Origin of the sequence: Okeania sp. (assembly GCF_035285525.1) — a bacterium.
In the GTDB taxonomy this organism is placed as follows: domain Bacteria; phylum Cyanobacteriota; class Cyanobacteriia; order Cyanobacteriales; family Microcoleaceae; genus Trichodesmium.
On sequence record NZ_JAYKGW010000175.1, the window covers coordinates 1 to 51,304 of the forward strand.

Annotated in this window: 34 protein-coding genes and 4 pseudogenes; 17 read left to right on the plus strand and 21 right to left on the minus strand. The window is 36.7% G+C overall.

Going from position 1 to position 51,304, the window contains the following annotated elements; translation table 11 throughout:
• Nucleotides 1-341 precede the first annotated feature (341 nt).
• The 3 genes from VKJ25_RS16890 to VKJ25_RS16900 all read left to right on the plus strand — a co-directional run bounded on the left by VKJ25_RS16890 (nucleotide 342) and on the right by VKJ25_RS16900 (nucleotide 3,215).
• Nucleotides 342-839 (plus strand): GNAT family N-acetyltransferase, encoded by a 498-nt coding sequence (locus VKJ25_RS16890; RefSeq protein WP_324237806.1) that lies wholly within the window; start codon nucleotides 342-344, stop codon nucleotides 837-839.
• Between the two features lie 262 nt (nucleotides 840-1,101).
• Nucleotides 1,102-2,274, plus strand: coding sequence for an FtsW/RodA/SpoVE family cell cycle protein (locus VKJ25_RS16895; protein WP_324237807.1), 1,173 nt, complete (start codon nucleotides 1,102-1,104; stop codon nucleotides 2,272-2,274).
• 362 nt (nucleotides 2,275-2,636) lie between these two features.
• Nucleotides 2,637-3,215, plus strand: coding sequence for a phycobilisome protein (locus tag VKJ25_RS16900; protein WP_324237808.1), 579 nt, complete (start codon nucleotides 2,637-2,639; stop codon nucleotides 3,213-3,215).
• 4 nt (nucleotides 3,216-3,219) lie between these two features.
• Here the strand turns inward: VKJ25_RS16900 and VKJ25_RS16905 are convergent, their stop codons facing one another.
• On the minus strand, nucleotides 3,220-3,876 hold the full coding sequence (locus VKJ25_RS16905; RefSeq protein WP_324237809.1) for a Crp/Fnr family transcriptional regulator: 657 nt from the start codon (nucleotides 3,874-3,876) through the stop codon (nucleotides 3,220-3,222).
• Between the two features lie 396 nt (nucleotides 3,877-4,272).
• Between VKJ25_RS16905 and VKJ25_RS16910 the strand changes: the two genes are divergently transcribed.
• The 5 genes and pseudogenes from VKJ25_RS16910 to VKJ25_RS16930 all read left to right on the plus strand — a co-directional run bounded on the left by VKJ25_RS16910 (nucleotide 4,273) and on the right by VKJ25_RS16930 (nucleotide 13,412).
• On the plus strand, nucleotides 4,273-4,581 hold the full coding sequence (locus VKJ25_RS16910) for a DUF928 domain-containing protein (RefSeq protein WP_324237810.1): 309 nt from the start codon (nucleotides 4,273-4,275) through the stop codon (nucleotides 4,579-4,581).
• 10 nt (nucleotides 4,582-4,591) lie between these two features.
• A pseudogene (locus VKJ25_RS16915) lies at nucleotides 4,592-4,885 on the plus strand (DUF928 domain-containing protein); the annotation flags it as partial.
• A gap of 158 nt (nucleotides 4,886-5,043) precedes the next feature.
• Nucleotides 5,044-6,111: an AMP-binding protein gene (locus VKJ25_RS16920; RefSeq protein ID WP_324237811.1), complete on the plus strand. Its 1,068-nt coding sequence runs from the start codon at nucleotides 5,044-5,046 to the stop codon at nucleotides 6,109-6,111.
• A gap of 30 nt (nucleotides 6,112-6,141) precedes the next feature.
• A complete protein-coding gene (locus tag VKJ25_RS16925) occupies nucleotides 6,142-7,329 on the plus strand; it encodes a class I SAM-dependent methyltransferase (RefSeq protein WP_324237812.1) in 1,188 nt (395 codons plus the stop codon).
• A gap of 524 nt (nucleotides 7,330-7,853) precedes the next feature.
• Nucleotides 7,854-13,412: pseudogene (locus tag VKJ25_RS16930) on the plus strand (non-ribosomal peptide synthetase).
• 504 nt (nucleotides 13,413-13,916) lie between these two features.
• Here VKJ25_RS16930 and VKJ25_RS16940 read toward each other — a convergent pair.
• Nucleotides 13,917-15,260 (minus strand): spondin domain-containing protein, encoded by a 1,344-nt coding sequence (locus VKJ25_RS16940; RefSeq protein ID WP_324237813.1) that lies wholly within the window; start codon nucleotides 15,258-15,260, stop codon nucleotides 13,917-13,919.
• A gap of 601 nt (nucleotides 15,261-15,861) precedes the next feature.
• On the opposite strand from VKJ25_RS16940, the gene VKJ25_RS16945 reads away from it, so the two are divergent.
• Nucleotides 15,862-16,701, plus strand: a complete 840-nt coding sequence (locus VKJ25_RS16945; protein ID WP_324237814.1) for an SDR family oxidoreductase — start codon at nucleotides 15,862-15,864, stop codon at nucleotides 16,699-16,701.
• Nucleotides 16,702-17,061: 360 nt separating this feature from the next.
• Here VKJ25_RS16945 and VKJ25_RS16950 read toward each other — a convergent pair whose 3' ends face one another.
• The 3 genes from VKJ25_RS16950 to VKJ25_RS16960 all read right to left on the minus strand — a co-directional run bounded on the left by VKJ25_RS16950 (nucleotide 17,062) and on the right by VKJ25_RS16960 (nucleotide 20,013).
• Nucleotides 17,062-17,499, minus strand: a complete 438-nt coding sequence (locus VKJ25_RS16950; protein ID WP_324237815.1) for a DNA-binding protein — start codon at nucleotides 17,497-17,499, stop codon at nucleotides 17,062-17,064.
• Nucleotides 17,500-17,793: 294 nt separating this feature from the next.
• Entirely contained in the window at nucleotides 17,794-19,251 is a 1,458-nt protein-coding gene (locus VKJ25_RS16955; protein WP_324237816.1) for a hypothetical protein, read from the minus strand.
• Nucleotides 19,252-19,722: 471 nt separating this feature from the next.
• Nucleotides 19,723-20,013 carry a hypothetical protein gene (locus tag VKJ25_RS16960; RefSeq protein ID WP_324237817.1) on the minus strand — a complete coding sequence of 97 codons (291 nt, stop codon included), beginning with the start codon at nucleotides 20,011-20,013 and terminating at the stop codon, nucleotides 19,723-19,725.
• A gap of 956 nt (nucleotides 20,014-20,969) precedes the next feature.
• On the opposite strand from VKJ25_RS16960, the gene VKJ25_RS16965 reads away from it, so the two are divergent.
• Complete coding sequence (locus tag VKJ25_RS16965; protein ID WP_324237818.1) at nucleotides 20,970-21,206, plus strand: DUF4278 domain-containing protein; 237 nt, start codon at nucleotides 20,970-20,972, stop codon at nucleotides 21,204-21,206.
• Between the two features lie 81 nt (nucleotides 21,207-21,287).
• On the opposite strand, the gene VKJ25_RS16970 is transcribed toward VKJ25_RS16965, so the two are convergent.
• From VKJ25_RS16970 to VKJ25_RS17005, 8 genes and pseudogenes are all read right to left on the minus strand, one after another.
• Entirely contained in the window at nucleotides 21,288-22,757 is a 1,470-nt protein-coding gene (locus VKJ25_RS16970) for a sensor histidine kinase (protein ID WP_324237819.1), read from the minus strand.
• Nucleotides 22,750-23,427, minus strand: coding sequence for a response regulator transcription factor (locus VKJ25_RS16975; protein WP_324237820.1), 678 nt, complete (start codon nucleotides 23,425-23,427; stop codon nucleotides 22,750-22,752). Before VKJ25_RS16975 ends, VKJ25_RS16970 begins: the two co-directional genes overlap by 8 nt.
• A gap of 554 nt (nucleotides 23,428-23,981) precedes the next feature.
• A complete protein-coding gene (gene proC, locus VKJ25_RS16980; protein WP_324237821.1) occupies nucleotides 23,982-24,809 on the minus strand; it encodes a pyrroline-5-carboxylate reductase in 828 nt (275 codons plus the stop codon).
• A 722-nt stretch (nucleotides 24,810-25,531) separates the two neighbouring features.
• Nucleotides 25,532-26,102, minus strand: a pseudogene (locus tag VKJ25_RS16985) (IS607 family transposase); the annotation flags it as partial.
• A gap of 313 nt (nucleotides 26,103-26,415) precedes the next feature.
• On the minus strand, nucleotides 26,416-27,051 hold the full coding sequence (locus VKJ25_RS16990; protein WP_324237822.1) for a cell division protein SepF: 636 nt from the start codon (nucleotides 27,049-27,051) through the stop codon (nucleotides 26,416-26,418).
• Between the two features lie 289 nt (nucleotides 27,052-27,340).
• Nucleotides 27,341-28,015, minus strand: coding sequence for a YggS family pyridoxal phosphate-dependent enzyme (locus VKJ25_RS16995; protein WP_324237839.1), 675 nt, complete (start codon nucleotides 28,013-28,015; stop codon nucleotides 27,341-27,343).
• A 293-nt stretch (nucleotides 28,016-28,308) separates the two neighbouring features.
• The gene (gene pipX / locus VKJ25_RS17000) at nucleotides 28,309-28,578 is read right to left on the minus strand and encodes a transcriptional coactivator PipX (RefSeq protein ID WP_324237823.1); all 270 of its coding nucleotides are present in this window, start codon (nucleotides 28,576-28,578) and stop codon (nucleotides 28,309-28,311) included.
• Nucleotides 28,579-29,578: 1,000 nt separating this feature from the next.
• A complete protein-coding gene (locus VKJ25_RS17005) occupies nucleotides 29,579-30,583 on the minus strand; it encodes an energy-coupling factor transporter transmembrane component T family protein (protein WP_324237824.1) in 1,005 nt (334 codons plus the stop codon).
• 454 nt (nucleotides 30,584-31,037) lie between these two features.
• Here VKJ25_RS17005 and VKJ25_RS17010 point away from each other — a divergent pair.
• Nucleotides 31,038-31,331, plus strand: a pseudogene (locus VKJ25_RS17010) (class I SAM-dependent methyltransferase).
• A gap of 988 nt (nucleotides 31,332-32,319) precedes the next feature.
• Here VKJ25_RS17010 and carB read toward each other — a convergent pair.
• Nucleotides 32,320-35,550 carry a carbamoyl-phosphate synthase large subunit gene (gene carB / locus VKJ25_RS17015; protein WP_324237825.1) on the minus strand — a complete coding sequence of 1,077 codons (3,231 nt, stop codon included), beginning with the start codon at nucleotides 35,548-35,550 and terminating at the stop codon, nucleotides 32,320-32,322.
• A gap of 827 nt (nucleotides 35,551-36,377) precedes the next feature.
• Between carB and VKJ25_RS17020 the strand changes: the two genes are divergently transcribed.
• Both VKJ25_RS17020 and VKJ25_RS17025 read left to right on the plus strand, forming a co-directional pair.
• Nucleotides 36,378-36,629 carry a hypothetical protein gene (locus VKJ25_RS17020; protein WP_324237826.1) on the plus strand — a complete coding sequence of 84 codons (252 nt, stop codon included), beginning with the start codon at nucleotides 36,378-36,380 and terminating at the stop codon, nucleotides 36,627-36,629.
• The gene (locus VKJ25_RS17025) at nucleotides 36,630-37,535 is read left to right on the plus strand and encodes an ROK family protein (protein WP_324237827.1); all 906 of its coding nucleotides are present in this window, start codon (nucleotides 36,630-36,632) and stop codon (nucleotides 37,533-37,535) included.
• 372 nt (nucleotides 37,536-37,907) lie between these two features.
• On the opposite strand, the gene VKJ25_RS17030 is transcribed toward VKJ25_RS17025, so the two are convergent.
• The 6 genes from VKJ25_RS17030 to psbH form a co-directional block, all read right to left on the minus strand.
• Entirely contained in the window at nucleotides 37,908-38,384 is a 477-nt protein-coding gene (locus VKJ25_RS17030; protein ID WP_324237828.1) for a hypothetical protein, read from the minus strand.
• Nucleotides 38,385-38,810: 426 nt separating this feature from the next.
• Nucleotides 38,811-40,505: a CTP synthase gene (locus tag VKJ25_RS17035; protein ID WP_324237829.1), complete on the minus strand. Its 1,695-nt coding sequence runs from the start codon at nucleotides 40,503-40,505 to the stop codon at nucleotides 38,811-38,813.
• Nucleotides 40,506-40,923: 418 nt separating this feature from the next.
• A complete protein-coding gene (locus tag VKJ25_RS17040) occupies nucleotides 40,924-41,190 on the minus strand; it encodes a DUF3146 family protein (protein ID WP_324237830.1) in 267 nt (88 codons plus the stop codon).
• Nucleotides 41,191-41,723: 533 nt separating this feature from the next.
• Complete coding sequence (gene pth, locus VKJ25_RS17045) at nucleotides 41,724-42,368, minus strand: aminoacyl-tRNA hydrolase (protein WP_324237831.1); 645 nt, start codon at nucleotides 42,366-42,368, stop codon at nucleotides 41,724-41,726.
• A gap of 380 nt (nucleotides 42,369-42,748) precedes the next feature.
• Nucleotides 42,749-43,027: a TatA/E family twin arginine-targeting protein translocase gene (locus tag VKJ25_RS17050; protein ID WP_324237840.1), complete on the minus strand. Its 279-nt coding sequence runs from the start codon at nucleotides 43,025-43,027 to the stop codon at nucleotides 42,749-42,751.
• A gap of 107 nt (nucleotides 43,028-43,134) precedes the next feature.
• Complete coding sequence (psbH, locus tag VKJ25_RS17055) at nucleotides 43,135-43,338, minus strand: photosystem II reaction center phosphoprotein PsbH (RefSeq protein ID WP_324237832.1); 204 nt, start codon at nucleotides 43,336-43,338, stop codon at nucleotides 43,135-43,137.
• Between the two features lie 87 nt (nucleotides 43,339-43,425).
• Between psbH and psbN the strand changes: the two genes are divergently transcribed.
• The 3 genes from psbN (at nucleotide 43,426) to VKJ25_RS17070 (ending at nucleotide 46,728) form a co-directional block, all read left to right on the plus strand.
• Nucleotides 43,426-43,557 carry a photosystem II reaction center protein PsbN gene (gene psbN / locus VKJ25_RS17060; protein ID WP_324237833.1) on the plus strand — a complete coding sequence of 44 codons (132 nt, stop codon included), beginning with the start codon at nucleotides 43,426-43,428 and terminating at the stop codon, nucleotides 43,555-43,557.
• 717 nt (nucleotides 43,558-44,274) lie between these two features.
• On the plus strand, nucleotides 44,275-45,387 hold the full coding sequence (aroC, locus tag VKJ25_RS17065; protein WP_324237834.1) for a chorismate synthase: 1,113 nt from the start codon (nucleotides 44,275-44,277) through the stop codon (nucleotides 45,385-45,387).
• 432 nt (nucleotides 45,388-45,819) lie between these two features.
• Nucleotides 45,820-46,728 (plus strand): MBL fold metallo-hydrolase, encoded by a 909-nt coding sequence (locus VKJ25_RS17070; protein ID WP_324237835.1) that lies wholly within the window; start codon nucleotides 45,820-45,822, stop codon nucleotides 46,726-46,728.
• Nucleotides 46,729-47,385: 657 nt separating this feature from the next.
• Here VKJ25_RS17070 and VKJ25_RS17075 read toward each other — a convergent pair.
• Nucleotides 47,386-48,198: a tetratricopeptide repeat protein gene (locus VKJ25_RS17075; protein WP_324237836.1), complete on the minus strand. Its 813-nt coding sequence runs from the start codon at nucleotides 48,196-48,198 to the stop codon at nucleotides 47,386-47,388.
• A 989-nt stretch (nucleotides 48,199-49,187) separates the two neighbouring features.
• Between VKJ25_RS17075 and VKJ25_RS17080 the strand changes: the two genes are divergently transcribed.
• The gene (locus VKJ25_RS17080; RefSeq protein WP_324237837.1) at nucleotides 49,188-51,059 is read left to right on the plus strand and encodes a tetratricopeptide repeat protein; all 1,872 of its coding nucleotides are present in this window, start codon (nucleotides 49,188-49,190) and stop codon (nucleotides 51,057-51,059) included.
• Nucleotides 51,060-51,304 lie beyond the last annotated feature (245 nt).

Below are 51,304 nucleotides of genomic sequence, written 5' to 3' on the forward strand. Positions count from 1 at the left end.
AGAAGGAAGAAGGAAGAAGGAAGAAGGAAGAAGGAAGAAGGAAGAAGGAAGAAGGAAGAAGGAAGAAGGAATGAAGCAACCTTAAAATAGAACAGCTATCCTATAAATTTACAGTGCTTTCCATTGCCCGTGAGGTACACCTCCATACGGGCTTTCCAGCCTGCACTACAAAGCTTGATAATTAATATTTTTACTTGATAACTTGGGAATCTGCTGTATTTTATTGGTTTTAAATTACAGTATAAACCTTCCATAGAACTTTCCTGCTATAATAAAATTTATTTCTGCCTTGTTTGTTCCTTTGAAAAAAGTGTAAATATGTCTAAGCGCAGTGCTATAATATGAAAAAATATTATCGTGAATTTTTAATTAGAAATTGGCAACCTAATGACCGTAAAAAAGCAGCCAATATTATAGGTTCTATTCTAGCCGAATATAATCTAAATTGGGAACCAGAAGGAGCAGATAAAGACGCCTTAGAAATAGAAAAATTTTATCAAAATATAGGAGGAGAATTTTGGGTAATCGAAAAACAAGAAAAAATAGTAGGAACTGCTGCCTATTATCCCATTGAACGAGGTAATAAAGCAGTTGAAATTAGAAAAATGTACTTATTACCAGAAATCAGAGGTCAAGGTTTAGGAAAATTCTTATTAAAAGAATTAGAAAAAAGAATTGCTGAATGTCAATTTCAAGAAATTTGGATAGAAACAGCAACAGTCTTGCAAGAAGCTGTTAAATTATATGAAAGTAACGGTTATCAATTAACAACTGGTGTGGAAACTAAACGTTGCGACCGTGTTTATAAAAAAGTTTTAGATTCAGAGAGTCGGTTATAGGTTTTAAGTTGCATTAATTTATGTAAAAATAACTTGAACATTTCTTTGAGATACTGATAACTGATAACTGATAACTGATAACTGATAATATCAAATCTGTTAGTTTAGGAGTGTAACAAGAAACCGGGTTTATGAGAGATAGATATTAGTATACTGGGCGTTGAATATAAACCCGGTTTCTCTGCTTTTTTATACCGATACTACCGGATTTGATATAACTGATAACTGATAACTGATAACTGAAATAACCTACTCCCTAATTATGTACTTACGTTATTTAATTCCTTTTTTTGATCCTAAAGTCCAAACATGGGCAATAGAAGCCAGATTATTACGATGGTTAACATTTCTCTGGTTATCTATAGGTTTAGTAGTATTATTTTCAGCTTCTTATGCCAGTGGTTCAACAGAATATGGAGACGGTTTCTACTTCCTGAAACGCCAGTTAATATGGGTTTTCGTCGGAATGTTCGGATTCAATATAATTGTTTATACCCCCTTGTCGGGAATATTAAAAAATGCCAAAATAGGCATAATTTTGATACTCAGTCTGCTATTTCTCACCCTAATACCAGGAGTAGGAACCACCATTAACGGAGCAACTCGCTGGATATCTCTAGGTCCAATCATTATTCAACCCTCTGAACTAATGAAACCCTTCCTAGTATTACAAGCAGCTGATTTATTTAGTAAATGGAATCATATAACTTGGTTAACTAGAATAGTCTGGTTATCGATTTTTTCTTTGGTACTAGGAGCTATTCTCGTGCAACCAAACTTGAGTACCACAGCCTTATGTGGTATTGTCATCTGGTTTATTGCCTTTGCTGCTGGATTACCTTACTTTTATATTGGAGGTACTGCTCTAGCTGGATTTCTTTTAGCTACTATTAGTGTTAGTATTAATGATTATCAAAGAAGACGAATCCTTTCTTTTACCAATCCTTGGACAGATGCAACGGGTGATGGGTATCAGTTAATTCAAAGTTTACTAGCTGTTGCTTCTGGAGATGTTTGGGGACGTGGTTTTGGACTATCTCAACAAAAGTTGCATTTTCTTCCCATTCCCTACAGCGACTTTATATTTTCCGTATATGCTGAAGAGTTTGGTTTTGTAGGAGCTTTACTATTATTTCTCTTATTAACTGTCTACAGTATTATTGCTCTGAAAGTTGCTTTCAAAGCTAGATTAATGGAACATCAACTCGTAGCCATTGGAGTTATGATAGCCTTAGTAGGGCAGTCTTTACTAAATATAGGTGTTGCTACTGGGGCATTACCAACTACAGGTTTGCCATTACCAATGTTTAGTTATGGCGGTAGTTCAATGATTGGAAGTTTGCTTTTAGCTGGATTATTAGTTCGGGTTGCCAGAGAAGAAAATCAGGCAGAAGTTTTAACATTAAAAGAACGTCGTTTACAGAGGCGAAGTTAGCTTTTTCAGTTATCAGTTATCAGTTATCAGTTATCCGCACCTCTTACAAAAAGTCAATGTAAACTGATGTATATAGTTATTCTGAATCAGAATGAAACATTTTTTTAGCCGAAACTCTTTAACAGTAAGAAATTATTGTCTCAGTCTAAACCAGAATGACTATATAACTCCATTTTATTATGATAGGATATTAAGATTGATAGGACTTACCCATGAGCGCTATTGTTAGTGGATTGACACAGCTAAAATGGTGCGTTACGACGGATTGTTAAATATCTTTCACAGTCTAGATATGAACCGTCTAACGCACCCTACAATTTTGCTTTGCGTAAGTCCTGATAATAATTCATAAACTTTTAATTATGACTACACAATTAACAGAAAAAGCTAAACAATTAATTCCTAAAGCTAAAATAGTGAGCTTTAAAAATTGGGGGGAAGCTTTACCTGAAGAAATAATTCAACTATTTCAAATAGCTGATCACGAAGGTCGTTATCTCACAGACAAGGATTTTAACCTCCTCAAAAGTAATTCAGCAGTGCCAATTTTTTCTATTGAAGCTGCTAGTTTGCTAGGAGAATATGCCGCTGAAATTGTTGATGAAGCTAGAGAAAAAGTATTAACAACTTATCCTAATATTACCGCAGAAGGAGGAGATTTATATCCACCTATTAGAGCCAAATCTTGTTGGAGAGATTTTTGGCATTTTTTGCGTTGTGTTACTTATGGTATTGCTGGTAATAATATAGAATTTACCAGTGAAGAAGGACTTTATTATATGAATTTACTTTATCAAGAATTGTCTGTACCACTATCAGCAATGGTGTTGGGTTTAGAAGCTATGAAAACAAGTAGTTTAAAAAGATTTGACTCGGAAAAACAAACAGAATTAGCTCCTTATTTTGACCATTTACTGACTAAATTAAAACAATTTTCTTAAATATTTAGTAATGAGTATTTCTTTCCAATCCAAATAAGTCTGATGAATTGACAAAATTTTCATTTCTCAAGATTAGATGGCGATCTTTGTCTATACTAATCAACCCCTGCTGTTTTAATTTTCCTAATAGTCTGGTGACAGTTACTCGCGTTGTACCAATGGCAGCAGCAATATCTTGATGAGTCAAACGAATATTTAATAGAGTATCATCACCAACTGTTTGACCAAATTCTTGCTTCAATAAAAATAATAACTGATGTAGTCTATCTTCTACTCGTCGTTGTCCAGCGATCGCTAATAAAGCCTCCGTTTGTCGAAACCTTCTGCCTAACTGAGGCAACAACTCCTGGGTTAATTTTGGGGAAGCCTCTATTTCAATCATTGTGTAGCACATTAAACAGACATCTGACAAAGCAGTTGCCTGATAACTATGCAAATAGGAAAAACAACTGCCAAAACACATAGAAGGGCCAGCCCAACCCAAAAGACCTTCTTCAGCTATTGGATAAATGGTACTGAGTCGGACTAAACCTTGACATATTTGCCAAATACCTTGGGGAATTAAAGGTACGGTTTCTCCTTTCTGATAAAAGTGTAGATGACGTTCAGAGCCTAAATTATACTGATTAGTATCTATAGTTGCTCTTGAAGTTGGAGACATATTTTAGTAAAAAAATAGTGATTTCTTATACATATAGTTCTTATTTATCCTATATGAGTAAGGTAAAAATTAGGTAATCTTTTGATTACCAATAGGTTAAGCTCTATTAATTCAAAATTCAAAAGTTAGAATTAGTTTCGTAGCACAGCCTTCTAGGCTGTAACAACCTGGAAGGTTGTGTTACCACAACTTGTAGCACAGCCTTCCAGGCTGTAACAACCTGGAAGGTTGTGTTACCATTTATGCAACTTAGGACTTACGCAGGCGAACTCAGAAACCACAAGAGAAACCCGGTTTGTTTGCATCAGTCATAATAAAGGATATTTGCAACAGTGCAACATTTAACCTACTCAAAGCTATTCACCTTGAATCTGTATAGCATCACCAGTTAAAGTGATGGCTGTTGCCTGCAAAGCTCGTAGCATAATGTTACGAGCGCCTCCAATGGAAAAGCCTCTTTTAGTTCTCGTTCCTAAAATTAACTTAGGACAAACTTTAGCGAGTCATCCCACTTTTTGGTTATACATTCCTGGTGTTAGCAAATCTATTGATTTCAGGTTGATAGATGATAACAGTGAGACTGGGGAGAAAATTTATCAGACTAACTTGAAAGTGGAGTCGGAACCGGGAATTATTAGTTTCCAGTGGCTTTGTTGCACCACCTTTAGAGGTAGGAACAAAATATCGTTGGTTATTTGTTTTTAACTGTGTAGATGGAAAAGAAGAGTTGCGTGCTGATGGAATAGTTAAACGGGTAACAGCTAGCGATCGCTTGACAAATCACTTAAAATCTGCTACCACTGTGATGGAAAAAATAGATATTTATGCTGAAAATGGTTTGTGGCACGAGACTATTACGGAATTAGGAAATTTGCGTCGGAGTAATCCTGATGATGTAGCGATCGCTAATAAATGGAATAGTTTATTGCAGCAAGATAGTATTCGTTTTGAGGACTATGATTTGACTTGGGAGCCGATTCAAGATTGTTGTCATGTAGGCGTTCGGTAGGGTGTGTTTCGCTACGCGACATGTAAAGCGCACAACGTACAAGGCATCGACATATATATAGTACCTTTGCGTAAGTCCTGAACTTTCTAATCCATGCTTGACTAAATTGGGTCTTTTATGAAAATATTATTTCTGTAAAATCAGTAGAAAAATTATCTATGATGAAAAAAGAACAAAGCGATCGCTTCTTGACTTTTGAGAATGATAATGCTATTGAACATCGGCAAAACAAGTGCATTTACCAGTTATTTGAACAACAGGTAGAAAACACCCCGAACTCAGTGACGGTTGTGTTTGAAGACAAACAGCTAACCTATCAGCAGTTGAATGGTAAAGCTAATCAACTCGCCCGCTATTTGCAAGATTTGGGTGTAGGGCCAGAAGTGCTAGTGGGCCTTTACATCGATCGCTCTTTGGACATGGTTATTGCGATGTTAGGAATCCTGAAAGCAGGTGGTGCTTATGTTCCTTTAGCTCCGGTTTATCCGACAGAGCGTTTAGCTTTCATGGTGGAAGATGGGGGTTTGTCAATTGTAGTTACCCAAGAAAAATTGGCAGCAAAATTGCAGAATTTGACAACCCTAGGAATGTCTGCTCAGATAGTTAGTTTAGATAGGGATTGGGAAAACATATCGCCACAGAGTTCGGAAAATCTAGAGAGTAAGATAAGTTCGGAAAATTTAGCATACATCATCTATACTTCTGGTTCTACGGGAAAGCCAAAAGGAGTACAAATTGCTCACAAATCTGTAGTCAATTTATTACAGGCGATCGCTACTTCTCCAGGACTCAATGCTGACGATACCATACTAGCTGTCACTACCATATCATTTGATGTTTCGGTTCCGGAAATATATGGATTATTAACTGTTGGAGGTTGCGTTGTCATAGTTAGTCGAGAAGTAACCAAAAACCCAGAAGAGTTAATGGAGTTGCTAGCATCCCACAATCCTACAATCATGTCAGCAACTCCGGCAACTTGGCGAATGCTGCTAAATGGTGGTTGGCAAGGTAATCAAAATCTGAAAATTATTTCTACTGGAGAGAGTTTGTCGAGGGAGTTAGCAGACAAGTTATTAGAAAAATGTGACTCCCTCTGGAATTTATACGGCCCTACAGAAATTACTGTTTGGGCAACTATCTACCAGGTAAAATCCGGTGCAGGAGCAGTAGCGATCGGGCAACCAATTGCTAATACTCAAATTTATATTCTCGATCCGCATTAGAAACAAGTACCTTTTGGCGAATCAGGAGAGTTGCACATTGGTGGTGCAGGTTTGGCGAAAGGATGCCTAAATAGACCAGAATTAACTGCAGAAAAATTTATTCCCAATCCATTTAGCACGGAACCCAACTCCTATCTCTACAAAACAGGAGATTTGGCACGCTACCTTCCGGATGGTAACATTGAATGTCTGGGACGCATCGACGATCAAGTTAAAATTCGCGGTTATCGTATCGAACTAGGGGAAATTGAGGCAACTCTGAGCAAGCATCCTGAAGTAAAACAAGCTGTCGTTACTGCCCGGGAAGATATTCCTAATCAAAAACGTTTGGTTGCTTACCTAGTTCCCGGTTCGGAAGCAGATACAGAAAATGTAGCCAAGCAAACTGAGCAATGGGAAAAAATCTGGGATGAAGCTTATATTCAGCCAGAAAATGAGGAAGACGGAAGTTTTCATATCGGTGGTTGGAATGATAGCTATACCGGCAAAGACCTAGATCCAGAACAAGTGCGAGAGTGGGTTGAATATACTGTTGAGCGGATTCTCTCTTTGCAACCCAAGCGACTATTAGAAATTGGCTGCGGAACTGGTTTGCTTTTGTTTAGAATGGCTCCCCAATGTCAGCGCTATTACGCTACCGATCTTTCTGGGGAAGCAATTCGCTATTTAGAAGGAAAAATTGGTAACAGTGAGTTGGCATCCTCAGTAGTGCTGCGTCAGAAACCTGCGGATGGATTAGGAGAAATTGTTAATGAACCTTTTGATACAGCTATCTCTAATTCAGTGATTCAGTTTTTTCCTAGTATTGAGTATTTAGTTCAGGTTATAGAAACAGCGGTACAGTTGGTTAAACCTGGAGGTCAAATTTTTCTGGGAGATATTCTGAGTTTGCCTTTGTTGGAAATGTTTCATACGTCGGTGCAGTTATATCAAGCTTCTGCTTCTCTTTCGATCGCTGAATTACGGCAACGGATAAACTCGCGTCTTGCTAGGGAACAACGACTAATTATTGCTCCTGAATTTTTTATGGCTTTGAAAGGGCATTTTCCTAAAATTAGTCATGTAGAAATTCAACTCAAGCGTGGGTATTCTCAAAATGAATTGACTCGTTTCCGTTATGATGTGGTTCTGCATATAGGGAAAAAAGTCTCGACTCTGACAACTTCACCTGTGTTTCTTAATTGGGAGGAAAATCCCCCCCCTAACCCCCCCCTTTGAAAGGGGGGGGACTTGGATTGAGTGTGGATGGGATTTGCCAAAAATTGCTGGAAACTTCCCCAGAAATACTGGTTGTTACCAACATTCCTAACGCTCGAATTTGGGCAGATGTGCCAGCGATCGAATTGTTAGCAAGTTCCAATTGTCCGGAAACTGTAGGGGAACTGCGACAACAGATTACCGAAAACGGGATTGAACCGGAAGAATGGTGGCAATGTCAAGAAAAAGTTCCTTATCGGATCAATATTACCTGGCATGGTAATGGTGCTGATGGTTACTATGATGTAATATTCGTTCGTAATGATACCAATATCATTGCCGACAGCACTTTGGCATTGCTGAACCAAGAAATAAATCTTTCACTCCCCACACCTCCCACACCTCCCACACTCCCCACACCTCCCACACTCCCTACACCTCCCACACTTTGGAGTGCTTATGCTAATCAGCAATACACTGGAACTAAACATAGTCAATTAATTCCGCAGTTACGCGGGTTCCTGGAAGAAAAATTACCAGATTATATGCTGCCATCAGCATTTGTGGTTCTGGATGAACTCCCCCTGACACCGAGCGGAAAAATTGACAGACGCGCTCTCCCTGCTCCAGATAAATCTCGTCCGGTTCTGGATGTGGAATTAGTTCCACCGCGAAATCCTACAGAAGAAATTCTCGCTGGAATATGGGGAGAAGTTCTCAGTATCAATGAAGTGGGAGTTTTTGATAATTTCTTTATGTTGGGAGGAGACTCCATTGGTGCAACTCAACTGATTTCACGAGTGCGGGATACTTTCCAAATTGAACTTTCCCTGCATCGATTATTTGAATCTCCGACAGTAGCAGAATTTGGCGAACTTATTTTAGTAGCGAGTCGCCAACTATTAGCTCCTATTAAACCCGTATCGCGAAATGGAGAACTGCCCTTATCTTTTGCCGAACAACGACTGTGGTTTTTAGATCAATTGCAAGAAGGAAGTGTGGTTTATAACGAGCAAGAAGGTTTGCGTCTATCCGGTTCATTGTCTGTGGAAGCTTTAGAAAAAGCAGTCCAAGAAATTGTTCGCCGTCACGAGAGCTTGCGGACAAATTATCAGGCGATCGCTGGTTCTCCGGTGCGAGTTATTCACCCCGAACTGGAGTTAAAAATACCTATTATCGATCTACAACAGTTGCCGTCAGAGGAACAGTTAAAAGAATTGCAGCGTTTGGGCGAGGGAGAAATTCAGCAACCCTTTGATTTAGCAAACGATCCTTTAGTGCGAGTGACTCTATTACAATTGGCAGTTGATGATTATGTGTTACTGTTGACGATGCACCATATTATTACTGATGGTTGGTCAACTGGTGTATTTAGCCATGAGTTGGAAGTGCTTTATGGAGCTTATGTTCAAGGAAAAACTTCACCTTTACCCCAACTGCCAATTCAATATGCCGATTTTGCTGACTGGCAGCGACAACCGACAACTGCGGAAATTGTAGCACCGCAATTGGATTATTGGAAACAACAGTTAGCAGGAGCGCCGCCGCTATTATAATTACCTACAGATTATCCTCGAAAAACGGTGCAAACAGCTCTTGGGGGTAAAGAGTTTTTTGAGTTGGGAGTTGAGTTTACAAAACAGCTTAAGAGTCTGAGTCAAGAATTAGGAGTAACTTTATTTATGACTCTATTTACTGCTTTTAGCACTTTACTTTATCGTTATTCTGCTCAAGAAGATATACTGGTTGGTACACCCATTGCTAACCGCAACCGTAGTGAAATAGAAGGATTAATTGGCTTTTTTGTGAATACATTGGTGCTGCGAAGCAACTTTGAAGATAATCTCAGTTTTACTGAATTATTGCATCAGGTACGGCAGACTTCTTTGGATGCTTACGCTCACCAGGATATACCGTTTGAGCAGTTAGTAGAAGCACTGCAACCAGAACGCAGTCTGAGTTACTCGCCTATATTTCAGGTAGTGTTTGCTCTGCAAAATGCACCAATGGAACCTTTGAATTTACCAGGTGTGAGTTTTAATTGGTTGCAGATGGAAAGTGCTAAAGCTAAGTTCGATCTAACTTTGTCAATGGAGGAGACGGAAGCAGGATTAATTGGATATTGGGAATATAATCGGGATTTGTTTGCGCCAGCAACTATCCGTCGAGCTATCGGGCATTTTCAGACTTTGCTGGAGGCGATCGCTATTAATCCAGAAATGCGGGTGGCCGAACTCCCATTGTTAACAAAAGCAGAACGCCATCAGTTATTAGTAGAGTGGAATAATACCAAAATAACCTATCCTCAAAATTGGTGTATTCATCAGTTATTTGCACAGCAAGTAGAACGAACTCCCGACGCGGTAGCAGTTGTTTTTGAGGGCGAACAACTTACCTATCGTGAATTGAATGGCAAAGCAAATCAACTGGCGCAGTATTTGCAAACCTTGGGAGTTAAACCGGAAGTTTTAGTAGGTATTTGCGTAGAGCGATCGCTAGAAATGATAATAGGATTGTTGGGCATTCTCAAAGCAGGTGGAGCTTATGTTCCTCTTGACTCCAACTCTCCACCAGAACGCCTAGCTTTTATACTTGAGGATACTCAAATTTCCATTCTTCTGACACAAGAAAAGCTGAAATCTACAATTCCTGCCGTTGCCGATATTACCATCTGTTTAGATGCTCAGTGGCATCAGATTGCACAACACGCTCCCACAAACCTGACAACTTCCGTTGAACCCAACAATCTAGCATACATCATCTATACCTCCGGTTCAACTGGTAAACCAAAAGGAGTATTAATTCAACATAACAATGTCAACCGACTGTTTGCAGCAACTCAATCCTGGTTTGACTTCAATAGTAACGATGTTTGGACTCTATTTCATTCATACGCTTTTGACTTTTCAGTGTGGGAAATATGGGGAGCATTGCTCTACGGAGGATGTTTAGTGGTTGTGCCGTATTGGATTAGCAGATCGCCCCAAGATTTTTATAAATTGCTTTGCGAACATAAAGTCACGGTACTCAATCAAACCCCCTCAGCTTTTCGGCAGTTAATTCAAATTGAGGAGTCTGTCAAGACCGAAAATCCTCTCCAACTTCGTTTTGTTATTTTTGGCGGAGAAGCTTTAGAAGTCAATAGTCTAGAATCCTGGTTCGAGCGACATGGTTATAGTTCTCCTCAACTTATCAATATGTATGGCATCACTGAAACCACAGTTCATGTTACTTATTGCCCGTTAACAATATCAGACCTAAAACGTAGCGCTAGTCCCATCGGTTCCCCCATTCCAGATATACAAGTTTACATTCTCGATAAAAATCTCCAACCCCTGCCCATCGGAGTACCAGGAGAACTTCATATTGGCGGTACCGGATTAGCCAGAGGTTATCTCAACCGTCCGGAATTAACCGCAGAAAAATTTATCCCCAATCCCTTTAGGACGGAACCAAATTCCCGTATTCAAAAAATTGAAGATCGGGAACGCTACCCTAACGACACCAAAACAACTTATCCTCAAAATCAGTGCATTCATCAATTATTTGAGTCACAAGTAGAACAAACTCCCGATGCGGTAGCAGTTGTTTTTGAGGGCGAACAACTCACCTATCGTGAATTGAATCAGAAAGCAAATCAACTGGCGCAGTATTTGCAAAGTTTAGGAGTGAAACCGGAAGTTGTGGTGGGTATTTGTGTAGAGCGATCGCTAGAAATGATCGTAGGATTGTTAGGCATACTCAAAGCAGGTGGAGCTTATGTTCCATTTAATCCAGCAGAAATTAACGAGCGTTTTGCTTTTGTCTTTGAAGATAGTCAAGCATCAGTGTTATTAACCCAACAATCATTTCTAGATAGACTTCCTCAAATTGATTGCCCAGTCGTATGCTTAGATACAGACTGGGAAAGCAACTCGAAGGATGAGGAAAACCAACCCCAAAATTTGGCTACCGCTGAAAATCTCGCCTACATTATCTATACTTCTGGCTCAACTGGTCAACCCAAAGGAGTGCCGATTTCTCATGGCAATCTTTCTCCTCTCCTACATTGGGGATATCAACACTTGCAACTCACCGCAGCCGATCGCTGTATTCAATATCTTTCTTATTACTTTGATTGGTCAGTTTGGGAAATATTTATGACCCTAACTTCCGGTGCTTCTCTGTTCATTCCCTCCCAGGAAGACGCTCTAAACTTTACCAAGACTCTTGATTTTATCAAAAAAAATCAAATTACAGTTCTGCACAGTACCCCTACTCAATTTCAGAATTTAATGAGCGATCGCCAGTCATTAGCAACCCTAAAATATGTTTCTCTGGGTGGAGAAGCAGTAAGTTATGAGCTAGTTAAGCGCTCTCACCAATTACTTTCTCCAGATTGCCGTATTTTTAATATGTACGGACCAACAGAAGCCACAATTATTACAACTGTTCAAGAAATAGAGCGATCCAATATTGACTTATATCGGGATTTACCAACTGTTCCCATTGGCGTCCCCATTGCCAACGCTAGCTGTTACATTCTCAATGCCAACAATATTCTGCAACCTATTGGGATTCCAGGAGAATTGTATATTTCCGGAGACGGTGTAGCACGAGGCTATCTTAACAGGGAAAAATTAACTTCCCAGAAGTTTGTTGTTGCTGATTCCCAGTCAGATTTTCTACCCTCGACTCTTATGTATAAAACAGGTGACTTAGCGCGTTGGTTGCCCCATGGAAATATAGAGTTTATCGGACGTATCGATAATCAAGTCAAAATCCGAGGTTTCCGTATCGAACTCGGAGAAATTGAGGCAACTTTAACTCAAAATCCAAATGTGAGCGAAGCCGTCGTTATCGTTCGAGAAGATACTCCCGGAGACAAACGCATCGTTGCCTATATCGTTGCGAAAGCAGAAGTAACATCCTCTCAGTTACGGAGTTTCCTAAAAACAAAACTACCAGATTACATGATACCTTCTGCTTTCGTCTTTTTAGATGCCATACCTCTAACTCCCAATGGCAAAACTAATCGTCGCGCTCTCCCCGCACCAGATACTACTCATCTCTCTCAAGCAACAGGAATAGCACCCCGCACCACCACCGAACTGAAACTGGTACAAATTTGGTCGGAAATTCTCAATATTCCTACCTTGGGAGTGCGAGATAATTTCTTCGAGTTAGGTGGTCATTCCCTGTTAGCAGTCCGCTTAATGGCTCGGATCGAACAGCAATTTGGCATCCATCTACCTTTAGCAACTCTGTTTACCGAACCCACCATCGAATCTATTGCCAGTTTATTGAATTCTGCTACCGACGCCCAATCTTTTTCCCCCCTCGTACCGATTCAGAAAACAGGAGATTTACCACCTTTCTTCTGCATTCATCCCGTGGGAGGCAACGTTTTGTGTTATACAAAATTAGCCGATAGTTTAGTCAATACCCGACCCGTTTACGGTTTGCAGTCCCCCGGTTTATATGGAAATTCTCAACCGTTAACTCGCATTGAAGACATGGCTGCTTGTTACATTGAAGCCTTGCAGACAGTGCAACCAAAAGGACCTTATTATTTAGTCGGTTGGTCTTTAGGTGGTGTCGTTGCTTGGGAAATGGCACAGCAACTACAAGATTTAGGAGCAGAAGTTAGTTTATTAGCTTTAATTGATAGTTACGCACCTACAGTTCTTCAAAAAGAAATTGATGACACTTTTCTGACTAATGCTCTAGTTACCGATCTTGGGGCTATGTTTGGCAAGGAGTTATCAATTTCTGCCAACGAACTCCAGCAACTTTTACCAGAGGAACAATTAAATAGTATCCTCCCAGAAGCCAAACGCCTAAATATTTTGCCGCCAGAAATCAGCATCGAACAGATGGAACGGTTGTTTGAGGTGTTCAAAGCTAACCTGAAAGCGATGTATAACTATGTACCATCACCTTATGCTGGTAAAACAGTTCTGTTTTGTGCTAGCGATCAAGTTTCTCAACGAGGTTGGAGTTCTCTAGGGACGGAAGCGATGGAAACTTATATTATTCCTGGAGACCATTATGGGATGCTGCGGGAACCAAATGTGGGGGTTTTGGCTAAACAGTTAGAAATTTGTTTACAGCGGTTTTCCTAAACTGTAAAGCACACTAGGGACGTTGTATAAGGGCGTCCCTACAAGGTTTGGGTTATGACAATGTGGTTCATCAAGAGTGAAAAGCGCTGTCATTTCAGTTATCAGTTATCAGTAGAGAGTGAACCTCTGACTAAAGTCGGAGGCTGGAAATACTGATTTATCACGAACCGTGTTCAAATTTTTTCATCCCCGAACCAGGGGAGGCTTTATACCTCTTTTTTTGGTCAGGACTTATGCAACATAACGTATTTCTTTCATTGCGAGGCTCGCAGCGCCAGCGACAGGGTTTCGCTCCGCGACATCGAAAGCACAACATTCCGTCAGGAAAATAATCTCAAATGCCTAAAACTCCTTCCCAATGCGTAAGTCCTGTTGGTAAAAAAGACGTAGAAATATTAGCACTTACCCAAATTCTGAAATAATAAGCTATCTGTAGAGGGGAAATGCCATTTCCCCCTAGCAGATATAGTGGTTCTGTGTAAGTCCTGTTTTACTCAAGCACCACTAAGCTCGCAGAATAAAGTTATCTCCAATTAATATAGGTAGTGCATCATCAACAGGAAGTAAATTAGCAAACTGACCACCATTACCAAAACCTGCTGTAGCACCATTGGGATTGTAGTACAAATTACCACTTTGTACACTTTGAACAATCAAAGCATCTGAAGTAGCAGCAGCAGCATCTGTGGCAACTATGTCAAATTCACTGTCAACGCTAAATCCTGGTGCTGTTCTGCTGCTGGGATCGCTGGTAATAGCAGCAAAAGTAGAGATATCCAAAAGAATAAAGTCTTTATCTGTATTAAAGTCTGTAATTGTATCTACTCCCACATCATCTGTATTAAATGCCTCATTAGTGTTAAAAATGAAGAAGTCAATACTAGCACCACCTGTAAGAGTATCATTACCAGAACCACCATTGAGGCGATCGCGACCTTGACCACCTTTCAATATATCATTACCACTACCACCAAGTAAGCGATCGAACCCAGTGCGTCCCTCTAAAATATCGTCACCTGTACCACCTCTGAGCAAGTCATTACCAGCACCACCCACTAACCAATCTCTGCCACCGAGACCATTTAGAGTATCATCACCTGGCAGACCTATAATACTATCAGGTAGATCGGTTCCACTAATCTTATCATTCTCAGCACTGCCACGAATATCTTCTAAAACAGTAATGCGAGCTATTTCAAAATTTTCTCCATCATTTTGTGTTGTGAAATCTGCATCAGGACGTGCTGTTAAAATACCTCCTAAGTCAGAACCTTCTTCTCGGACACTACCAATAAAACCAGGGTGGAATCGAACTGTACCAGCTTCATCTACACCCGTATTGGGGTCTTCCTGACCTAGTGCTACTGTATTTTCAGGAATTTCATCATTTATCTCTGTTCCTGCATCCCAGACGCGGTTGCCACTAACTATAAAATCAACTTCTAACAAATTTCCTGTGTTATCGAAAACTTCATAAGCAAGAGCGCTTTCATTCCCAATAAAGGCATCATTACTAGGCAAGATCATGGAAGCATAGCTAAAGAATGTGTCCTGAGTTTCGTCTACCTCAAATGCTTGAATACCCGTGTTTCCTTGGGTAAAAGGTCCATTAGGAGATGAAATTACTCCAGCAGTAGAACCAGCTTCACTATTAACAAACTCAGTAGCTATACCATCAGGAGAACCATCTTCAGCGATCCTTTCTAAACCTTCACTAGCAACTTCATTAATATCAAATAGATCAAAACCACCATTATGGAATCCTACCCATACTGGAGAAAAGAACAGAGAAGTATCTGCATCACCTTGAGAAACTACATTCTCAACTATAACTCTAACTTTAGCCATAAAGTTTATCCTAAGTAAATTAGTTAGTTATTATGAACAGAACTTACGCAAAGGTACTATAATATAGATTTCAAAAACTATTGCGCAATAGTTTTAAGCACTATATTTATGGTAACAGCGTAAGTGTTGATGGATTAAGTTTACCCAAATAATTTATCTTTTTTAACAGCTTAAAAAAAATACATATTTTTTTAAGCTGTAGGTTTTTGGTAAAGGAGAAAACCCACCCCTAACCCCTCCCAGGAGGAGGACTTGACAGGACATAAAAGGTACAGAACTTACCCAAAGGCACTATATATAGAGTATTGGTCTGTTGTGCGTTGTGCGCTTTTCATGTCGCGTAGCGAAACACACCCTACCCATAGCGTTCATGCCTAAGTCCTGAGGTAGAAAAATAGCTTCATAATAGCCAGCCTAATTATACAAATTTGATATAAGTTCTATCAATCAGGTATAGTATCAAAATTAGGACTTAGAAGGGAGGAACCCGGTTTCTACGATAAATCGTTGTTTTCAGCAGTAAGAATCTACCCTCGTACCGGGTTTCTGGGTTCCCGTGGCTTTAGTCCTGAAAATGTAGATAAAATTTGGATAATAGAGAATGAAAATAGCAATTATTGGCTGTGGTTATGTTGGTAGTGCAGTTGCTCAACTTTGGAGTCAGAAAGGTCATCAACTTACTGTAACTACTACTACTCCAGAACGGGTTTCAGAACTACAAAATATAACACCACAAGTAGTAGTAATGAAAGGCAATGACTCTCAAGCGATGCAGGATGTACTGCAAAATCAAGAAGTAGTATTGTTGAGTGTGGGCGATCGCTACCGAACTGGATATAAACAAACTTACCTAGAAACTGCCCAAACTCTGGTTGCTGCATTAAAACAAACTCCTACTGTAAAACAAATAATTTATACAGCTAGTTACTCGGTTTATGGTGACAAAAATGGTGAGTGGGTGGATGAAAACTCCCCTGTTACTCCCTCGACTGAAAGTGGAAAAATTCTCCATGAAACTGAGGAGGTTTTATTATCTGCATCTACTCCCCAACAACCAGTGTGTATTCTGCGTTTAGGTGGAATTTATGGTCCAGGTAGAGAGTTAGTGAAAATTTTTAGTAGGTGGGAGGGTCAAACTCGTCCTGGTAGTGGTGATGATGTTACTAACTGGATTCATTTGGATGATATTGTCGGAGCATTAGAGTTTGCTAGGGAAAAGCGTTTGCAGGGTATCTACAATTTGGTAAGTAATGTACCAATGATTAGTCGAGAATTACTTGATGGTTTACATAAATATCAGGGTTTAGAAAAAATTTATTGGGATCCCTCTACCTCTTCAACACGGCCTTTTAATGCTAGAGTATCAAATCAAAAATTGAGAAATGAAGGTTTTAAGTTAATTCATCCAGAAATTAAGATTAACATTGGTTCTACAATATAATGGTTGTGCATTGCCATTATGGTAGTCTTGTATAGTAGGAATATCTAGAGTTTGCTGAAAAAAGCAGAGTGTGGGAAGGGTGAACTGAGAAACCCGGTTTATACAAAAAACCGGGTTTCTTTGCGTAATATCAAATATCAATTCGAGAATAAGCTTTTACTACCAGAAAAAAGGGAAAACTCCTATTTTACTGGGTTTGGTCTCCCAACCCCTACGGAGAGTGAGTTCTATAATCAGGACTAAAGCCACGCGCAACGTATTTCTGTCATTGATCGCGAGGAGTGTTTGCGAAGCAGTCCGTTAGGATAGCAATCTCAAATGCCCAAAAATCCTCGATTATGCGTAAGTCCCGATCATATCTTAGGTGTTGCCCTTGTGGTCATCACGATCATCATCGTCATCGTCATCATCGTCATCATCGTCATCGTCATCATCGTCGTATGAAGATAACTCATCAAGTTCAATTACTGTTCCATCTTGGCGAGTAATAGAAACAGCATCAAAATCATCATCGTCGTACCTTCCAGCAACTATTACTTGTTCTCCCACAAATAAATTTGTCAGTTTCCTATCGTCAGTATCAACTAAAATTTGTCCTGTGCCATCATCAAGCATAAATTCATCGCCCGAAATTCCGATCACTTCCCCGAAAATAGTAGTTAAATTGCGACTACGTTTTAATTCTCCGATTGCAGTTTGAGCAAAAGAAGTAGGGGTGAAAATTGGAAAGAAAACTACACAAGTAGCGATCGCTCCTGTTAAACTTTTGGCTACTTTACTAACGTTAATGAAATTCATGGTGATTAATCTCCTATAAATGTTTTCAAATTCAATCCCTGTTGAGATGGGGAGGAGAAAAGCCTCTAATTAAATACGTTGACTCTCCCAAAATACCTCAGGACTAAAGCCACGCGAACCCAGAAACCCGGTACGAGCGTGGATATTTATTGTCAAAAACAATGATTTACTGTAGAAACCGGGTTTCTTTGCGTAAGTCCTGTACCTATTGAATGGCTTCTTTATAAGTTGTCAATTTTGTCAAGTTTCTCCTGAAAAGAAGCAAGTTGACAAACCTGGTCGTAAGTTCAGATATTAGTCGTTGTCGTTATCATTCTCAAAATAGTCGTCGTTATCATCATCAAAATAGCCGTCGTTATCATTCTCAAAATAGTCGTCGTTATCATCATCAAAATAGCCGTCGTCATAGTTACCAGAATAGTCGTCCCTATCATCATCAAAATAGCCGTCGTCATAGTTACCAGAATAGCCGTCCCTATCATCATCAAAATAGCCGTCGTTATCAAAGAGACCTAATACATTTACTGCTTCTCCTTGATTTAAAGTTAAAAATTGATTATCTGGTAAATCTTCTGCCTCCACTAAGATTTGATTACCATTAACATCCAAGATAAACTCATCATTGTCAACTACACCTACCACCGTACCAGAAATAGAATTGAGTCCTGTAGGAGGTACAAATACACTATTAAAGACTAAAGAGCCATCTGAACGACTAATAGAGAAAGCTTCAAATTCATTTTCATTCTCATAGGAATTATTATCAAAGAGACCCAATACATTGAGTGGTTCTCCTGGAGCTAAAGTTAAAAATTGATTATCTGGTAAATCTTCTGCCTCCACTAAAAATTGAGTACCGTTGGCATCCTGTAGGAAAAACTCATCATTGTCTACTACATTTACCACTGTACCAAAAATAGGATTGAGTCCTGTAGGAGGTACAAACGCACTATTAAAGACTAAAAAGCCATCTGGACGACTAATAGAGAAAGCTTCAAATTCATTAACTGTAACAGCAGTAGGAGTTACTTGAGGATTAGTTATAGAGCTAATTCCTGTGTTGGTAAAAACAGGGGAACCGTCTAAACGAGTAACAGAGTAAGCCTCAAAATCATCATCATCAGCAGTTCCAAATACATTAACTTGTTCCCCTGGTACTAAACCTAAAAATTGAGTATCTGGTAATTCTGTATCCACCAAGACTGGCAAACCATTAGCATCTACTAAAAGAAACTCATCATTGTCTACTATCTGTGTTACTGTACCTGAAATAGTAGTTCCTTGGGGAGCGCTATAGACAGAGGAACCATCTAAACGAGTAACAGAGTAAGCCTCAAAATCATCATCATCAATAGTTCCTAATACATTGACTTGTTCCCCTGGTACTAAACCTAAAAATTGAGTATCTGGTAAATCTGTATCCACTAATATTTGAGTACCATTAGCATCCTGTAGAAGAAACTCATCATTATCAACTAAACCTACTACTGTACCTGAAATAGGGATTCCGGTAAGACTATCGGAACCAAAAACTTGACTAGCTGAAATAGTTGCATCTTCTGGTTCGGGAACAATTTCGACGTCGTTAATGTTTACCCCTGATTGATTAGTGTTGAAAGGTGGGATATCTGCAATACTACCACTACCATTAAAATTTTGGGTAAAGTTACCTCCATTATCCATGAAACCACCAAAAATTCCATTGCTAGAAAAGTCTGGTTGAGTTGGAAAAGAATTTAAGTCGTCAATCATTTTTCATCTCCTGATTTAGATAATTTTAGATTTAAGTGTTCTTTTTGCAGTCAAGTTCTGTTTGAGTTATTAGCTATCCCCTCTAATTTCAGGTTGTTGCTCTTCTTTGATAGTCAAAGAATTAAACGCACTACCGTTATATTTACCACTAGAACTAATTTGGAAGTATGCTAGAGAAAGTGTTCCTAATATCAAAAAAAAAAGAATTGGACACTAAATCCGGTTAATATACACCACACATTAAGTCAACTAAAATCTATATATATCTGGGTTTGATCTACTTAAGATTGTGGTCTATAAGTCGAATTTGGTTACAGTTTCTAGATTAGTGAACAAAAGTAAAAAACTAGAAAAGATATTGCATATTTATTATTTCTTAAGGTTTGAGATTTTTATTTGGGCAAATAGCCATTTGTTCCTACACTTCCCACCTTTCTTACTTTTCCTAAACTCTGCTTTTTTCAGTAAACCCTAGTCAATATCAGTACCTCTTCTTTTTCTGAATACACCACTCATAGTAATACCCGTAACCATCATGAAAATTAATCCGATACCATTTAAAAGTACATAAATAGGTTTAAGATCGTCTCCTAAGTATGAAGCTTGGTGAATTACCATGAAAATTTCTGCTTGCTCTTTAGACATACCAAACCAACTTTTACCAAGTCGATAACCTATTCCTGTGATTACAGTTAGAAATAATGGTAGAAAAACCATCGGTGCTAATATTCGATGCCATTTACGATATTTTTTGTCGTTCATCTTTCTTAAGTTTCCTAGTAAATAAAATTTAAAATTAATCAGTTTTCTATTTGACTAATGCTTCAGAAGTTAGCGACTTCATAGGTTTGAACTTCCCCTAGAAACCAAATTTCTTTGCGTCAGTCCTGTTGAGACCAAATCCGGTTTATATACACCATATATTAATTCAACTACAATCTATATATATTTAGCTTTTGTTAACTTAAAATAGTGGTTTATAAAGTAGTCGAATTTGGTTATGGTTTCTAGATTAGCGAGCAAAAGTAAAAAACTAGGAAAGATATTGCATATTTATTACTTCTTAAGATTTGAGATTTTCGATATGCGATAAATGGCTTAAGTGTTATTTCGGAATTATTTCTACTATTTTATTCGGTGAATTAAGATACTTAAATTCTGAAATTGAAATACTTACAGAGGTTTTAGCATACATTAAATGCCACAAAATGTAGCACATACAAAGTAAAGCTTGACTAAGTATTTATACGTAAACATCGGCAAAAAGTATTGCCAAAACTTTCTGGAGTAGTTAATATAGTTAATAAATAAATCCGGTTCTCACATACTTTTATATTTTCGTATCCTAGGCTCTTAATAGAAAAGAATTAAGAATTTTTCAATTCTTATAAAAAGGTTTTGAGGGTCGGATTTGATATAAAAAAAAACAACGAAATAATAGCTTGGAATAGTAATTTTAGTAACTTGAAGATAAAGTTACTCTCTTCTTATTTCTTTGTAACAAATAGGAAGACTAAATTATTTTGAAAAAGCTATCCATTTCTGCTGCTACCAATACGATCGTTACTTTGCTAAAAGTCTTTTATTACCTAGCTTTTAGCAATCATAAATTCAGTTGAAAATAGTTTTAAAATCTAAGTATAAAAACTGATTCAGGGCCTCAGCATTTACTTTTTGTTTTTATTAATCACAAAGTGCAATTTTCGGAGGCAAATTTAATGAAACTTATTTATCGTGGGACGAGTTATGAATATAATCCCACTAACGTTGAAGGGCTTTCTAGTGTCACAACAGGTAAGTATCGTGGTGTAGAATTTCAGTTCAGCAAAGTTGAAAAAGTACCAGTTATGCAAACACACTATAATTTGACCTATCGTGGGGTGAAATACAACGTTAAACCTAATACCGATTATGTTTTCCCTGCTTCCGGGAAAGTTGGTAGTGTAATTTCCTAAGTTTTATAACTCTAGGGAAAGAAACCCGGTTTCTTGTAAAAACCGGGTTTCTGGGTTCACCCTTGCTACACTCTGCTTTTTTCAGCAAGCCCTATGTAGGGAAAAATGACCATTCGCTCCTGCATTCTCTGTCTTCCGACACTCCTGAAACTCCCGATCGCCTTTCTTAATAATTGGCAGTTTTATGGAAAAGCAAGTCCCCACACCCACCTTACTGCTGACATCAATCTTACCTCCGTGAATCTGAACTAAAGTTTGAGCGATCGCCATACCTAACCCTGTCCCTTTTCGTCGTTCACTTTTGGCCCGCTCGCTCCGCCACAAACGTTCAAATATATGGGGTAATTCCTCTGGAGAAATTCCAATTCCCGTATCTTTCACCGCCACAATTGCTGTTTCATTATCCGCAAACAAAGAAACCGTTACTTTTCCTCCCGTTGGCGTGTATTGCACAGCATTCTCAATTAAATTAGAAAATACCCTTTGTAACTGTTGCCCATTCCCCAAAACCCAGATATCCGAATCAAGATTAGCATTCAGCTCAATTTCTTTTTCTTCTGCTTCAATACTAATAAACTCAATAGTATCCTCCAATATTTCATCTAACGGTAGAGGAATTTTATCCACACTCATCAAAGCTACGGAACCATCTAAACGAGCTAACAACAATAAATCTTCTACCAAACTGGTCATCCGATAACTAGCATCAGCGATGGCCTCTACCTTATTTTTGTCCACTGGAGCGATTCGTTCGGGATGACTTTGCAGAACAGAAATTGAACTCTTAATCACTGTAAGTGGACTTCTTAATTCGTGAGACGCATCAGCAGTAAACTGTTTCAACCTCTCAAAACTCTGAGCAACGGATTGTAGAGATTTATCAGTCAACCAAATTGCCCCCCATGTAGTTAAGCTAACTGCCACCACTCCACCAAATATTAATCCCCATCGCAGTCTTTCCAACTCAACATCCAAAACCTCAGTAACATGACTAGCGCGAATATAGCCAGATAGCACCTTTGTCTCACCTCTTGGAGCTGTGTAATACACTGGCAGAGCTAAACTACGAATCTTGTTTTTTTCTAGAATATGACTAGCATGGTCTAAATTTTCAGATATCGGCCAGTCAACATCCACATCCCCTTCTTGAATTATCAATTTTTGCTCTTCATCAAACCATTCTACACCCTGAGCATAGTAAAGCGGACGGTGTTTGGGAACCGCCAGAGTTCCGTGGCGATCGTATCCTGCTAGTAGGTCGGCAAGTTTGGGATAAGTTTCTGGATAATTACTTTTGTAATGTTGTTCTGCTTCTTTGTCATCATAATCTCCAATTTCTTGTTCCTCAGATTCGTGTTTGACAATTTCTAAGGTTTGAGATGCTGCTTCTGCTAACTGGAGTAAATAGTCATTAAATTGTTGGTTGAGGTTGTAAGCTAACCAACGTTCCACAACTAAAAATGATATGCCCAAGGTGGCTATCATTATTCCTACATAAAAGCGCAAAAGTACTAAGCGTAAAGATTTTAACTGTTGTTTAAAATTAGACATTAGGATTAAGTCGATAACCGACTCCGTAAATATTTTCAATAAAGTTTGCAGGAGCGCCTGCCTTTTTTAACTTAGAGCGCAACCCACGGATATGAACTTTAACCGTTTCTTCTTCTGGAGGATCTTCAAATTCCCAGAGATTATCCAGAATAGCACGACGACTGAGAATACGACTATTACTACGGAGTAATAATTCTAGTAAGGCATGTTCTTTCGGGGTCAGTTGTAATGGTTGTTCGTTATACTTAACTTCACAACTACTAGGGTCAAAATAAAGTCGTTCCCATTCTAAAATAGGAGGTAATGTGGTTTCTTGACGTCTCAATAAAGCGCGGATTCTAGCTAATAACTCTTTTGTGTCAAAAGGTTTAACAACGTAATCATCAGCTCCCACATCTAATCCTAAAACTCGGTCATCGCTGGTATCTTTACCTGTCAGCATTAATATTAATGTCCGGTCTCCAGAATTTCGTAACTGCTGACAAACATTGATACCATTCAGTTTAGGTAAAATTATGTCCAGGACAATTAAATCGTAAGTAAAAGTTTGGGCCAGGTTTAAACCTAATTCTCCATCTTCAGCAATTTCTACAACATAATTGCGATCGCGCAATGCTTCTGAAAGTGCATCGGCAATTTGTCGATCATCTTCAACTAAAAGAATTTTCATAATAAACTGGGAATCATATATAATTCCCCCAACCCCCCCTTTTTTGAAAGGCGGGAATAAGAGAAAAAATACGGAAATTATTTTTTTGTCATATAGAATCCGGTTACAAGTGTATATGTTCATAATTTTATCTACACTTCAATCTCCCCATCTCCCCATTTCCCTATTTCCCCATCTCCCCATCTCCCCATCTCCCACAACTATATAACGAGTATTCAACCGGATTTTATATCAAAGGTACATCTTCTAATTTTACAGCAGTTTTCAAGCACAGTAGGGACGTTGCATAAGAAAAATACGAAACGTCCCTACTAGGTTATCATTTTTTTATGTGGTTTATTGACCTGAAAACTGCTGTATAGAACCCATTTGAGATTTACTTAAGAAGAGTTGGGGAAATGGTTGATATGCAGCTATTTTTCTACCTTTTTCCCTATTCTATTTCTGAATCTCCCCTCCAGGGAGGGGTTAGGGGTGGGTTGTCTTCCGCTATCGTAGAGAAATTATCAATTCTTCTTTCCTGTTCCCTATTACCTCCATACCTATTTAGATGTCTATTGATTTCCCAAGTCCTGAGACCTTGCCATTGCTGCCAAGACAGCTTCAATGATAGCAGAACGAAAACCACAACTTTCTAACTCCGCAATACCACTAATAGTCGTTCCTCCAGGACTTGTCACCCGGTCTTTTAACTGTGCAGGATGTATTCCCGACTCCTGTAATAAAACCGCTGTTCCCAAAATAGTTTGCAATGCCAATTTGTAAGCGATCGCTCTAGGCAAACCAGCACAAACTCCCCCATCTGTCAAGGATTCTATAAAAATACATACATAACCAGGTCCAGAACCAGATAACGCTGTAACCGCATCCATTAAATTTTCTGGTACTTCCACCACCTGACCTACAGATTCAAAAATGCGAGTTGCTAACTCCTGGTGTTCTGGTTTCACATTATGTCCCGCAGAGATAGCGCTCATACCTACACCCACTGTTGCCGGAGCATTAGGCATCACCCTAACCACAGGTTGTCCGGGAAAAGCTGCTTCCAACTTGTGTAAAGATACACCTGCCATAATTGAAATTAGTAAAGGTAAAGTTGTTGTATGACTACCAACTTGCCAGTCTCCTAATTCTGATATAACACTATCAAATATTTGAGGTTTAACTGCTAACAAAAAAGCCTCCGTTGCACTCGTAACTACTAAGTGATTATCTGTAGTTACTTCTACACCGTATTCTTGTGTTAAAAAATCTCTCCTTTGTTGCTGTGGATCGCTGACTAAAATTTCTGATGGTTGATAAAGCTTTTGTTGCAATAGACGAGATAACAAAGCCTCTCCCATTACCCCACCACCGATTAAACCTAATTTAGTAGTTGCCATTTTTGAACGTAAAAAATATTATAAATAAATAGGACTTACGCATCAACGCTATTGGTGGTAGTAGATTTACACACCTTAAATGGTGTAATAGATGTAGGTTGGGTTGTTTCGCCCTCCGCGACATGGAAAGCGGAGCATTCCCTATAGGAAAACGCGCACTTCGTTCCCTAGTATAGAACGTAGCTTGCTTCTGTGCAGGAGTAACCCAACAAAAATTTTGCTCCCCTACTCTTCTACTCCCCTACTCCCTAATCCACACTCATTAGCTGTGTCTCTCCAGTAGGGTGTGTTTCGCTGCGCGACATGAAAAGCGCACAACGCACAACGCACCAATACTATATATAGTGCCTTTGCGTAAGTCCTGATCAACTGAGGAATTAGTAATAGAATGTACTAAACATTATTCAAAAATATATTCTCATTAAAAAGTTATATTTTTGTTTGATCCAGGACTTAGACAGAAACCGAGTTTATGAAATAAATTTCGTGGTTTGAACAACAATAACCAACGCAATAAACCCAGTTTCTTGGTTGCTTTGCCTAAGCCATCCAAAGTGAAACTATCATCCCAATTCCAACCATGACGTGCTACAAAGCGCGTGTTTAGCTAGTCAGGTTTTTTGTGAGTTATTTGGGTAGAGTTCTGTTTTCAATCCTAGTACCATGATTATCAATCTTTCTAACAACTTGAGCGACTTCCTCTTGTCATCCCAGTAATAGTTTTTGTGTTTTTTTGATCTAGAACCGTAAAGCCTAGCTGAAAAAACTGTGATTATTTCTAGTACATCTTGAGCGAGTTCTTCTTCAAAACTTGGTTGTTCACCTTTGTTAATAATAACTATCTCAATCCCCTGGAGTTCGCAAAAAGAAAAGACTAAGTTCAGCACCAAAACTTAACAATCTATCCTTATGGGTTAATACTAATCGCTTAGTTTGCTTTCTTAAGATTTTTTCTAATAGTTTTTGCAACCCCTTTTTGCGATAGTTCATGCCAGAGCCTAAGTCTTTAATTATCTCAAATCTCCACCTTTGGCAGCACAACTAAGTTTCTAGCATTGCCTGTTGGCTTTCTAAATCTACTTTTTGGTCGTGACTACTGACTCTAGCATAACAAATAGTAGGACTGTCTCCATTTCCTAAATTGATAAGTTTAGAGGAATCATAGAATTTAGTACCAGCTTGACTTTTTCGATCTGGTATCAGTTCTCCAGACAATTCCCATTTTCGGAGCGTATCAATGGACACTCCTAATAGTTTTGCTGCTGCACCTATCTTAATGAATCTATTAGTCATCATTATCAGTTTTACAACATAATCATAAGATTATAATAGATTATGTCAAGCTGTTATTTACCCTGTTATTATAACTTTTGTTTAGAAACCGGGTTGATCGAGAAAATTCCGTGATTAAAAAAATCAGGACTTAGACAGAAACCGAGTTTATGAAATAAATTTTTTGGTTTTAACAACAATAACCAACGGAATAAACCTGGTTTCTTGGTTGCTTTGCATAAGTCCTGAAAATAATAATCAGGACAATAAACCCAGTTTCTAGTTGAGACGTATAAGTTGTGTTAATTTTAAACTTATACCCAAAATCCTTTTTCTACTGCATCATTTGGATTTGTTCAGGTTGCCAAACTTGAGACCCAGAGTTGGCTACACGAGGACGTGGTTGACTCTGTGGTGTTTCGTTAACTATACCTGCTTGAGTTCTAACTTGGACACAGCTTGGTGTAAACAGAAAAATACTTTCTCCAATCCGTTCTTGATGACCATCAAGAGCATAAGTACCACCTGCCACAAAGTCCACTGCTCGTTGAGCTTGGTCTGGGTCCATAACTGTTAAATTTAAAACCACAGATTTACGCTCTCTTAAGGCCCGAATTGCTTGAGGCATTTCTTCAAAAGTTCGTGGTTCGAGGACTACAACTTCTGACATTCCATTTAAAGCGCCTGGCATTCCAATTACATTATTCATAGGTGATCCAATTCCAGATTCTTGTTTAACAACTCCAGTCGTACCTGTGCTAGTATTAGATGATGTTGCAACAGCAGCCCGATTTCTTAATCGACGGTTACTGCGACTTTCCTCCTCAGCAGGTACAGCAGCAGGAGGTTGCTGTTGGGGAGGATAAACGCTTTGATGCTGTTCTCCTTCCATTTCATCGTAATCATATTCGTACTCAACTTGTTCGTTGAGTCCCACAAAATCTCGTAGTTTGGAAAAAAGGGTATTCACAGTTAAGATTCTCCGATACTATTTCGTTAACAACTGTATTAGTATTTGTTAACAAATACACACTTGGACTAAATTAAAGTGAGAGTGTATCTACCAAATGTTTGAGACCCTAAAAATCTAGAGAGCTTAATTTTAATATCTCTTCAGAAATGAAAATTGGGCATATAATATATTAATTTAGATCACCCACCACATGTAAAGATAAATCCACCCATGTTTTCAGCCTCTCAACCTACCTGGTAGTGTACTATATTTTTACTTTTTAAGTTGTATTTGATATAATATCAGGCTATTTAATCCTCCTCTCACCAAATAAAGTTCTACCCAGTCTTATCATAGTAGCACCAGCAGATATGGCTAAATTATAATCTCCTGACATTCCCATTGACAGTTCTTGCATTTTTATATTAGACAATTTTTTTTGGTTAATTTCCTGGGCTAATTTCTGGGTTGTCTCAAATACAGATAGAGTCTGTAAATCTTCTAATCCTTGGGGTGGAATCGCCATTAAACCTTGAATATTCAAGTTTTGAAATTGATTTAACTCTGTTAAGTCACTCATTAAATCTGGTATAGTCCACCCACTTTTGTTATCATCGGGCAAAATTTTAACTTGTAGGCAGATATTAGGACTACAAGATAATTCTTCTGCTATAGTGTTAAGACGTTTGGCCAGTTTTAAACTATCTACAGAATGAATCCATTGAAATTGCTTCAAAGCTTTTATGGCTTTGTTACTTTGCAAATGGCCAATTAAATGCCAGGTAATATCTGGTAAATTTTGTAGTTGAGCTTGCTTTGTTTCTGCTTCTTGAACTCTATTTTCTCCAAAATCTCTTATTCCTGCTTGATAAGCAGCACGAATAGTATCAACTGATACTTGTTTAGTTACGGCGATTAACCGTACTGACTTAGGTAAGTTAGAGCGAATGTTAGTAATACGTTCAGCAATGGACTCAGCTATTGTCTCTTGACTCCTATTCTCACTCATAAAACTTTTTCAGTAAACTTTAAGTAAGGCTGGCTGATTAAATATCAAAGCACTATTCAATAGAAGAATTTTAGGTTCTGATTTCTAGGGAACCGTAAAAGTACCTTCTTTTTGTCTGATGGAGCGGCAAAATTGAGCCTAAACGGAGTAATTATGACAGAAAAATTAAGGGGAAATTATGAATGACCACTTATTTCTACAACTTCTCTAAATCCTAACTCTTAACTACTCCCTACTCCCTACTCCCTAACTCAGCCAAGCAGTTATTATTGAAAAGTATTTTTGTGAACTATCTGTAGTTTTTGGTAATCAGTCACTTGACCATTACGACGTAGATGGCGAAGACGAACTTCTACCATTAATCGTGCTTCAGAGCGACCCACTGGTTCAAATTTTATACCAGTTGTTTCATAAGTTACTAAAAAGAATAAGCGTTGAGCATAGAGGGTAGTAAATAATTCTTGCTTGTCTTCAACTAAGCACACCCTATATAACAAGCCAAAATTAGGATGGTTCATGTAAGTTTCGTTGGTCATTTAGGCTTCAAATCAGCAGATAATCATAAAATTTACATATTGTTTAGTGGCCTTTGTCAATTGACAGACCCTAGTATTTTAGATTTTAGACTTTCTGTTCAACCAGAAAATCTTATATTTTGTGAAATACTTTAAGTAGTGGATGAATATATCCAGAAAAAAGAAAATTTATATATAAAGATTATATTTTCTCAAAATTGTGATTGTTTGACATTAATTTATTCAGTCTCAATCGGCAATTTTGATCTGAAAAATATCAATAACATTAATTGGAAACTTAAATTAAGTATTCCACAGCTCTTTTAACTAGAATTATACTTCACTATGCAATAATATCAGATAATTACTTATCTTAGATTAAGAATATAGCAATCATATTTGATTTGTGTACAAAATTCAAAAGCTTTTAGGGAACAGGGAATGGGGAACAGGGAACAGGTGGGAGTTTGAGTTTTTTTATTTACTTTTTGATATTTTGCAACCAATTTAGGATTATTATTATAGATAAGAAATTATGCCTGAAAAAAAGTTGTAGGGGTTTGGTCTTCCAACCCAAATGAAAATGGGATTTGGAAACCAAACCCCTACAGTAGGGTTTACTGAAAAAGTCTAAGTACCATTAATAAAGCTTTTATAGCACATCAGAAACAATAACTTATAGTTGATAGCTAACGGCTAAATGGTTACCTGTCAATGCTTTGATATTTAATTAGCCAACTCTAATTATTAATAATTAACAATTAACAATTAATTATTAATTATTGAAATTGAAGCATATATTATTTGTAAGCATTTACTGCGTAATGCTGCGCCAGCAGCGGTCAGCTATTAGCCATCAGCTAAAAGAGGAATTAGTCTTCAAAGAAAATTAAAAGTCCGACACGAAAAATATGATCAGCTAAATTTGTAAGTTATTACTTTCATGTATTTTTTCGCGCAGGATAATCCAGGAAAAGCTGATATCTGAATGCTAATAGCTGAATGTTTATTATTATTTATTTTAACTTTGTCCTCCCCAGACTAACCTAATCCACCAGAATAAGCCTAAACTAATTAATACTATCCAGTCAAATACTTTTAATTTTAAATCATGCCATTCTACTCTATGTTGGTCAGCAGTTGTAAAACCTCTGACTTTCATGGCACTAGCTATTTGATATGCTCGTAAAAGTAAATTTTCTAATAATCTTTCTACTACTATTAACCATACTTGAGAAGTTTGTTTAAATCCTAGTTTTTTCCAGTTAATTGCTCTAGTTCTAACGGAACGAATTAAATTTTGAATTTCTTCTAAAACTAGAGGTATAAATCTTAAGGATAGAGTTAGAGTTAAACTTATTTCGGTCACGGGTAATTTTAATTTATTTAGAGGTTTCATTAAGTCTTCGATACCTGCTGTAATTTCTTCTGAAGCTGTGGTTAAAAGATATAGGTTAGTACTATAAATTACTGTAAATAATAGGGTGGCAATCCGAACTCCTAAATCTAAAGAATGACGGGTTATAGTAATAGGATTTTGTTGAAAAATGATGTAACTATAGGAAGTTGGTTGAGGTAGTTCAGTTAATTTTGGTGTTTGAGAAATAGCTTCTTCAGGAGTTTCTTTTCCTAGCAAACCAAAGAAGTTTTTCCAAGTTTTTGATTCTGGTTTTGGTGGTAAATTAGCAGTTTCTTGAGCAAAAGCTAATTCATCTTTTGGTAAACGAGGTTGATAATTAATTGCTAATCCATCAGGAGCGATCGCTGTACTCATTAAAAAGATTAAAGTACAGAACATTAGTAGCCAACCCATTTGTTTTTTCCAAACTCGTAAAGGTATTGAGGCAGTAAATGTCAATATAATTAGAATAGCTACTAATATTAATCGCCAAATTGAACTTGCTAATACTGGACTAACCAGAAAACTCATTAACCAAATTAGTTTAACTCTAGGGTCGAGTTTATGTAACCACGTTATGGGTTTTTCTAAATATAATCCCAGGGGAAGTGAGCGTAATAAATCCATATTAAATAATACAAGGAAGAAGTAATTTCAGTTATCAGTTATCAGTTATCAGTTATCAGTTATCAGTTAGCTTCCTATAGTCGGAACTACATTAACAGTAAGAAGGAGGCAGGAGGAAGTAAGAAGGAGGCAGGAATATTTTATATTAAAATTCATAGGGTTTTTCAAACTTGTGAGGTAGATAAAAAAAGTGAAATTCTTACCTGTTTCTTGTTCCCTAAAAGTACCAGGATTTCTATACACAAATCAAATAGGATTGCTATAGTATTTAGAAATAGAAAATTCAAGTATAGCAAAGTTTTTGAGAATTGGTATTATACAACTTGAAATAAGAATGATATACAAGGAAGTTAAAATCCAAAAGCCATAGGATAAAATTGCTAATATTTATGATGTACGCTGGCGTAATTATATCATTAATACTCTGACTTTTCTCTACAATTGAGAGAAAATTATGCCCCAAGCAATAATTTTAGATGTTGCTTGGGGAACCGGATCATTTGAAAGATTATTGCTAGAAAAAAATCCCATACAGAAAATTTTAGTAATTGATATATCGGAAAAAATGTTAGACTTTGCTAGACCAAAATATAGTGCTTTTTCTAATGTCAAATTTCAACAAGCTTCAGTTCGTTAACTACCATTGAGCAGCGATTATTTTGATGCATTTGTATGTGTTAATTCTTTTCATTTTTTTGACAAACATCTATTAGCATTACCAGAAATTAAACGGGTATTTAGCAATTAATAATTAACAATTAATAATTAATAATTGCTCCTTCTTCAAAGAAGGGGATTGACTAATCATGAAAATTTTTGATTTATTCCCTTAAAAGGGGAGGCTTCCAGGGGTGAATTGTTGAATGAATAATTATTGACTATCAACTATTAATTATTAATTATTTGGTAAAACCTAATGGCAAAGTAATAATTCTTGACTGGAACCAAGATTATTTTTTTGTAAAATTTTCGACTGGTTCTTACAAATTTTCAATTCTGCTCATCAACAATTAGATCGGTTCTTAGTATCTGCTCATTTTAAAATACATAATACAACTAAATTTTGTCTAGGAGTTCTTTGGGGAATGATCGTTGTTACAGCTATACCCATAAAATTCCAGGGTTAAGTAATTTGAAAATTATTTACCTTTATCAATGACGTTGTTAATAACTGGCAGAGTATGACCAAGTTTTAATCCTATTAAAGTCCAATCTTTTAAGGTAGAGCTTATTAGAAATGTGATTCCTATATTACACATTAAGCAATTTGTCAATCAAAAAATATAAAAATTATTAACAGGACTTATGCAAAGGTACTATATATAGCGTATCGGTGCGTTACGAGATACGCTTTACATGTCGCGTAGCGTTTCGGCGCTTGAGCCGACATATAAAGCGCACAACGCACAACGCACCAAGACACTTTTTTAGGAAAATATTCAACAAAAATACTTACTTAATTGTTAAATTACTATGAGTTTATCCTAAATTATGACTCTTGAATTATGACTCCTGATCCTGGCTTTCGCACTACTTTTTGTGGTGTTGAATTGATATCTTGTAGTACAAAAGTTGTGATCGCTACTTTCATGCAACAAAGCCGTTATGAGGTAAAGAGATCGCGGGCAAGATGCCCGCACTACTAGACTGACACATCTAAAACAGTACATCACAACAGATTCCCAATCGAGAAAATCCGTGTATCCGTGCCCAAATCCGTGTCGAGCTGCTCCCTCTTAATAATAATTCTGGATCGCCTTCACCTCCAACGCTCCCGACTTCAACGCTCTAATCGCGGCTGCCGTTGCTTTTGCGCCCGCAATAGTGGTAATCAAAGGTATCTTATAATCCAACGCACTGCGCCGAATCTTAATCCCATCTGCACGCCCCTCTTCCCCAGAAGGAGTCATAATAATTAACTGAATGATGCCATTTTTAATACCATCCAAAACATTAGGTCGCCCTTCATGCAGTTTCAACGTCAAACCCACATCTAAATCATAAGAACGCAATACCTTCCGAGTTCCGACCGTCGCCACCACTTTCAAACCCAAATCAATTAAATCTTTAACTATAGGTACAACTGCTTCCTTATGGCGATCGCTCATCGACACAAACACTGTTCCCTGCAAAGGTAGCTTTTGTCCTGCGGATAACTGCGCTTTAGCAAAAGCTTTACCGAAGTCAACATCAATCCCCATCGCTTCTCCAGTGGAACGCATTTCCGGTCCTAACAAAGTATCCGTACCAGGAAACTTGGTAAATGGTAATACTGCTTCTTTCACAGAAACGTATTCAGGTATTTGTTCCTCCACAAAACCCAACTCCTCCAGTGTTTTCCCAGACATCACCAGCGACGCCATTTTTGCCAAAGGTATTCCGATTGCTTTAGAGACAAAAGGTACTGTCCGGGATGCGCGAGGGTTTGCTTCCAAAATATATACCGTTTCCCCTTGCACCGCAAACTGAATATTCATCAACCCAATCACATTCAACGTTTTTGCCAGAGCAACAGTCCATTCCCGGATTGTTTCCACCGCAGCAGGAGCTAAACTTTGAAAAGGAATCGAACACGCAGAATCACCAGAGTGAATACCCGCTTCTTCAATATGTTCCATGATGCCACCGATAACAACTTTACCTGTAGCATCAGCAATAGCATCCACATCTACCTCAATAGCATTTACCAAAAATTGGTCAATTAAAATAGGATGTTCTGGTTCCACCTGTACCGCAAACTTCATATAACGTTCCAACTCTTGGTCAGAATAAACAATTTCCATTGCTCTACCTCCCAAAACATAGGAAGGTCGGACCACCACCGGATAACCAATTTTCTGGGCAACTGCCAACGCTTCCTCAAAACTACGAGCAAGACCGTTTGCTGCTTGACGGATATCTAAATCTCGTAAAATCTTTTCAAACCGTTCCCGGTCTTCGGCAGCATCAATAGAATCTGGAGAAGTACCCCAAATTTTGGTTTCAGTTTCTGCTTCCTCCAAATATTTTTGCAGGGGAACCGCTAACTTCAAAGGTGTTTGCCCACCAAACTGAACAATAATCCCTACCGGTTTTTCTGCCTCAATAATATTCAACACATCCTCCTTAGTCAGAGGTTCAAAATAGAGGCGATCGCTCGTATCATAATCAGTCGATACAGTTTCGGGATTAGAATTAACCATTATGGTTTCAAACCCATCCGCTCCCAAAGCATAACTAGCGTGACAGCAACAATAATCAAATTCTATTCCCTGACCAATACGGTTAGGTCCTCCTCCCAAAATCATTACCTTTCGTTTTTCCGACGGCAAAACCTCTGACTCTTCCTCATAAGTAGAATAATAATAAGGTGTTAGCGCCTCAAACTCTGCCGCACAAGTATCCACCGTCTTATAAACAGGTTTAACTCCCAAACTCAACCGATAACTTCTGACTATATCCTCAGTGCTTTTCATACAATAAGCAATTTGGCGATCGCTAAAACCCAGTCGTTTAATATCCCACATCTGCTCTTTTGTCAACTTATTCAAAGGAGTACGTTTAATCAATTTTTCTGTCTCCACCAACTCCTGCATTTTATCCAGAAACCAAATATCTATTCCCGTAAACTCATAAATTTCTTCTACAGTCATTCCCATCAACAAAGCATGACGCACTGTAAATATCCGCTCTGGGTTTGGCGTCCTTAACCCCGATCTTACCTGTTCCAAACTAGGTAACTTTTCCCAGCGATCGCCACCAAAACCAGCTCTACCCGTTTCCAAAGATCGCAAAGCTTTTTGAAACGACTCCTGAAAAGTTCTACCTATTGCCATCGCCTCCCCAACCGACTTCATCTGAGTAGTCAGCACTGCTTGGGAACCAGGAAATTTCTCAAAAGCAAACCGAGGAACTTTCGTCACCACATAATCAATAGTAGGTTCAAAACTCGCAGGCGTCTTTTTCGTAATATCATTGGGAATCTCATCCAAAGTGTAACCAACCGCCAACTTTGCCGCCATTTTGGCAATGGGGAAACCAGTTGCTTTTGACGCCAAAGCAGAAGAGCGACTCACCCGTGGGTTCATTTCAATCACAATCACATCCCCAGTTACCGGGTTCACCGCAAACTGAATATTTGACCCCCCAGTTTCCACACCTATTTCCCGAATAATTTTAATCGAAGCATCCCGCAATCGTTGATATTCCTTATCCGTCAAAGTTTGCGCCGGAGCAACAGTAATGGAATCTCCCGTATGTACCCCCATTGGATCTATATTTTCAATCGAGCAAATAATCACCACATTATCTGCCAAATCTCGCATTACTTCCAGTTCGTATTCCTTCCAACCAATCAGAGATTTTTCCACTAAAATTTGCGACACCGGACTCGCATCGATCCCCCCTTGTGCCATCATTTCATATTCTTCTTGATTATAGGCAATACCACCGCCTGTCCCTCCCAAAGTAAAAGCAGGACGAATAATTAGAGGAAATGTTCCTATTTCTTGAGCGATCGCCTTAGCCTCTTCCAAATTACTAGCAATACCCGATGGACAAACCTGGACACCTATTCGGCCCATTGCTTCCTTAAACAATTGACGGTCTTCGGCCATTTCAATCGCTGGTAATTTTGCCCCAATTAAGTCCACACCATATTTGGCCAAAGTACCATTTTTAGCCAGAGAAACTGCTAAATTTAAAGCAGTTTGACCGCCCATGGTTGGTAATAGGGCATCTGGTCTTTCTTTGGCTATAACTTTTTCTAAAAGTTCTGGAGTTAGAGGTTCAATGTAGGTGCGTTCGGCAATTTCTGGGTCTGTCATAATTGTGGCCGGATTGGAATTTACTAGCACTACCTCAAATCCTTCTTCCCGAAGAGCCTTACAAGCTTGAGTTCCACTATAATCAAATTCGCAGGCTTGACCAATTACAATTGGACCAGAACCAACCAGTAGGATTTTACGTATATCTTGGCGTCGTGGCATAGGTTTCTATCTAGATATTGTTTGAAAATTAAGAGTTGATCCAGAGTATTTTAATGGTTAGCGTAGTAATTGTGTTACTATACATAGACCAACTTTATATTTGGAAATTTATTAAAGATAAGTTTTAAATACTTTTACATAAATAACCATTCAGAATTCAGCAGTCAGGTATCAGCCACTAATTCATTGCTTTTTGAGCAGTGATTAGTATTGATAAATTTAAGGATAATTAAAAGTTTTGGAAAAAACTGACCTTGATGAAGGAGAGTATATATTCATTCTTTAGGAAATAGCTAAAAGCTGATTTCTCATAGCTGGATGCTGACTTTAATACTAATCAGAAAAATTAATAGTAAATGATTAATTTTTAATTACTTAACCTTTCTATATTATGGTTAATTAATCTGACTTGATATATAAATTTCCACAATTCTGAAGTAGATTTATAATCCCCCTAAGAAAGACGGAAATTTGAAGAGTCTACTACTTCCAAAGAAGAGAGGTGGGAAGATATAGAACTGTACCTCATACATTAAAGAGCTGCTATAAAAGTCAGAATTAATAATTTTAACTTTTGAGCAAAAAATACAGTGTATTTCGGATCAATGAGGTATAAGTTTTAATCGTAAAACTATTGTAGTGTCGGCATCTTTACCACGATAAATGTACCTCATAATAACAAGAAGTGCTGTAAGGTTTCGGACTTCCCCTTTTAATAGGATCAAAGTAACAAATTTCAGTATTTACAGCTTTTTACTTCAGTAAAAGTTACTGAAAAAGCTGATAACTGAAAAAGCTGATAACTGATAACTGATAACTAAAAAGATATGCCCAGAAATCCTGATGAATTTGCTATACACCTATTTTTAGAAGGTGGTGCTCGTGAAGAAGTACGTTTCTTGACTCTGAAAGATTTTCAAACCTGGTACAGTGGTGTTATAGTTCCCAAACATGACTCTCGAGAATTTGTCAATGTACCTATTAAGACTATTCAAGGAGAATATATGGTGGTTCGCCCTTCTGCTATAATTGCCATTCGGGTAGAACCTATATTTAACTCCAGTGTGGATAGATTTTAAATGAACTCTTTAGTTATAGGCATTGATATAGGCGGAACATCTATTAAATTCGGGTGTTTTAGTCAAGATGGAGTATGTCATAAATCTTTGACTGTGCCAACTCCTCAACCTGCTACACCCAAAGCAGTTATTGATGTAATAGAGGAAACAATATCTGTTCTTAGAAAAGAACCACAATTAGAAAATTTGGGACTTATCCAAGGAATAGGTATTGGAGTCCCTGGTCCTGTCGATCCTAAGGGTAAAACTTCTATAATAGCAATTAATTTAACAGATTGGCAAGATGTTCATTTAGCAGAATCTTTAGAAAAAAAGACTGGTTTACCAGTAATTCTAGCTAATGATGCTAACTGTGCTGGTGTAGGAGAAGCTTGGTTAGGAGCTGGTAGTCAGTTTAAAAATATGATAATGTTGACTTTAGGGACTGGTGTCGGCGGAGCTATTATTTTAGATGGTCAATTATTTGTCGGTCATACTGGTACCGCTGGAGAGTTGGGGTTAATAACTTTAAACCCTGATGGACCTAAATGTAATAGTGGAAATAATGGTTCTTTAGAACAATATGTTTCGGTTCAAGCAGTTCGTCGAGATACAGGAAAAGAACCTTTAGAATTAGCTAATTTGGCTTTAGCTGGAGATAAGTTCGCTTTAGAATATTGGCAAAATTATGGAAAACTTTTAGGAGCAGGACTAGCAAGTTTAATTTATATTTTAACTCCAGAAGCAATAATTATTGGTGGGGGGATAAGTGCTGGTTCAGAACTTTTTTTACCTACAACTAAAGCAGAAATAGAACGACGAGTTATTTTTAGTTCTCAGTGGGGTTTACAGTTATTAACTACTAAATTAGGTAATCAAGCTGGTATTGTGGGAGCTGCTAAATTAGCTTTAATGAATAATGAATAATGAATAATGAATAATGAATAATGGATAATTACCTTTTCCTAAAAGCTATACTTTATAAAAAACTCCTAAAATGCTTTCAAATGCAATCATTTTATAGATAAAAGTTTGACCAACTTTAGGTTGGAAAAAGTACCAGCTTTTAGGTGAAAAAGGTTAAAAAAGTTAGGGAAAAAGGATTCAGTAGAGCAGAAAAATTAAGAGAGAATTTTTCTGTACGGACGTGGCATAAGGACTTCCCTACTCTTCCATAACTCCGATTCCTCCTAACCTAAATTCCCCTCCTGGGATGGTTTAGGGGTGGGTTTGCTCCCTACTCCCTAAAAAAAATAGAATAGAAAAAACACTTTTTCAGCAAGCCCTAATTATTAATTATTAATTATTCATTGATAAAGAACATCCAGTTACTTTCTTGATAAATTCCGAAACTTTTTGATAAGCTTCTTTATCCCTATTCGGATTAATAATAATATCTTTTTTACTATCTGGTAACCAGAAAGTTATCCGACCATTAGGTTCGCCAACAAATGTAGTAATACAGCTTAAATCTATTAACCATTCTTGACGTTCATAAATAATTTTTACCCACCATTCATTATTAGTTTGCTCCCCTGTTTCAATCTTTTTTTTTAAATAAAATAGAACTGACTGATAGTCATGTTCACAATTTTGCTTGTTTAATGTAATTTCCTGACTGCTATTTGGCAGCCAAAAAGTTATCCGCTTATTTTCTTGACAAAAAAAAGCAGTAATACTATCAATATCGATCAAGTATATATTTCTTTCATAATTTATTTTAATCCAGTAGGCCACAAGTTCCCCCTCAGAGAAGCTCTCTCTGATTTCTTGCATTTCCTTACATCCTGCAAGTTATCCTAACTAAAAGTTTAATAAACATTATTTATTTACTTTTGATATTGTCAGTCACTACCCAATAAAAAATATGGATTCTTTAGCAAAATTTTAGCATAAATTCCTACTAAAATTTAAGGCATAATAGATAATAAAAACTATCTCTCAAATGAATCAGTCCAGTAGTTTAGTAGTGGACTCACACAGCTAATTTATGGGAATAGATTTTAGGTGAAAGCTTTCACAGATCAGGGTTATCGCTCAATCATAATGCACCATTTTAGATGTAGGTTGGGTTGAGGGACGAAACAAGGGCAAAAACCTTTCTCCCCTACTCCCTCACCCTCCTACTCCCTAATGCACTATTTTATTGAGGTAAACAATCCACTACTACTAATGTACTATTTTAGGTGAAACAATTTACTACTACTTACTAACTACTTTCTCTTGAGCAACTTCCGCATTATTTACAGGCAAATTATCACACTTTTGTTGTTGAATAGCTGCTTGAAAAAAACTATAAAATAAAGGATGAGGACTACTAGGGCGAGATTGAAATTCTGGATGAAATTGAGTACCAATAAAAAAAGGATGAGAAGGAAGCTCAATAATTTCTACTAACCTACCATCAGGAGATGTTCCACTTACAACATATCCAGAATCTAATAACAAATTTCGATAAGCATTATTAAACTCATATCTATGACGGTGGCGTTCATAAATTACTTCCTGCTGATAAATTTTCAAAGCTAATGTATTGGCTTGAAGACGACAAGGATAAAGTCCAAGTCGCATAGTACCACCTAGATCTACAACGTCTTCTTGTTCCGGCAATAAATTAATCACTGGATTTGGCGTTTTACAGTCAAACTCAGCACTATGAGCAGCATCTAACTTTACTATATTTCTTGCCCATTCAATAACTGCACATTGCATTCCCAAACATAACCCCAAAAAAGGAATTTTATTTACTCTAGCATATTCAACTGTAGATATTTTACCATTAATACCTCTTATGCCAAACCCACCAGGAACAATAATTCCATTAATATTGTCTAGATATTCTTTAGCTCCCTTACCCTCCACATCCTCAGCATTTACCCAACGTATATTTAAGTCCATATTAACAGCGATCGCTGCATGACGTAATGCTTCTACCACTGATAAGTAAGCATCACTTAATTGAATATATTTACCTACAATAGCAATTTCTACAGTAGTAGATAATTGGCCTTGATTAGTCTTCATCCCTTCTTTGTCTTTATGATAAAGACGATTGACCAAAGTTTGCCATGGACCAAGATTTGGTTCACGTTGCTCCATGTTTAATAATTCTAGAGCTTGAACTGCCAATCCTTCTATCTCCAACATTAGAGGTACTTCATAAATACTTTCAGCATCTTGAGATGTAACTACAGATTCTACAGGTACATCACAAAACTCGGACATTTTTTCCTTCAAACCTTGACTAAGTTGGCGATCACAACGACAGACCAAAATATCTGGTTGAATACCAATCGAGCGTAACTCTTTAACCGAGTGTTGAGTCGGTTTAGTTTTCATTTCTCCAGCAGAAGAAATCCAAGGAACTAAAGTAACATGGATATACAAAACATTATTTCGTCCTACATCTTTGCGAAATTGCCGAATAGCTTCTAAAAATGGTTGAGACTCAATATCTCCTACTGTACCCCCTATTTCTGTAATTACCACATCGGGGTTAGAATTTCTAGCTACTCTATGTATTCTTTCTTTAATTTCGTTGGTAATATGGGGAATAACCTGAACAGTCCCTCCTTGATAGTCCCCTCGTCTTTCTTTATTTATTACTGCTTGATAAATTGAACCTTGGGTGACACTATTGAGGCGAGACATTGAGGTATCTGTAAATCTTTCATAGTGGCCTAAGTCTAGGTCAGTTTCTGCCCCATCTTCTGTAACGAATACTTCTCCATGTTGGAAGGGACTCATTGTTCCGGGGTCTACATTTATATAGGGGTCTAGTTTCAGGATGGACACGGAATAATCCCTTGATTTTAGCAAACGACCTAAGCTTGCTGCTACTATTCCTTTACCAATACTGGAAACTACTCCACCAGTTATAAATACAAATTTAGTCATAGATTTTTAAGAAGGAAGAAGGAATAAGAAATAAGGAAAGTAAGTGAGTTTATTCTATAATTTTAAGAGCTATTCTAATAGTCTATAATTTTAAGAGCTATTCTAATAGTTCAATACTATAGGAGTTTTGGTCTTATTTGAACAGCATTGATTTTTTTAAGAAGGAAGAAAGAATCAGGAAGAAGGAAATAACTAAGTGAGTTTATTCTATAATTTTAAGAGCTATTCTAATTCTAATAGTTTAATACTATAGGAATTTTGTTCTTACTTCCACAGTATTTCCTCATAACTTATATGGCACTACTCAATAAGTTATAATATTTCTCTATTGCCTATTTCTATTTATAACTTACAGCAGTTTCCGCCCGTTATGAGGTAAAGTTGTTTTTCTTCTTTTCTATTCCCTGTTCCCTCAAAGCTAAAATTTAGCTTTAATAGTAAAATAATAATCTCCACCAGGTTCTAGTTGATAATCCCATTTTTCAAGAAACCTACCCAAAGGTTCTTGAATTAAGGCGCGACCTTGAGAAGGCTGAATAGAAAGAGTTTTTCCTTGTTTAAAACGCCATTTAAAATACCAACCAAAAGAACCTGCACTAACCTCTCCTTCGATAGTGCCTTTTTGCCAAGACTGGCGAGTTACTCTAACATAAGCAATAGTTTCTGGTAAACTTTTAGAACTCATTATTACCAATGAATAATTGATAATGGATAATTGATAATTAATCTGTTCAGTATCAAACCTTTCCTAATACTAATCACGGATAATTAGGGTTGACTGATTAAATCTAAAAGTATTAACAGATCAAGTTGAAATCTTTAATTATGGGTGACACAAAGTGCCAAGAAATTACTAAATTAATCTTTAAAACTCTAGATTTTTCTGAGTCAAACTTGAAAAAATTAACACTTGCAAATATTGCCTATTGCCCCCATACCTATTCCCTAAACTCACCAACAGACTTTTTTTCTGCAAACCCTAATTATTTTTGAGCATAATTATCCATCATCAATTAATGGAGAAATTCAAAAAAGGGAATACTTAAGTAGGGACAATCTTTGCTTTTTATTTTCTTATTTTTTGGCAAAATCCTGGTCTTCATAACTACAAAAAAAGTTAACACAGCATTATTTTAGTATTAAAATTAACTCTTGAGCCAAAATCTCTATAATTTCACTCTTTATCAAAAGTCTTGAAAATACTTTTCAAGTAGTTAATTAATCTTCTGATAAGGTAATAGTTCTATTGTTATAAAGACTCATAGCTTTTGCAACTCCTTGTTTGAGAGAAACTTCCACCGTTTCTACAACTAAATCTAACATTTGAGTCATTAATTTGCTTTCTGTAGAACTAAACTTTCCTAAAACATGACTAATAGTTTTTGGGTCTCCACTTTCAGCACTAACATTTTTGGGTTTACCAATACCTATTCGTAAACGAGGAAACTCTTGAGTTCCCAAATGAGCGATCGCCGACTTCATCCCATTATGGCCTCCTGCTGAACCTGATAAACGTAGTCGCAGTCGCCCTACAGCTAAATCCATATCATCATATATTATTAATACAGAAGAATGTGGTAGTTTATACCAATCTACCATCCCACGAATTGCTTCTCCCGATTTATTCATATAAGTTGAGGGTTTTAACAAGTAAACTTTTTCATTTTTTGTACTTTTACCCTCTCCTATTTCCCCTTTAAATTTGCGGTTTACTGATAAAGAAATTTGCCATAAATTAGCCATATAATCTATCGCAGCAAATCCAATATTATGCCGAGTTTGATCGTATTTTGGTTCTGGATTTCCCAAACCTACAATTAACTGAGGAGTCACTAAATTTTTTCCTGGCGCAACCTCTTTCATTCCCTTAAAATTAAAAAATTTATATCAAAACTACAATAATCTTTTAGATTGGCTCAGGTCATTTTTATTTCTAAGTTTAAGAAATTAGCTTTAATTATTCAGCTACTAACATTCATAATTTTTTGTTTGGAAAAAATGCTACACAAATACCTTTTTAACCTAATAACTTACTTAAGTTAGTTAGCAACCTTATTTATTAATAATTTTGAATTTTATTTCTCAAATAATAAGTTCATAACTCATAGCTAACTGCTGAATACTTACCCAAAAATAAAGGTATAAAGCCTATCCATATTAAGGATAAAAAAAGTGCTAGAATATTTCATTCTATTCAATTCCCTTAAGGTTTTAACCAGAGGTAATTATCAATCATCCATTAATTAAGATTGGCTTTTCTGGGATAAATCTTGTGAGGAAGAAACATTTACCGCTTTTTCTGTTTCTGAGTCTGATTCGTATTTACTAACTTTAACCTCTTCTTCTAATTGTTTTGCTTCTCGTTTAAATTCATTCTCAAACTCTTTCGCTCCTGCCTTAAAACTATTTATTGCCTGTCCTAAACTCTTACCAATTTCCGGTAATTTCTTCGGGCCGAAAATCAACAGAGCTACTACTAAAATGACAACCATTTCTGGGAGACCAATACCAAATATATTCATCTTAATTTTTACTCCTAAATATTTGCTTGTAGTTGACATAAAACTAATAGTTAGGGCTGAAAAAATTCTAGTTAACTGAATTTCTTAGCCCTACACCTAAATTTAATTTATTTAGTTAGATTTGCCCAGTCAACATCAACATTCTCTAACAACAAGGAAGAGTTGTAGATTTGTAGAATAATCAACAAAAAGACAAAAAATAAGCCAATAAAAACGGCCATTAATAGTGTGGTTCCCCAACCAGGAGATACTTTACCATACTCTGAGTTTAAAGGTTTGAGGATGTCTCCTAATCCAGTTCTTTGTGCCATAGTTTTTGATTTAATCTATTTTCAGCAGAAAAATTTAATGTTTTGTAATATTGTATATGTATAACACTCACAATTTTAATTAATTATATGGAACCTGCAACAGTTCTTAGTATTTCTATAGCTATCATGGTGGTGGCCATTACTGGATTTTCAGTTTATACAGCTTTTGGACCTCCATCAAAGGAATTAGCCGATCCTTTTGAAGATCATGAAGATTAAAGTTTTCTAGTAGGGAATAGGGAACAGTTGGAAAAGTTTTTTTCTAGTCTAATATCCATCATCAGTCCATGTCCTAATCGCCTTGTCGGTTACTATATGGAGATAAAAGGCCATTTCAGTTATCAGTTAGCCTCCTGCGGAAGAACTGGGTTAACAGTACCTCTGTCTAAAGCCCTATGATTGAAATACTAAATTGAAATTCTTTTATCCCCTGATCAAGGGGATAAGAAATTTTTTTCATTCCCTAGAAAGAGCAGAGTCTAAATATCGTCCCTCTTTGATATGTCAAGCTAATTTTGATGGATGATAAACTGTCAAAAATTTTGACTAATAAGCTTTTCAATTTTGAAATACCCATCAATATGTAAAAGCACTAGAGAAAATTGATGGGGTAATAGTGTGATGGGGAGAAATGGTGAGATTAGTATGTTTCCACAATATGCTTGTATTTCATATCAATATTCTCTGCTAAAAAAGACAGGACTAAAGCCACGGGAACCCAGAAACCCGGTACGAGCCTAGATTCTTACTGTTCAAAACAACCCATTTCTCGTAGAAACCGGGTTTATTGGCCGCAGAAAGAATTAGCCCTACCTGGAAAGGGTAGGCATTCTATGAAATCTGGCAAAATACTTAAATTTTAGATAAGAACTGTAACAAAAAGCAGTTACAGTTAAAATGATAAATTAAACACTTTATATTCATAATCTAAATTTAATGGGCAACGTATTTGGACATTTATTTCGGGTGACAACTTTCGGTGAATCCCATGGAGGAGGAGTAGGAGTTGTAATTGATGGTTGCCCACCAAAATTAAAAATAGATGTAGAAGAAATTCAATACGAGTTAGACCGTAGGCGACCAGGGCAAAGTAAAATTACTACACCTCGTAAAGAAACCGATACTTGTGAAATATTGTCTGGTATATTTCAAGGTCAAACCTTGGGTACACCAATTATGATTTTGGTCAGAAATAAGGATGCTCGTCCCCAGGATTATGAAGATATGGCTATTAAATATCGTCCCTCTCATGCTGATGCTACTTATGATGCTAAATATGGTATAAGAAACTGGCAAGGTGGAGGTAGGTCTTCGGCTCGGGAAACAATTGGACGAGTAGCAGCAGGGGCGATCGCTAAAAAAATTCTGCGCATCTATTCTGGTATAGAAATTGTGGGGTATGTCAAGCGGATCAAAAATTTAGAAGCTGTGGTTGACCAAACTACAGTAACTATGGAACAAGTGGAAAGTAATATTGTTCGTTGTCCAGAAACAGAATGTGCTGAGAGAATGATTGAATTAGTTGAAGAAATACGAGACCTTGGAGATTCTGTGGGAGGTGTGGTAGAATGTATAGCCCGGAATTTACCAAAGGGTTTGGGTTCTCCTGTATTTGATAAACTAGAGGCAGATTTAGCTAAAGGTGTAATGTCTTTGCCGGCTAGCAAAGGATTTGAAATTGGTTCTGGTTTTGCAGGTACTACTTTGACGGGTAGCGAGCATAATGATGAATTTTATACCAACGAACATGGTGAAATTCGGACAGTAACTAACCGTTCTGGTGGGATACAGGGTGGGATTTCTAATGGTGAAAATATTGTATTGCGGGTGGCGTTTAAACCAACTGCTACAATAAGGAAGGAGCAACGCACTGTTAGTCGCGAAGGTGAGGAGACATTTCTGGCAGCGAAGGGAAGACATGACCCTTGTGTTTTACCTAGAGCTGTACCTATGGTAGAAGCGATGGTGGCTTTAGTATTATGCGACCATTTATTACGTCATTATGGACAATGTAAGACCTTGAATCGGCAGTCAGCAGTCAATGTTTAGCAAGAGATTCAAACCCCTCTGCATATTTTCCAGTTGATATCAACTGGAGATTTAAACTAGATGGCTCAAAAGCTGATAGTTGGAAAGCGAATCATTCAGTTAGGAAATAGTAAAAGCTAGCTAGGGCGTATCATCAATTAAATAAGTTGACAAAAAGGCTACTCTCTGTTATGTAATGGCGATCGCTATTAAGTAGATTCAGATACAGCGAGCGCACACCTGAAATTATCCGGTCGGTAAGGGCGGGTTTATCCGTAGGGACGTTGCATAAAGGAGTCCGTACAATGAACGATTTTTCAAAAGTCGAGTTAGATAAACCCGCTCCCCCAATGATGTAATGCACAGTTTAAGCTTTGTCAGTCTACTACTTTTGTTGATCGAGCTTCTAAGGTCTAATTGATGACACATCCTAGTTAAAGTAAGAAAATTTATATGGAAACTAAACCTTCTTCTGTAGTGCTAACCCAAGATAGTATTGATATTGCCAACTTATCTGAAAATATAGAGGATTTTGTAGTGAAATTCTGGGGAGTGCGAGGTAGTGTTCCGACTCCTGGAAAAGATACTGTGAGATATGGTGGAAATACTTCCTGCATAGAAATGAAAATCGCTGGTAAGCGTTTAATATTTGATGGAGGTACGGGGATACGAGAACTAGGGAAGGAATTAATGCAGGAAACCCCAGTAGAAGCTTATCTATTTTTTACTCATTATCATTGGGACCATATTCAAGGTTTTCCTTTATTTGCCCCTGCTTTTACTCAAGGAAATTCTTTTCATATCTATGGGGCGATTCCTCCAGAGGGGGAGTCCATGAAACAGCATTTTATAGATAGAATATTACATTATAACTCTCCTGTGCCACTAAATGGTATGCAGGCGGACTTAAGATTTTATGAACTTGAGCATGGACAAAAAATGATGCTTGATGGTATAGAGATTGAGACTGGTTCTCTAAATCATCCTAATACAGCAATGGGCTATAGGGTGACATGGAATGGACGAACTGCTGTTTATTGTTCTGATACAGAACATTTTCCTGATCGCTTGGATGAAAGTGTAGTTCATTTAGCCAGAGGTGCTGATATACTAATTTATGATGCTATGTATACTGATGATGAGTATAATAATCCGAAGTCGTCGAAAGTTGGTTGGGGACATTCGACTTGGCAGGAAGCTATTAAGGTTGCTAAAGCTGCGCAGGTGAAACGAGTGGTAATTTTTCACCATGAACCAACTCATAGTGATGATTTTCTAGACCAAATGGCGGAAGAAGTTAAAGAGGCTTTTCCTATGGCAGTTATGGCAAAAGAAGGTTTGGTTTTACCAGTGGGGATTTAAATAAAATTAGACTTCTCGAAGAAGTTGGCAAGAGGTAATGGGTAAAGGTCTTGAGAAAATTATATGAAATAAATAATTTTTGACTTTTTGGCAGGAAGCTATTAAAGTTGTTAAAGTTGTTAAGGTGAAATGAGTGGTAATTTTTCACTACTAACCAACTGATACATAGTTAGTTAGTTAGTTGGGAAAGTTAGATTTCTCGAAGAAGTTAGTAAGAGGTAATGGGTAAAGGTCTTGAGAAAATTATATGAAATAAATAATTTTTGACTTTTTGGCAGGAAGCTATTAAAGTTGTTAAAGTTGCTAAGGTGAAACGAGTGGTAATTTTTCACCATGAACCAATTCATAGTTAGTTAGTTGGGAAGGTTAGATTTCTCGAAGAAGTTAGTAAGAGGTAATGGGTAAAGGTCTTGAGAAAAGTATATGAAATAAATAATTTTTGACTTTTACTTTTGCCAGAGGTATATTAATAAGTATTCAGCCATCAACTAAAAGAGGAATTAGTCTTTTAAAGAAAATTAAAAGTCCGACACACAAAAGATAGTCAGCTAAATTTAGTAAGTTATTACTTTCATGTTTTTTTGGTGAAGGATCATCCAAGATAAAGGTTTTTGGGAAGCATTCCACAGGAAATGCTTAGAGCTATCGTAAATTAGTTTAGTACAAATTTAATAATTTGTTGCGATATTCTTTGCTTGTCGGATGATTATCTCCGAGAATGTGAAATATTGCCAGCATTGCTTTGCGAGGGCGGTCATCTTTATTTTTACGATTTTTACTAACTAGATCTAAAAATAATTCTAGTGCTAGTTCATAGTTTTCAGATAATGTCAGATTACAAGCTTTGACATAAATTTCATCTATACTATCATCTGGATTTTCAACTTCTTCTTTAAGGTGAATTAAAGATTTTACTGCTTGTATTTGATGATAAAATTCGCGGTGATTTTCCCCAATAGATTCAATGAGCTTTTTTGCTTCTTCTAATTTATTTAAGTTTACTAGAAATTTAGCAGCTTCTATCACAATAGTAATATGATTAGGATATTTTTCAAAAAGCTGATCTAGAAGATTTTTGGCTTGTTCATGTTGACCTAATCTGATCAGATTTTGTAGTGCTTGTATATTTGTTTCTAATTCTGAGTGAAGATTAAGTTCCCCTAGAAAATTTCGTAATTTTGGTTCTGAAAGAACTCCCACAAAACCAGGTTTAACTTTTCCTTCAGTGACAACTCTTACATCTGGTACTCCTTCAATACCATAAGTTTGAGCTAAATCTGGACTCTGATCTACATCAACTTTGGCCAAGATAAAGTCATATTCGGGAACTAATTTTTCTAAAGTTGGTTTGAGCATTTTACATGGACCGCACCAAGTAGCATAAAAATCTACTAAAACTGTTTTTTTGTGGGATTTTTTTAATACTTCGGTAGCGAAGTTTGTTTTGTCAACGTCTATAGAGATGCCCATTGAATTATGGAATTAGATTAGAATTATAGCAGTATGAAAGAATTTGTGAGAAAAAAGTTAGGTTTGGTCTGAAAATCCCTTTTCTCTTGGGTTTGAAGACCAAACCCCACATTTATAAATCTTACAATCTATTTAGGACTGTTATAGATTATTTTATATACTAACTATTATGCCTGAATGAAGCAAATTTTTGGTAATTTAAAGTTAAATTTTTTATTTAGAAAGTAGGGACACATAATTAATGGATAATGGATAATTGATAATTGATAATTAATAGATTCATTTTCAAGTCTCTCTTTTTCAGAGTAAGTAATCAGCTTTTAGCTATAAAATTTTAACTTTAAAGAGGAAGTTTTAATGAATATAGACTTGAAAGCTATAGCAATCTTATTCTATTTGTTTATGAAAATTTATTTCTAGTTTTTTAATTTTTACAACCTATTTAGAATTGCTATACCTTTTTTACTCAGATTTAATTTTGTAGAATCAGGCTTTTATCTCAAACTAAAATCAATACCTGAGAGCTGTTTCCGCAGCATTCCATAGGAAATGCTTACATACTTGCTCTCGGTTTTAATTAGAAGTAATTGGGATTTGCGTATGGAAATATCAAAGCATTGATTGATAGATGAAAGTTTGAGCCTTTTTATGGGAAAAAAGTACCTATTTTTTAGCTATTGTTGTCTCAAAATGGTAAATTCTTGACCCTGACAATGCTTAAAATCTTGCCGTAGCAGATAGTTAAAACTGTTCCCACCTTCTGTGTTCGATTCTTTCAATAATACTTTTTTAGCAAACCCTAATTATTGATTGATACAGCAGTTTATGAAGCTATGAGGTACAGTTTTTTTCTGATTTTCTGTTCCCACCTTCTGTGTTCCATTCCCTCAAACCTAAAATTTTGTACCTCACAACAACGGAAAGAGCTGTATGATTTAAACTCATTGATAACTGTTATTTTTCTTGATAAGTATTAAATCAATTAAATAATGTCATTAAAAAAACAATCAAATTTGAATACCTCTGAAGAATATGCCAACCTTGCTAATATATATGCTCAAGAAAAACAATGGGATTTAGCAATTGAAAATTTACGTCAAGCTATTGCATTAAAACCTAATTTTTCTTGGCATTACTATCACTTAGGCCAAGCTTTATGCGAAAAAGAAAATTGGCATGAAGCTATAAAAAATTATGATCGGGCAATTGAGTTAAATAATAATTTTTATTGGTCTTATTATAATTTAGGAAATGTTTTAAGTAAGTTAGTCAGATGGGAGGAGGCGGTTAAAGCTTACAAAAATGCAATTAAAATAGATGGAAATTTTCCCTGGTCTTATTACAATTTAGGCGATGCTTTAATCAAGTTACAAAAATGGGATGAAGCTATATATAATTATCTCTATGTAACTCAATTTGAGACAGAGTTACCAGGAATTTACAGTAAATTAGGAGATGCAATAGAAAAAAAATATCAGTCAAGTTTAGATATAAAAGTTAAGGATTACTGGAAAGTTATTCAAGATATTAAGCAAGATTTTATTGATAATAAATTACTACAAAATTTTCAGCAAAACCCTAATTTATTCGTACAAGTAGCAGATGGTTTAACTAAAGCAAATCAAATTAACGGGGCAATTATTTTCTATAAAATAGCTCTAGAGTTTCATCAAGATGATGTAAATATTTCTGAAAAATTACAACAAGTATTAGATAAAAAAAATCAGTTAGAACGAGAAATTTTAGAAATTATAAAAACAATAAAATTAAATCCAAATAGTATGTCTTACTATGATTTAGGTATTGCTTTAACTCGACAACAAAAATGGGATGAAGCAGTTGTAGCTTACCGTCAAGGTATTGAAATGGAACCTGATTTTCATTGGTGGTTTTATTACAATATATGGGAAGCTTTTGCTAGGGAAGATAAACTAACAGAAATATTAACTTTTTTCCAGGAATTTCAGAAAGCTCATCCTCACTCTTTTTGGTGTTACTTAAATATAGGAGAAGCTCTAACACATTTGGGTAAAATTGATGAAGCTATACCTTATTATCAAACTGCTTGTTATCAGCAAACTAAGCATTTTTTCCCTAAGTTAGTATTTCCAACTTGGAATTTAGGAGAAGCACAAGGACCGAGTTTTATAATTATTGGAGTGCAAAAAGGAGGTACTACTTCTCTTTATGGTTATTTAACTCAACACCCACAAATTATGTCTTGTTTGAAAAAAGAAGTTAATTTTTGGTCTTGGGCGTTTAATTGTTCAATTAATTGGTATTTAGCTCATTTTCCAGTTATTCCAAAGGGTGAAATTTTCTTGACTGGGGAAGCTAGTCCTAGTTATTTTCATCATCCTGATGCTGCCAGAAGAATTTATCAATTTTTTCCTAAAATTAAGTTGATTCTACTTTTGAGAAATCCTGTAGATCGAGCTATATCTCAATATTATACTTGGAAAAGATTCAACTGGGAAAATCGCTCTTTAGAAGAGACCATTGGATCGCATTTAGATAAGTTAATTAAGGAACCAGAAAAAGTTAATTATTGGATGGGAGAACAAAATTATTTGGCTAAGGGAGTATATGTGGAATTTTTACAGGAATGGATGAGTTGGTTCCCACGGGAGCAATTCCTAATTCTGAAAAGTGAGGATTTTTATACTAATCCCAAAACAACTTTACAGCAAGTTTTAAATTTTTTAGATTTGCCAGAATACGAACTTTTAGAGTACAAGAATTATAATCCTGGAAATTATTCAGAAATCGAACCTTTAATGCGTAAGGAATTAAGTGATTATTTTCGAGTTCATAATCAAAGATTGGAAGAATATTTGGGGATAAAATTTAATTGGGAGTAGGTTATTTCAGTTATCAGTTATCAGCTTTTAGTTATCACTACCTCTTGGAATAAGGAAGCTTGAAATTATGATTAGTAAAAATATAGGTAATTATCAATTATCAATTATTGATTATCTAAAATATGTATTCAATTTTAACTCCAGAAATGTCAGCCTTTAATTTATGTCAAGAAGCAGAATCTTATTTAAAAGCAGAAAAATTAGATGCAGCTTATTTGACTTGTGAAAAAGCTCTAGAAATATTA

What these genes read in the sequence shown, in the direction of transcription:
- VKJ25_RS16890 (WP_324237806.1), top strand. Translation starts at nt 342, where the DNA reads ATGAAAAAATATTATCGTGAATTTTTAATTAGAAATTGGCAACCTAAT.
- VKJ25_RS16895 (WP_324237807.1), top strand. Translation starts at nt 1,102, where the DNA reads ATGTACTTACGTTATTTAATTCCTTTTTTTGATCCTAAAGTCCAAACA.
- VKJ25_RS16900 (WP_324237808.1), top strand. Translation starts at nt 2,637, where the DNA reads ATGACTACACAATTAACAGAAAAAGCTAAACAATTAATTCCTAAAGCT.
- VKJ25_RS16905 (WP_324237809.1), bottom strand. Translation starts at nt 3,876, where the DNA reads ATGTCTCCAACTTCAAGAGCAACTATAGATACTAATCAGTATAATTTA.
- VKJ25_RS16910 (WP_324237810.1), top strand. Translation starts at nt 4,273, where the DNA reads ATGGCTGTTGCCTGCAAAGCTCGTAGCATAATGTTACGAGCGCCTCCA.
- VKJ25_RS16920 (WP_324237811.1), top strand. Translation starts at nt 5,044, where the DNA reads ATGATGAAAAAAGAACAAAGCGATCGCTTCTTGACTTTTGAGAATGAT.
- VKJ25_RS16940 (WP_324237813.1), bottom strand. Translation starts at nt 15,260, where the DNA reads ATGGCTAAAGTTAGAGTTATAGTTGAGAATGTAGTTTCTCAAGGTGAT.
- VKJ25_RS16945 (WP_324237814.1), top strand. Translation starts at nt 15,862, where the DNA reads ATGAAAATAGCAATTATTGGCTGTGGTTATGTTGGTAGTGCAGTTGCT.
- VKJ25_RS16950 (WP_324237815.1), bottom strand. Translation starts at nt 17,499, where the DNA reads ATGAATTTCATTAACGTTAGTAAAGTAGCCAAAAGTTTAACAGGAGCG.
- VKJ25_RS16955 (WP_324237816.1), bottom strand. Translation starts at nt 19,251, where the DNA reads ATGATTGACGACTTAAATTCTTTTCCAACTCAACCAGACTTTTCTAGC.
- VKJ25_RS16960 (WP_324237817.1), bottom strand. Translation starts at nt 20,013, where the DNA reads ATGAACGACAAAAAATATCGTAAATGGCATCGAATATTAGCACCGATG.
- VKJ25_RS16965 (WP_324237818.1), top strand. Translation starts at nt 20,970, where the DNA reads ATGAAACTTATTTATCGTGGGACGAGTTATGAATATAATCCCACTAAC.
- VKJ25_RS16970 (WP_324237819.1), bottom strand. Translation starts at nt 22,757, where the DNA reads ATGTCTAATTTTAAACAACAGTTAAAATCTTTACGCTTAGTACTTTTG.
- VKJ25_RS16975 (WP_324237820.1), bottom strand. Translation starts at nt 23,427, where the DNA reads ATGAAAATTCTTTTAGTTGAAGATGATCGACAAATTGCCGATGCACTT.
- proC (WP_324237821.1), bottom strand. Translation starts at nt 24,809, where the DNA reads ATGGCAACTACTAAATTAGGTTTAATCGGTGGTGGGGTAATGGGAGAG.
- pipX (WP_324237823.1), bottom strand. Translation starts at nt 28,578, where the DNA reads ATGACCAACGAAACTTACATGAACCATCCTAATTTTGGCTTGTTATAT.
- VKJ25_RS17005 (WP_324237824.1), bottom strand. Translation starts at nt 30,583, where the DNA reads ATGGATTTATTACGCTCACTTCCCCTGGGATTATATTTAGAAAAACCC.
- carB (WP_324237825.1), bottom strand. Translation starts at nt 35,550, where the DNA reads ATGCCACGACGCCAAGATATACGTAAAATCCTACTGGTTGGTTCTGGT.
- VKJ25_RS17020 (WP_324237826.1), top strand. Translation starts at nt 36,378, where the DNA reads ATGCCCAGAAATCCTGATGAATTTGCTATACACCTATTTTTAGAAGGT.
- VKJ25_RS17025 (WP_324237827.1), top strand. Translation starts at nt 36,630, where the DNA reads ATGAACTCTTTAGTTATAGGCATTGATATAGGCGGAACATCTATTAAA.
- VKJ25_RS17030 (WP_324237828.1), bottom strand. Translation starts at nt 38,384, where the DNA reads ATGCAAGAAATCAGAGAGAGCTTCTCTGAGGGGGAACTTGTGGCCTAC.
- VKJ25_RS17035 (WP_324237829.1), bottom strand. Translation starts at nt 40,505, where the DNA reads ATGACTAAATTTGTATTTATAACTGGTGGAGTAGTTTCCAGTATTGGT.
- VKJ25_RS17040 (WP_324237830.1), bottom strand. Translation starts at nt 41,190, where the DNA reads ATGAGTTCTAAAAGTTTACCAGAAACTATTGCTTATGTTAGAGTAACT.
- pth (WP_324237831.1), bottom strand. Translation starts at nt 42,368, where the DNA reads ATGAAAGAGGTTGCGCCAGGAAAAAATTTAGTGACTCCTCAGTTAATT.
- VKJ25_RS17050 (WP_324237840.1), bottom strand. Translation starts at nt 43,027, where the DNA reads ATGAATATATTTGGTATTGGTCTCCCAGAAATGGTTGTCATTTTAGTA.
- psbH (WP_324237832.1), bottom strand. Translation starts at nt 43,338, where the DNA reads ATGGCACAAAGAACTGGATTAGGAGACATCCTCAAACCTTTAAACTCA.
- psbN (WP_324237833.1), top strand. Translation starts at nt 43,426, where the DNA reads ATGGAACCTGCAACAGTTCTTAGTATTTCTATAGCTATCATGGTGGTG.
- aroC (WP_324237834.1), top strand. Translation starts at nt 44,275, where the DNA reads ATGGGCAACGTATTTGGACATTTATTTCGGGTGACAACTTTCGGTGAA.
- VKJ25_RS17070 (WP_324237835.1), top strand. Translation starts at nt 45,820, where the DNA reads ATGGAAACTAAACCTTCTTCTGTAGTGCTAACCCAAGATAGTATTGAT.
- VKJ25_RS17075 (WP_324237836.1), bottom strand. Translation starts at nt 48,198, where the DNA reads ATGGGCATCTCTATAGACGTTGACAAAACAAACTTCGCTACCGAAGTA.
- VKJ25_RS17080 (WP_324237837.1), top strand. Translation starts at nt 49,188, where the DNA reads ATGTCATTAAAAAAACAATCAAATTTGAATACCTCTGAAGAATATGCC.